At 54.5% G+C, this 57,671-nt stretch carries 48 protein-coding genes, 1 other RNA gene and 1 riboswitch (2 of these 50 only partly in view); of the genes, 19 read left to right on the plus strand and 30 right to left on the minus strand.

All coding sequences use genetic code 11. The features are described from left to right. Positions 1-141: a transfer-messenger RNA gene (ssrA, locus tag AB1724_06190) on the minus strand; it reaches 209 nt to the left of the window's first position. Positions 142-473: 332 nt separating this feature from the next. Between ssrA and AB1724_06195 the strand changes: the two genes are divergently transcribed. Genes AB1724_06195 through AB1724_06215 form a run of 5 tightly spaced genes read left to right on the plus strand, consistent with a single transcriptional unit; the run spans position 474 to position 5,707 of the window. Then, entirely contained in the window at positions 474-2,942 is a 2,469-nt protein-coding gene (locus AB1724_06195) for an NAD(P)-binding protein (protein MEW6077379.1), read from the plus strand. A 42-nt stretch (positions 2,943-2,984) separates the two neighbouring features. After that, on the plus strand, positions 2,985-3,779 hold the full coding sequence (locus AB1724_06200; GenBank protein ID MEW6077380.1) for an endonuclease/exonuclease/phosphatase family protein: 795 nt from the start codon (positions 2,985-2,987) through the stop codon (positions 3,777-3,779). Positions 3,780-3,809: 30 nt separating this feature from the next. Continuing rightward, positions 3,810-4,448, plus strand: coding sequence for a hypothetical protein (locus AB1724_06205; protein MEW6077381.1), 639 nt, complete (start codon positions 3,810-3,812; stop codon positions 4,446-4,448). Further along, positions 4,448-5,140, plus strand: a complete 693-nt coding sequence (locus AB1724_06210; protein ID MEW6077382.1) for a glycerophosphodiester phosphodiesterase family protein — start codon at positions 4,448-4,450, stop codon at positions 5,138-5,140. Before AB1724_06205 ends, AB1724_06210 begins: the two co-directional genes overlap by 1 nt. An 18-nt stretch (positions 5,141-5,158) precedes the next feature. Next, positions 5,159-5,707: a hypothetical protein gene (locus AB1724_06215; GenBank protein ID MEW6077383.1), complete on the plus strand. Its 549-nt coding sequence runs from the start codon at positions 5,159-5,161 to the stop codon at positions 5,705-5,707. Between the two features lie 106 nt (positions 5,708-5,813). On the opposite strand, the gene AB1724_06220 is transcribed toward AB1724_06215, so the two are convergent. The 5 genes from AB1724_06220 to AB1724_06240 all read right to left on the minus strand — a co-directional run bounded on the left by AB1724_06220 (position 5,814) and on the right by AB1724_06240 (position 11,121). Beyond that, positions 5,814-6,137 carry an FHA domain-containing protein gene (locus AB1724_06220; protein ID MEW6077384.1) on the minus strand — a complete coding sequence of 108 codons (324 nt, stop codon included), beginning with the start codon at positions 6,135-6,137 and terminating at the stop codon, positions 5,814-5,816. A 153-nt stretch (positions 6,138-6,290) separates the two neighbouring features. Next, entirely contained in the window at positions 6,291-6,722 is a 432-nt protein-coding gene (locus AB1724_06225) for an ACT domain-containing protein (GenBank protein MEW6077385.1), read from the minus strand. 13 nt (positions 6,723-6,735) lie between these two features. Further along, positions 6,736-8,037 (minus strand): phenylacetate--CoA ligase, encoded by a 1,302-nt coding sequence (locus AB1724_06230; protein MEW6077386.1) that lies wholly within the window; start codon positions 8,035-8,037, stop codon positions 6,736-6,738. 11 nt (positions 8,038-8,048) lie between these two features. Next, complete coding sequence (locus tag AB1724_06235; GenBank protein MEW6077387.1) at positions 8,049-8,834, minus strand: AAA family ATPase; 786 nt, start codon at positions 8,832-8,834, stop codon at positions 8,049-8,051. Position 8,835: 1 nt separating this feature from the next. Then, positions 8,836-11,121, minus strand: coding sequence for a dynamin family protein (locus AB1724_06240; GenBank protein MEW6077388.1), 2,286 nt, complete (start codon positions 11,119-11,121; stop codon positions 8,836-8,838). 221 nt (positions 11,122-11,342) lie between these two features. On the opposite strand from AB1724_06240, the gene AB1724_06245 reads away from it, so the two are divergent. After that, positions 11,343-11,531, plus strand: coding sequence for a hypothetical protein (locus tag AB1724_06245; GenBank protein MEW6077389.1), 189 nt, complete (start codon positions 11,343-11,345; stop codon positions 11,529-11,531). Here the strand turns inward: AB1724_06245 and AB1724_06250 are convergent. Further along, a complete protein-coding gene (locus AB1724_06250) occupies positions 11,528-12,163 on the minus strand; it encodes a YqgE/AlgH family protein (GenBank protein ID MEW6077390.1) in 636 nt (211 codons plus the stop codon). The genes AB1724_06245 and AB1724_06250 overlap by 4 nt on opposite strands. A 143-nt stretch (positions 12,164-12,306) precedes the next feature. On the opposite strand from AB1724_06250, the gene AB1724_06255 reads away from it, so the two are divergent. Next, positions 12,307-13,650: a glycerate kinase gene (locus AB1724_06255; GenBank protein MEW6077391.1), complete on the plus strand. Its 1,344-nt coding sequence runs from the start codon at positions 12,307-12,309 to the stop codon at positions 13,648-13,650. An 11-nt stretch (positions 13,651-13,661) separates the two neighbouring features. Here AB1724_06255 and AB1724_06260 read toward each other — a convergent pair whose 3' ends face one another. Further along, positions 13,662-14,420 (minus strand): sulfotransferase family 2 domain-containing protein, encoded by a 759-nt coding sequence (locus AB1724_06260; protein MEW6077392.1) that lies wholly within the window; start codon positions 14,418-14,420, stop codon positions 13,662-13,664. Positions 14,421-14,540: 120 nt separating this feature from the next. Here AB1724_06260 and AB1724_06265 point away from each other — a divergent pair, with 120 nt between their 5' ends. Both AB1724_06265 and AB1724_06270 read left to right on the plus strand, forming a co-directional pair. Next, positions 14,541-15,494, plus strand: coding sequence for a glycosyltransferase family 2 protein (locus tag AB1724_06265; protein MEW6077393.1), 954 nt, complete (start codon positions 14,541-14,543; stop codon positions 15,492-15,494). A gap of 5 nt (positions 15,495-15,499) precedes the next feature. Then, positions 15,500-16,219 carry a glycosyltransferase family 2 protein gene (locus tag AB1724_06270; protein MEW6077394.1) on the plus strand — a complete coding sequence of 240 codons (720 nt, stop codon included), beginning with the start codon at positions 15,500-15,502 and terminating at the stop codon, positions 16,217-16,219. Here AB1724_06270 and AB1724_06275 read toward each other — a convergent pair whose 3' ends face one another. From AB1724_06275 to AB1724_06375, 21 genes are all read right to left on the minus strand, one after another. Next, positions 16,220-17,335, minus strand: coding sequence for a glycosyltransferase family 4 protein (locus AB1724_06275; protein ID MEW6077395.1), 1,116 nt, complete (start codon positions 17,333-17,335; stop codon positions 16,220-16,222). It abuts the gene before it with no gap. Between the two features lie 2 nt (positions 17,336-17,337). Further along, positions 17,338-18,117, minus strand: a complete 780-nt coding sequence (locus AB1724_06280) for a glycosyltransferase family 2 protein (protein ID MEW6077396.1) — start codon at positions 18,115-18,117, stop codon at positions 17,338-17,340. Positions 18,118-18,143: 26 nt separating this feature from the next. Beyond that, positions 18,144-19,382 (minus strand): glycosyltransferase family 4 protein, encoded by a 1,239-nt coding sequence (locus tag AB1724_06285; protein ID MEW6077397.1) that lies wholly within the window; start codon positions 19,380-19,382, stop codon positions 18,144-18,146. Positions 19,383-19,453: 71 nt separating this feature from the next. Beyond that, a complete protein-coding gene (locus AB1724_06290) occupies positions 19,454-20,398 on the minus strand; it encodes a sugar transferase (GenBank protein ID MEW6077398.1) in 945 nt (314 codons plus the stop codon). Then, positions 20,395-21,252: a glycosyltransferase gene (locus AB1724_06295; protein MEW6077399.1), complete on the minus strand. Its 858-nt coding sequence runs from the start codon at positions 21,250-21,252 to the stop codon at positions 20,395-20,397. Before AB1724_06295 ends, AB1724_06290 begins: the two co-directional genes overlap by 4 nt. Beyond that, positions 21,249-22,166 (minus strand): class I SAM-dependent methyltransferase, encoded by a 918-nt coding sequence (locus tag AB1724_06300; GenBank protein MEW6077400.1) that lies wholly within the window; start codon positions 22,164-22,166, stop codon positions 21,249-21,251. The genes AB1724_06295 and AB1724_06300 overlap by 4 nt, the downstream gene beginning before the upstream one ends. 153 nt (positions 22,167-22,319) lie before the next feature. Next, positions 22,320-23,297, minus strand: coding sequence for an NAD-dependent epimerase/dehydratase family protein (locus tag AB1724_06305; GenBank protein MEW6077401.1), 978 nt, complete (start codon positions 23,295-23,297; stop codon positions 22,320-22,322). A gap of 55 nt (positions 23,298-23,352) precedes the next feature. After that, positions 23,353-24,717, minus strand: coding sequence for a nucleotide sugar dehydrogenase (locus AB1724_06310; GenBank protein MEW6077402.1), 1,365 nt, complete (start codon positions 24,715-24,717; stop codon positions 23,353-23,355). A gap of 29 nt (positions 24,718-24,746) precedes the next feature. Next, entirely contained in the window at positions 24,747-25,580 is an 834-nt protein-coding gene (locus tag AB1724_06315) for a class I SAM-dependent methyltransferase (protein MEW6077403.1), read from the minus strand. A gap of 40 nt (positions 25,581-25,620) precedes the next feature. After that, complete coding sequence (locus AB1724_06320; protein MEW6077404.1) at positions 25,621-26,652, minus strand: hypothetical protein; 1,032 nt, start codon at positions 26,650-26,652, stop codon at positions 25,621-25,623. A gap of 7 nt (positions 26,653-26,659) precedes the next feature. Beyond that, positions 26,660-27,772 carry a hypothetical protein gene (locus AB1724_06325; protein MEW6077405.1) on the minus strand — a complete coding sequence of 371 codons (1,113 nt, stop codon included), beginning with the start codon at positions 27,770-27,772 and terminating at the stop codon, positions 26,660-26,662. Between the two features lie 19 nt (positions 27,773-27,791). Continuing rightward, a complete protein-coding gene (locus AB1724_06330; GenBank protein MEW6077406.1) occupies positions 27,792-28,721 on the minus strand; it encodes a class I SAM-dependent methyltransferase in 930 nt (309 codons plus the stop codon). Positions 28,722-28,742: 21 nt separating this feature from the next. Continuing rightward, on the minus strand, positions 28,743-29,489 hold the full coding sequence (locus AB1724_06335; GenBank protein MEW6077407.1) for an FkbM family methyltransferase: 747 nt from the start codon (positions 29,487-29,489) through the stop codon (positions 28,743-28,745). Between the two features lie 139 nt (positions 29,490-29,628). Further along, complete coding sequence (locus tag AB1724_06340; GenBank protein ID MEW6077408.1) at positions 29,629-30,873, minus strand: ABC transporter ATP-binding protein; 1,245 nt, start codon at positions 30,871-30,873, stop codon at positions 29,629-29,631. A 6-nt stretch (positions 30,874-30,879) separates the two neighbouring features. Then, complete coding sequence (locus AB1724_06345; protein MEW6077409.1) at positions 30,880-31,701, minus strand: ABC transporter permease; 822 nt, start codon at positions 31,699-31,701, stop codon at positions 30,880-30,882. A 120-nt stretch (positions 31,702-31,821) separates the two neighbouring features. Beyond that, on the minus strand, positions 31,822-32,379 hold the full coding sequence (locus AB1724_06350) for a winged helix-turn-helix domain-containing protein (protein MEW6077410.1): 558 nt from the start codon (positions 32,377-32,379) through the stop codon (positions 31,822-31,824). A 128-nt stretch (positions 32,380-32,507) separates the two neighbouring features. Continuing rightward, positions 32,508-33,713 carry a glycosyltransferase family 4 protein gene (locus AB1724_06355; protein ID MEW6077411.1) on the minus strand — a complete coding sequence of 402 codons (1,206 nt, stop codon included), beginning with the start codon at positions 33,711-33,713 and terminating at the stop codon, positions 32,508-32,510. Further along, the gene (locus tag AB1724_06360) at positions 33,710-35,248 is read right to left on the minus strand and encodes a tetratricopeptide repeat protein (GenBank protein MEW6077412.1); all 1,539 of its coding nucleotides are present in this window, start codon (positions 35,246-35,248) and stop codon (positions 33,710-33,712) included. The genes AB1724_06355 and AB1724_06360 overlap by 4 nt, the downstream gene beginning before the upstream one ends. Then, entirely contained in the window at positions 35,245-37,437 is a 2,193-nt protein-coding gene (locus AB1724_06365; GenBank protein MEW6077413.1) for a hypothetical protein, read from the minus strand. Before AB1724_06365 ends, AB1724_06360 begins: the two co-directional genes overlap by 4 nt. A 446-nt stretch (positions 37,438-37,883) precedes the next feature. Beyond that, the gene (locus tag AB1724_06370) at positions 37,884-38,855 is read right to left on the minus strand and encodes a glycosyltransferase family 2 protein (protein ID MEW6077414.1); all 972 of its coding nucleotides are present in this window, start codon (positions 38,853-38,855) and stop codon (positions 37,884-37,886) included. A gap of 150 nt (positions 38,856-39,005) precedes the next feature. Continuing rightward, complete coding sequence (locus AB1724_06375; GenBank protein MEW6077415.1) at positions 39,006-40,130, minus strand: MBL fold metallo-hydrolase; 1,125 nt, start codon at positions 40,128-40,130, stop codon at positions 39,006-39,008. Positions 40,131-40,378: 248 nt separating this feature from the next. Between AB1724_06375 and AB1724_06380 the strand changes: the two genes are divergently transcribed. The 4 genes from AB1724_06380 to AB1724_06395 are packed head-to-tail and all read left to right on the plus strand — an operon-like array spanning position 40,379 to position 46,256. Continuing rightward, entirely contained in the window at positions 40,379-42,895 is a 2,517-nt protein-coding gene (locus AB1724_06380; GenBank protein ID MEW6077416.1) for a glycogen/starch/alpha-glucan phosphorylase, read from the plus strand. A 12-nt stretch (positions 42,896-42,907) separates the two neighbouring features. After that, a complete protein-coding gene (locus AB1724_06385) occupies positions 42,908-43,498 on the plus strand; it encodes a LemA family protein (protein MEW6077417.1) in 591 nt (196 codons plus the stop codon). Positions 43,499-43,545: 47 nt separating this feature from the next. After that, a complete protein-coding gene (locus AB1724_06390) occupies positions 43,546-45,441 on the plus strand; it encodes a M48 family metallopeptidase (GenBank protein ID MEW6077418.1) in 1,896 nt (631 codons plus the stop codon). Positions 45,442-45,494: 53 nt separating this feature from the next. Next, the gene (locus AB1724_06395; GenBank protein ID MEW6077419.1) at positions 45,495-46,256 is read left to right on the plus strand and encodes a hypothetical protein; all 762 of its coding nucleotides are present in this window, start codon (positions 45,495-45,497) and stop codon (positions 46,254-46,256) included. 10 nt (positions 46,257-46,266) lie between these two features. Here AB1724_06395 and AB1724_06400 read toward each other — a convergent pair whose 3' ends face one another. Beyond that, on the minus strand, positions 46,267-47,787 hold the full coding sequence (locus AB1724_06400) for a DUF1846 domain-containing protein (protein MEW6077420.1): 1,521 nt from the start codon (positions 47,785-47,787) through the stop codon (positions 46,267-46,269). Between the two features lie 215 nt (positions 47,788-48,002). On the opposite strand from AB1724_06400, the gene AB1724_06405 reads away from it, so the two are divergent. From AB1724_06405 to AB1724_06430, 6 genes are all read left to right on the plus strand, one after another. Further along, positions 48,003-48,719, plus strand: a complete 717-nt coding sequence (locus AB1724_06405) for a flavodoxin family protein (GenBank protein MEW6077421.1) — start codon at positions 48,003-48,005, stop codon at positions 48,717-48,719. 48 nt (positions 48,720-48,767) lie between these two features. Further along, positions 48,768-49,592: a 4Fe-4S binding protein gene (locus AB1724_06410; GenBank protein ID MEW6077422.1), complete on the plus strand. Its 825-nt coding sequence runs from the start codon at positions 48,768-48,770 to the stop codon at positions 49,590-49,592. Between the two features lie 397 nt (positions 49,593-49,989). Then, a complete protein-coding gene (locus AB1724_06415) occupies positions 49,990-51,513 on the plus strand; it encodes a hypothetical protein (protein MEW6077423.1) in 1,524 nt (507 codons plus the stop codon). A gap of 209 nt (positions 51,514-51,722) precedes the next feature. Further along, on the plus strand, positions 51,723-53,222 hold the full coding sequence (locus tag AB1724_06420; GenBank protein MEW6077424.1) for a hypothetical protein: 1,500 nt from the start codon (positions 51,723-51,725) through the stop codon (positions 53,220-53,222). A gap of 478 nt (positions 53,223-53,700) precedes the next feature. Beyond that, positions 53,701-53,780, plus strand: a riboswitch (cyclic di-GMP riboswitch). 165 nt (positions 53,781-53,945) lie between these two features. Next, positions 53,946-54,836 carry a transglutaminase domain-containing protein gene (locus AB1724_06425; GenBank protein ID MEW6077425.1) on the plus strand — a complete coding sequence of 297 codons (891 nt, stop codon included), beginning with the start codon at positions 53,946-53,948 and terminating at the stop codon, positions 54,834-54,836. A gap of 40 nt (positions 54,837-54,876) precedes the next feature. After that, positions 54,877-57,671: part of an Ig-like domain-containing protein coding region (locus tag AB1724_06430; GenBank protein MEW6077426.1), annotated on the plus strand (this coding region is incomplete at its 3' end). Its footprint extends 429 nt past the window's final position; the window shows 2,795 of its 3,224 annotated nt.

Consider the following 57,671-nt stretch of genomic DNA (forward strand, 5'->3'; position numbering starts at 1 on the left):
CTGGAGAACGAATGGCCGTCTAAGCGGCCATTGCGTAGTTATAATCGTCTGCGATTATATTTATTCCCGCCGTTTAACGAGATGGCGGAACTCGGCATGCAACCTGGGCATCTTTATCCCCGTCGAAGCCGTTTCGCCCCCAAAGAACAGAAAGATAGTTATCAATATAATACCGGTCTGACGGCAGTCAATTGAAAAAGGAAAAATATTCTCCCTGAAGTGCATAACCAACCGTCAAAAGTCACCGGAAAAAGTAAAAAGTAAAAAATTGCAGTGTGCAAAATAATCGCACTCACAAATAATCCCTAATAATTGAAATTAAACAATATTTCTATAAAAATATAACCATTTTTCAGTCACCTGATACCGATTTATCTTATTGACAACCCAAACCTGTTTTGTTATAGATGGAACGATTTTCCGCGGTTGATTCACATCAAACAAAAAATTAACAGGGCCATAAGGGGGAAACTATGACCGAGACGATCAAGACCAGCAAATATAAATACCTGAACGATCCGCCGGTAGCGTCCAGCCCGTTCTCCATCACGGTTGACGAGGACAAATGTATCGGATGCGGGGTATGTGTCATGCAGTGCCCCTGCCAGACCATTCAAATGGTCAAGCGCCAGGCCCCCTCTGCCAGGCAGGAGCCGTCCTGCCAGTTCTCCTGTCCGGCCGGCATCGACATCCGTGCTTACATTGACGTCCTCAACAACGGGGGGACGGTGGAAACAGCCTGGAGCAAGATCGTCGAACGCAACCCCTTTCCGGCGATCACGGGCAGGGTCTGCCCCCACTTCTGCGAATCATCCTGCAACCGCAGCGGCCTGGACAGCGCCCTGAACATCAATTCCCTGGAACGCTACATCGGTGATTATGCCATTGAGAACAAGCTGTCCCTGCCGAAGCCCAAACAGAAAAAAAGCGAAAAGGTGGCGGTGGTCGGGGCCGGCCCGGCCGGCATGTCCTGCGCCGGCCACCTGGCCATGATGGGCTACGAGGTGACCGTGTTTGAGGCCGCCGACGGCCCCGGCGGCATGCTTACCTATGCCATTCCCCTGTATCGGCTGCCCCAGAATATTATAGACGCCGAGATGAAGCGCGTACAGGACCTCGGCGTGGAAGTCAAATACGGAATCCGCATCGGCAAAGACATCACTCTGGACCAGCTGGCCAAAGATTTCAAGGCGGTCTTCCTGGCAGTGGGCGCCCAAAAGTCGCCGCGCCTGGGGATCGACGGAGAGCAGGCGGAAAACGTCCTGACCGGCCTGGCGTTCCTCAAAAACGTCATGGATAAGAAGAACGCCTCTTTGGGCAAAAAGGTCGTGGTGGTGGGCGGCGGAAACACGGCCGTGGACGCGGCCCGGGTGGCCCGACGGCTCGGGGCGGAAGTGACCATCGTCTACCGGCGTTCGGCCGGAGAGATGCCCGCCTATCCGGACGAAGTCGCCGAAGCCAGAGAGGAAGGCGTGAAGATTGAATTCCTCTGCGCGCCCGCCAAAATCAGTCTGGATGGATCCGGCAAGGCCTCGGCCCTCACCTGTGTCAGAATGAAGCTGGGGGAGCCGGACGCCTCGGGCCGGCCCAGACCGGTGCCGGTCAGCGGCAGTGAATTTTCACTGAACGTGGACACCCTGATCGTGGCCATCGGTCAGGAAATCGACGATGAAGGCATGAAAGATTTGAGGGGACAGAAGGGATGGCTGAATGCCGATGCCGGTGGCGCCACTTCCCGGGCAGGGATCTTTGCCGGTGGTGACGCCGTCTCAGGGCCGGCCACGGTGACTCAGGCCATCGGCGCCGGACGGCGGGGAGCGCTGGCCATTGACGCCTTTCTGACGGGCAAAACCCTGCCGGTCAGCGAAAAAACAGCCGTGGCTTTCAAGGACGTGCCCCTGCGCAGCAAACCCGCGGCTCCCAGAAACAACGCGGCCGTCATCGATATCAAAACCCGCCTGGCCGACCCACTCGCGGAAGTGCGAAAAGGGCTGACGCCCGAGGCGGTCAAAGCCGAACTCAACCGCTGCCTGGGCTGCGGCACGGAAAAACCCGAATTCGTCGGGATCCAGTACTTCGGAAAAATATGCATCGCCTGTCACAACTGCGAGGCCATCTGCCCCCAAGGCGCCCTCTCATTCCCCTCCTTTTACAAGGTCGTGGAAGGCCGCTGGGCATACAGCTTCGACTATCCTCCGGCACAGGGTATGGGGATGCCCAACCCGCTTCAACTGGACAAGCCGGCGCCTCTGGAGGAGATAGAAGCGGAACTCACCGGCGTCGAGAAGACGATCTATACCCGCCGTTCGGTCCGCGTTTATAAGCCGGACCCGGTGCCAAAGGAAGTCATTATGCGGGTACTTGAAGCCGGGCGATTCGCACCGTCGGCGGGAAACTGCCAGGGCTGGAAATTCCTGGTGGTCACCAACCGACAGCTGATGGACGAACTGTCCGCATCCACCATCAAATTTCTGGGGGTGTTCACCAAACTTTATCAAGGCAAGGATCCTTTACGCACCATCGCCAAGAAAGCCCTGGCCTTCATCAAACCCAATTCCATTGATCAACGTCCCATGGTGGCCATCCAGGCCCTCATGACACCCAGGTTCGGCGAAGGCCAGCTCGACGTTTTCTTCAACGCGCCCGTGGCCATAGTCTTCCTGACCCATCATCTGCACATATCGGAACCGGAACTGGGCATGGGCATCTGCGCCCAGAACATGGTGCTGGCGGCCCATTCTCTGGGCCTGGGCACCTGTTACGTGGGATTTGTTTCCAACGCCCTCAACCTGGACCCGATCACCAAAATGAAGTTCAGAAAAAGGATGGGGATCGAGTGGCCCTATGACAACGTGGCCACCGTCCTGACCATGGGCTACCCGGCCGTCAAAACGGACAAGCCCGTGGACAGGGAGTTTCCCAAGGTCGACTGGATAGAATAAACAAGGGTTGACAAGACCAGGCCGGACCGTTATTGCTCTGCCATGACTTCTGCCGCGAAAAAAACCGGACTCCGCTTCTCTTTAATGACGGTCAATGTGCGTTTCGGCCTGGCGGATATCGGCGGCCCCCACGACTGGGATGCCCGGAAACAGGCCTTTATTCCGCTGCTGACTGCCCGGCGGCCTGATTTTATCGCCATGCAGGAAGTCAATCCTTTTCAGGCGGCCTATTTCCAATCCCTGCTCCCGGATTACGGGGTGATCGGCGAAAGATCGCCGGCCCCGGCGTTCTGGCAGGATGTGCTGATTTTTTACCACCGCCAATGGCGGTGCGTAAAACAGGACCGCTTTTTTCTCAGCCAGACGCCGGACGTTCCCAGCCGGATGGCGGACAGCCGCTGGCCCCGGCAATGCGTCATGGGCAGATTCAGGCGTGAGGGGCATGACATCACCTGCGCCAACACCCATTTCGACTTTGCCGATCATGTCCAGCGGGAAAGCGCCCGCATTATCTTAAACCGCCTTTCGAATTTTTCTCCTGATCCGACACCCCAGTTGCTGGCCGGTGACTTCAACGCCTCTCCGGGCGCCGGTTGTCACCGGCTGTTAACCGAACCGGGCGACCTGACAACGGATCCGTTTGATGATGTTTTTGCCGATGCTCACGCCGGTACGGTTCACAAGTTCACCGGCCGGCCGGTGGGCGATCAGGTGGACTGGATCCTCTGGCGGCATCATCTTGAGGTGACGGGAAAAGCGGTCATCACCGACAATGTCGACGGTATTTACCCTTCCGACCATTTTCCTGTTTACGCGGCCTTTGCCTGTCATTTATGATAGGCGGCAACGAAACAAGGAAATGAAAGCATGTTCCTGCTCGGCGTCAAGGTGGATCACGATTCGGCCGCTGCGTTTCTCGTGATTCTGGAAAAGCAGTTAAAAAACGTCCGGAATTTCTTCGTCCTCCGGGACGCGCGGCATTTGCCCGCGGCCGCATGCCAGGAGGAGATGGCGGCGTTTTACCATGACGACATCTATACCATTCGCAAGCGGGTATTCAGCCAGGACCGCCGCCCGAAAAAAGATGTCAGCGCCCGGCCGGCCTTGGTTATGGCCGCCGGAGAAAAAGACCTGCCCGTGATCAACACCTTGAGAGACAAGGGCATCCCCGTGGAGGCAATTTTTACAGAAGAATGCTGCCCCGGCCCTCCCCCGGAAAGGGCCGGTATCGGGAAAAACCATGCGGTGTCGGAACAGGCGATGGTCGAGTCATTGAATCAGGTTCTGGCGCAGAAACGACTGGATGTGAAGCTGGAGACGCCGTCCCCGTTCACTCCGCAACTATCGGAACTGGACCGGTTGTTGAATGCGTCACCACAGGATCGGTCCGGCATAACGGCTCCCCCTTTGCTGATGGCCGCGGCCGCGCCGATCTGGTTCAAGGAAAATGTCCGTTATGCCGCGGTTTATCGGACCAGTGCCACCAGCGTCAGAAAGTACAAGTGATGAAAAAACGACTGATATGCTTTGCCCATCGGGGGGCCAGCGGCCATGCGCCGGAAAACACCCTGGCCGCCTTCAGAAAAGCGGTGGAACTCGGAGCGGAATGGATTGAACTGGATGTGTATGCCGTGCGGGGGGAGTTGCTGGTTATTCACGACCATCGCCTGGAACGCACCACCAGTGGACGGGGTTACGTGACCCGGCGCGGCCTGGACTACTTGAGAAGTCTGGACGCCGGAAACGGAGAAAAAATTCCATTCCTGTCCGAAGTGCTGGAAGCCGCCGCGAGGAAGGTGAAGATCAATATTGAACTTAAGGGGCCGAAAACCGCGGCGCCGGTCTGCGAACTGCTGACGCATTACGTCCGGAGGCGGGGATGGCGGTACGACGATTTTCTGCTGTCGTCCTTCGAGCACCGGCAACTCCGACAGGCCGCCAGGCTCTGCCCTGAAATCCGCGTCTCGCCCAACCTGAAGGGCGGACGAATTCGCTATGACCTGGGAGACGTCCGGCCATACTCAATCCATTTTGACATCTCATACGCAACCCCGGAAATGATTGAGAAAATACACCAGAGGGGTTGCCCGGCCTTTGTGTTTACCGCCAACACGCTGGAGGACATCCGCCGGTTGGAAGCATTCGGTGCCGATGGCGTTTTCACCAACTACCCGGAGTTGATTACCCGGATGCCGTAATTGAAAAGGGAGGGGCTAATGCGAGCAACCATCAGCAGGCTGATCTGGCTTCTTATCGGAATCACCGGCGCTCATGCCGGGCATTACCTGTATCAGAGATACGCGACCGGAAACGCCGCCGTCGGCCAGGTATCCGGGAGCATTGCCGTTGCCTGGGGCGAAGTGATGAAGCTGCTGCCCCAACTTATGGCCAGCGTTGCCGCGCTGCTGGTTTCATCCGGTTTCCTGCTCCTGCTGATCATCACGCTCCTGATAGTGACGGCGGCGGCTTTTATCTGGTTCAGGAAATACACAAAAATAAAAAACGATCAGCAATACACTGCAAAAATCAAGGAGGCCGAAGCGGTTCTGGCGGTCGCCCGGACGAAAGCGGCGGAGGAGTTACAGAGGATAAAGGCGGCGGAGGAAAAGCTGAAAGCCTCATTTGAAAAAAAAGAGAGTGTCCTGCAACAGGAGGCAGCCGAAAAGATGGAAGAATATGTCGCCCGGATAAAAAAACTGGAGCAGGAAAGGCTGGAGCTCAGGGAGTTAAACGGGAGCCTGATGAGCCGGCTCAAAAACCAATAAGTCAATTCATGGCAGGCAAACGCGCCGGATGACCGGGGCATTGCCCGCTCTCACCCGGCGGATAAAGACGGGAAGGCGTTTTCCCGCGGGAAAGCGGGCCGGATCACTACTTTTTCTTGTCGGCTTTGGCTGGGGCGCTCTTCTTATCGGTAAAAACGAGGGTATGCATCCCGATCTGAATGAGGTCTCCGTTTTTCAGCAGACAGGTGGTGACCGGCTTTTTGTTGACGTAGGTGCCGTTTTTGCTCTGAAGATCAGATAATACGTAACCGTTCTCCAGCCGTTCGATTCTGGCATGGGTGCCGGAGACAGCCAGATTTTCGATTACCAGATCGTTTGATTTCCGGCGGCCGATAAGAAACGATTTTTTATCTTTCAGCGAAATCTGACTGATAATATTATCTTTGAACTTCAGTGTCAGTTCTGACATGGTTATCCCTCACCCTTTTATTTTTTATAATTATGCCTTAAATTTTTTTTTTCGTCAAGTGCCTAAACTTATCCGGTAAAACAGAACACGCGCCCGCCCGGGAACAAGACGGCTGACAGCGATTGACGGCGGAAGAGGACCGGCAGCACCGGCTTAAAGCGAGTGGACCTTCTTCCCGTCTATTATCGGGATCTGATTGTCTTTCAGGGCCTGAATCGCCTTTTCGGTATTGTCGAACCGGAAAATCATGACGGCGTTTTCCCCGCTGTTGCGGACAAAAGCGTACATGTATTCCACATTGACCCCGGAACGGCTCAACAGATCCAGGATCCGGTGAAGTCCGCCGGGCTGGTCCACCACCTCCACCGCGATGACGTCATGCTTGCCGATGGCAAACCCGTTCTCCTTGAGTACGGCCAGGGCCTTTTCCGTGTCATTGACGATCATGCGCAAAACCCCGAAATCGGAGGTATCGGCCAGCGCCAGGGCCCGGATGTTGATACCCGCCTGGCTCAAAATGAAGGCCACTTCCGCCAGGCGCCCGGTCCTGTTTTCCAGAAAAACGGATATCTGCTCAACACGCATATTTCCCCCTCGGTTATATCTTACGTTTATCGATAACCCTTACCGCTTTGCCTTCACTGCGGGCAATGGTTTTCGGCTCCACCAGCCTGACGGCGGCGGAAACGCCCAGATACTCCTTGATGTTTTTGGCGATTTTGTTCTCCATTTCCTGAAGCACCCGTACCTCGTCCGAGAAGATCTTCTCGCCCACTTCGATGTTGACGGTGAGTACATCCAGGTTGTCCTTCCGGTCGACCACCAGCTGGTAATGGGGTTCGACTCCCTTCATTTCCATCAGCACGCTTTCAATCTGCGACGGGAACACATTGACGCCGCGGATGATCAGCATGTCATCGGTCCGGCCGCTGACGCGATCCATGCGGGCATGGGTCCGGCCGCAGACGCAGGGTTCATAGTGAAGCGCGGTGATATCCCGGGTACGGTAACGAATCACCGGGAAAGCCTCCTTGGTCAGGGAAGTAAACACCAGCTCGCCTTTTTCGCCTTCCGGCAGCCGCCGGCCGGTTTTCGGATCAATCACCTCGGCGATAAAATGATCCTCAAAAATATGCAGCCCTTTTTTGGCTTCCAGGCACTCAATGGCCACCCCCGGCCCCATGACTTCGCTCAGCCCGTAAATATCGATGGCGTTCAAATGGAGTTTGGCTTCCAGTTCCTGGCGCATGTTTTCCGACCAGGGCTCGGCGCCGAACACGCCGGATTTGAATTTCAGGTCATGGAATGAAATCCCCATTTCCTGGGCCACCTCCGCCAGATGGAGCGTGTAGGACGGGGTCGCGGTCAGAATGGTCGGGCCGAAATCCTTCATGATCATGATCTGACGGTTGGTGTTTCCGCCCGAGACGGGGATGACGGACGCGCCCAGTTTCTCGGCGCCGTAATGCACTCCCAGCCCGCCGGTAAACAGTCCGTAACCGTAAGCGTTATGAACGATGTCCCCGCGCCAGGCGCCGGCCGCGGCCAGAGCCCGCGCCATCAGTTCAGCCCAGGTATTAATATCCCGGGCGGTGTAACCCACCACCGTCGGTTTGCCGGTGGTTCCGGAAGAGGCGTGGATGCGCACCACGTTATCCATGGGCACGGTGAACAGGCCGAAGGGGTAGTTGTCGCGCAAATCCTGTTTGGTGGTGAAGGGAATCCGCTGAAGATCATCCAGCGATTTGATATCCCCGGGCTTGACCCCGGCCTGATCAAAACTTTTCTTATAAAAGGGAACCGTGGCGTAAACCCGCTCCAGCGTCGTCCGCAGGCGCAGGAGCTGGATGGACGCCAGGGCTTCCCTGGGCATGGTTTCATATTCAATATTGTAAATCATCAGTGCCTCCTCTACCCTTTTGCCAGCAGCTCTTCTGCCAGGCGCTTGTAATCCCAGGCCCCGTAACTGTTTTTTCTGAAGAACACAACCGGTTCGCCGACGTCGGAGCTTAACGCCACGGCCGTGTTGTTGCGAATAATCGAGTCGAAAAGATAGCCGGCGTACCGTTCGTCGTTCTGCAGCCGTTCCGTCATGGTCCGGCTTAAACGGGTACGCTGATCGTAAAAAGTGGGAACAATCCCGGTAATATGGATATCCGCGTTAATCCCCTCCCTGATACTGTCGATGGTGTCAAACAGGTCCTCCAGAGCGGCCAGGGCATAGGGATGAGTCAGGCAGGGGACCAGCACCTCGCCGGCGAAGGCGAACACATTGATCGTCAGGAGGGAAAGGGTGGGAGGGGTATCCACCAGAATAAAATCATAGTCGCCGGCCACATCGGACATGGCCGCCGCCAGCTTCTGTTCCCGGCCGGGGACATCGGCCAGTTCGATTTCAGCGCCGGACAGATCCACATGACCGGGAATCAATTCCAGATTCTCCCACCGGGTCGGACGGATCACCTGGCGCGCGTCCGGAGGGTCGTCTCCGGCAATGAGGTCGTAAACCGTCGGCACCCCCTCATCAACCTTAATGCCGAGACCGATGGTGGCATTGTGCTGGGGATCCATATCGATGACCAGGACCCGCTTATCCTCCAGAGACAAGGCCGCGGCCAGATTAACCACCATGGCGGTTTTCCCCACCCCGCCCTTTTCATTGGCCACGGCAATTATCCTGGTTCCTCCGTCCGCCATATTACCCCTCCTGCCGGTTCTCCTGTTTAAGCTCAATCGATTCAAGGCCTTCACCCAACTGCCGGATACCGTTTCCGGCGTCGGCGGCGGCCTGTTTTGTCCTATTTAATATGGCAGACAACTGGCCTTTGTCAATGCGCTTTTCGGACACGGCGTCCCTCAAGTGAGAAATATCGGCGCTGTAGATATGAAACCGGTCCATGACCTCCTGATGAAAACTTTCCGCCACCGCCTTGGCCAGCTTGAAGACATACTGGAATTTGATGTTTTCCCGGTAACTCTTGAAGTGGAACACCACGGTCTCCTCCGTATCGGCCTTGATCCGGGCAAGGCCGTGTTTCAGGGCACGGAGTTCTCCCGCCCGATTCTCCTGAAACGGTTTTTTCATCAGCCGGCTGGCCGCTTTTTTCAGAAGCCTGGTCAATGAATAAACCCCCATCCGCATGACCGCTTCCGTACGGATTTTACGGGTGTAGTTCATGATAAAGTCAGCCGGCGGAAGATGAATGCCGTGCTGATTTTTTATCAGCGCCAGGTCCCTTGCCCGGATGCCGGCCTTGCTGTCCGGGCTCATGGGCACACCCATTTCCGCCATACCGGTTTTATAGGCCGCGATGGCGTCCCGGGCCATCAGGTCGTAAGAAGCGGCGATCCCTTCAAAAAAACCGCCGATTTCCCCTTCCAGCTGCTTAATGAATCCCATGATCTGGGGGTTGATGGTTTCCGCCATAAACGTGTCCAGCGTCTGCTGAAAGTCCTGGAAAATCATATATAGCGTGCCGGAAAAACCGGCGGTGGCCAGGCAGCTTTCATATTTCCCCGGGTCCGCTTTCCAGTTTCTGATAAAATTAATGACATCCGGCAGGACAGGGCCCGTGCGGGGGTCAAAAAAACGGTCGATTTCCGTGCGCAGGTCTTTTTCCAGTTTCCGGTATGAGCCGTCCAGCGTGCTTTTCAAAAGAACGCCGGCCTGTTCCAGTTTTGTCTTGTGCCGGGCCGTCCGCGCCAGGGTCTCAGTGGCGCTTTGCTCGTCCCGGGCAAGGACATCCAGGTTGACGGAGGCCCACTGCTGAAGGCCGGCGGTTACCAGCCCGAGGCGGCCGACATGATTCTTCAGCTGCAATGAATAGCGCTTTTTATTCAGGATATGGGAGAGGGATGATTCAAAAGACCGTGTTCCTTTTTCCGAATAGGCGACAAAATCTTGCTCCAGATCCCACTGCTCCAGCATTCTGGCCTCTTTTTCACTGATGGCCTCCTTTTTCTGTCCCGTCAGCAAATTATAAAGGCCTGAAAAAACGTACATTTCCGGATCCGGCAGAATCAGCGACACCTCGTCCCGGATCCGTTTTACCAGGGCTTCAAGGCCGTCAAGGGTGGCATGCTCGTTGAAATCAAAATTGACAATAAACAGGAGGTTCCCGGCTATGCCCATGCGGACGATCATGTTCAGGAAATTGATGTCCGCCTGGCGGACACCGGTCCGGCTGCTGATCACATAAACGATCAGATGGGTTACCAGCAGATAATCCTGGATTTTGGCCAGATGCAGCGGGTTGGGGGAGTCGCTGCCCTGGCAGTCGGCAATTTCAATCCCGGAATCCATGTCGACGGAGTCAATGCCGATATGAACGTCCTTCAGGTAGACCGCCAGATGATCGGACCCGACAAAATCCCGGTGCCGGGCGAACTGGTCGCCGTCAAACCGCAGCGTCCTGATCTCCCCGGACAGAAGATCGCGCACCGTCTCATACCCTTCCAGGTAGTTGGCCAGGAGCACGCTGTTGATATTGCGGCTGTCCCTGGCAATCAGATACTCCCGGGGCAGCGCCGCCAGCCCCCTGGCCAGTTCCCGACGGATATCGTCCCGACGGATATCGATGGCCACCTGACCGGTGGAAAAATGTACCGACGGGAACATGATCACCGCGCGCGCGATATCCTCATTGACTTCATCCCATGTTTTGAAATCAAGCACGGCTTCCAGACGGCCGCTGCCGCGGACCTTGGTAACCATGGATGTCACCACGCCGGCGCCCCGTTTTAAATAATCCCCCTTGAAAAAGGAGTTCACCACCGTACTCTTGCCGGATTTGATCGGACCGACGACCGCCACGCGCACGGTATCTTCGGCGACCCGGGCAAGCACCCCCCGGCATATGTCTTCCCAGGATGTCAGAGACCCGTCAACCCGGCCGGAGACCCCCTTCACATCAACAATCAACTGCAGAAGCGAAGAAGCCAGTTCACTCAGCCTGTCCTTCATCGCCTGGTAAGTTTCCATCATCCGACTCCACTGCTCACGCCATTCTGCGCCTGTTCCGGCGTTTCATTCGCCCCGGGTCAGGCACAAAAAAAGCCGTCAAAACGGCTCGATATCCGACTGCCCTGGCCATTATGGCCGATACTGTATACGGGCTGCGCTAAAAAGACAAGCCGTTACCCGCCCTCCCTTGTTTTCCGCCCGGGCTTATGTTAGTATCATTTAGAATGGGATACAAAGAGACTATGAAACCGAAAAAGCCCCAGTGCCCGCTCTCAAATCCTCTAAACTGCAAAGAATACTACAACCCCAACCTGTGCGCTTTTTCGCGCCCGGATGGCAGCTGCACCAAGAAAAAAAAGATCGGCCTCCAGAAACAGGAACCCGCCATTGAAAAAAAATCAACGGCGGCATCTTCTAAACAGGGGCATTAAGCATTCCCGGCCGTTCCCGAAAGAAACGCCGGATCGATATGGATCAACTCCAGCCCCTTTGCCCATCGCTGATCCGGAGGGGTATGGAAAAGGATGGCCTCGTCAGCCGGTGCCGTCAACCAGATGTTTGACTTCAACTCCATTTCCAGCTGACCGCCGGCCCAGCCTGAACACCCCAGTATGATCAGAAACGATTCCGGCCCCCTGCCCCCGGCGATGGCCTCCAGGATATCCCGGGTATTGGTCAGCGCCAGCCGCGGGTTGACGCGATGAGAACCCGCCCAGCCAAAAGGCTCACCATGCAGCACGAACACATCCCCGACATTGACCGGACCGCCGTTATACACCGGCAGGCCGGCGGCCTCTTCCCTGTATTGAATGGTCAACTCATCGAAAAGGTCTTTTGCGGATAACGCGGAGTAAGGCCGATTGACCACCATTCCCAGGGCACCCTCGGCGGAGAATTCGCAGACGCAGACCACCGTCCGGGAAAAATGGGGATCCGTCAGGGTCGGCACGGCGATCAGAAGCTCTCCCTTGAGCAGCGCCGCCTTCTCTTTTTCACCACTCATGCCATCCCCCGGGAAAACAGCCTGGGCCATTGTCTGGTTATCCTCTTGCCATGCAATCATCTATACATCCGCTGCTTTTTACTGTACGGTTAACAGTGTCCGGATGTCAAGAAAACAACCCGGCGGGTTGAGTCCCGATTGCCGGGCCAAGTGCCGCGGCAATCGACGTATCAGGCCGGGAATTTCCGGGTGGAGGCGTCGCAATGAACGCGCAGGCAAAATCCATAGACGTCATGGAAGAGGACGCCAGAGCAATTTTTCAAGCCGCCGTTGCGGCCGTCGATCCGGAAGAATGCGTTTCCGCTGCCTGCGGCCGCGCCGGCGACCGGCTGACCATCGGCGACCATATTTACCGTCTGAATGCCTTTGACCGCATCTATGTCGTCGGCGCGGGAAAAGCGTCGGCCCCAATGGGCGCAGCCATGGAACGGCTCTTGCACGACGATCTGACCCGGGGGGTCATTGTAGTTAAATACGGTCACACCCGGCCCCTGTCGAAAATCAAACAGATCGAAGCCGGGCACCCCCTCCCCGATGAAAACGGGGAGAAGGGCGCCGGTGAAATTTTTCGACTGGTCCGCCAGGCAACGGAGAGGGATCTGATCATCGGCCTCTTTTCAGGGGGCGGTTCCGCTCTGCTGCCGCTTCCTGCTCCGGGGATTTCTCTGGCAGACAAGCAGGAGACCATGCGCCTTCTACTGGCCTGCGGGGCCTCCATCCACGAAATCAACACATTGAGAAAACATGTTTCCGCCATCAAAGGCGGCCGGCTGGCCAAAGCCGCCTTTCCGGCCACAATGGTCTCGCTGCTGATTTCCGACGTGGTGGGCAATGACCCGGCCGTCATCGCTTCCGGTCCGACCGCTCCGGACCCGGGCACGTACCGGGACTGTCAGTGGATGATCGAACGATACGGCATTGCCAACCGGTTGCCCGAGTCCGTCCGCCGCCATATTGACTCCGGAGCGGCCGGAAGACTGGCGGAAACGCCCAAGCCGGGGGATGCGGTTTTGGCCCGAGCCCGCAACCTGATCTGCGCGGATAATATGAAAGCCATCCTGGCGGCACGGGATCGGGCACGGCAACTGGGATACGAACCGGTAATTCTCTCGACTTTGATTGAAGGGGAAACCCTGGAAATAGCAAGGATGCATGCCGCCATTGCCAGGGAAGTCCGGCTCAGCGGCAATCCCGTCAGGCCTCCGGCCTGTATTCTATCGGGCGGGGAAACAACCGTTACCCTCCGCGGGAGCGGACGGGGCGGGAGAAATCAGGAATTCTGCCTGGCCGTGGCCGGCGATATCGCGGAAACGGACGGCATTGTCATGTTAAGCGGCGGTACCGACGGCACTGACGGCCCGACCGACGCCGCCGGCGCCGTGATTCACCGTGACCTTCTCAGGAGGGCGACGGCGCTGGGCCTTGATCCCCGCGCGTATCTTGATAATAACGACGCTTATGCCTTTTTCCGCCAGACCGGCGGTCTCCTGATCACCGGCCCTACCGGGACCAATGTGATGGATATCCGGATCATGCTGATCGCCTGAGGATATTCCTGTCAACCGGGATAAACATACCCGAATCTGATGCAATCGGCCCGGTAGCGTTTTTCAACCCGATCGACCAGCTTGGTCGTGTATGCCCTGACATACTCGTCGGATTTCATCTGGTAGTAATGAGGGATGTCATACAACTTGATACGGGTCCTGTCTTCAATGATTTTCCGGACTGCTTCAAAATCCCTCGAATATGTTTCAAACCGATATACCTGATCCGGGAGGAAAACACCCTTATAGGTTAATAAATAGTCCTGCGAAATAAAATGCGGGTCAGCATATGCGTCGGGAATGTCACAGACTCGGGCGACGAAATCCTCAAAATTTTTTGACTGGTCCAATTTGAAATGACGGAAATATCGATTAGGCTTATTCAGTACGCGGGTAAGATAGCAGGAGTATAGCCGGGTCCACGGGTTCCGGACAAATGTAAATTTAAAAAAATTGGTATATGTTGTCGCCACTTCACCTGCCTTACAGCTGCGCATATAATGACGGAATTTATGGACATAGCGGGCCGATTGAAAATTCAATCCATTGCCAAGCAGAGGAAGAAGAGAAAACTCCAGAGAAGTCGACCCTGCCCTCGGGACCGCTAAAAAAGCGATTCCGAATTCAGGAAAAACGACAAAAGGGGAGTAAGACCTCAGGCGATATCCTGTCACATAGTCAAAAGTCTGCAGCGTCAGTGATCGCGCGTTATTGAATTGCTGAATCAGCGCGGCAGGGGTTAAGTTGTTTTGAAGGTATTTGAAAAACATGAGTTGTTCAGGAGATGGCTACATGAAAAAGAAAAGCCTTGAAACTTTTTCTGTTATCAATATAAAATTAAAATTAAAATAATATAGATTATTTTTAAACTCAAGAAGCAACTACTGCCCATGTATAAACAAAAATCCGTCTGTGTCGTTATTCCGGCCTACAATGAAGCCAGGCAAATCCAGCGAGTTCTGGAAAGTATCCCGGATTTTATCGATTCAATTGTCGTGATAGATGACGCCAGCCCTGATCAGACATCCGAAGTCGTCAAACGCATTGCGGCTTTGGACTCGCGGATCAGTCTCATTCGGCATCAGAAAAACATGGGTTGCGGCGGGGCACTGGCCACCGGCTACAGGTGGGCCATAGACAGGGGCGTCGATATTGCCGTGCGCATGGATGGGGACGGCCAGATGAATCCCGAAGATCTCCCCGCGTTGCTCGACCCTGTCGCCGAAGGAACAGCGGATTACGCCAAGGGAAACCGGTTTTTCTCGGGAAAAGCGTTCGCCCAGATGCCTCCCCTGCGGTTTTATGGAATTGCCTTCCTGTCACTGTTGACAAAAATTGTATCCGGGTACTGGCATATTTCTGACTTCCAGTCGGGATATACCGCCATCACCCAAAGGGCGCTGCAAACCATCGACTGGGACCAGATGTACCAACGTTATGGGCAGCCGAATGATTTGCTGATCATTTTAAATACCTATAACTTCAGGGTGGCGGACGTGCCGGTCGAACCGATATACAATATTGGAGAGACCTCGGGGCTGAAGGTAAAAAAAGTCATGTTCACTATCAGCTGGTTACTGTTTAAACGGTTTTTCTGGCGGATGAAAGAAAAGTATATCATAAAAGATTTTCATCCCCTTATCTTTTTCTATATGATGGGAGTGGTTTTCGGTGCCACCAGCATAGCGCTCTTCGCCCGGCTCTTCTGGATATGGTATGCCACCAGCCACATTCCCCCCATCAACGCCCTGGCCGCCCTGTTCGCCTTCATCAGCGCCAGCCAGTTTACGCTTTTTGCCATGTGGTTCGACATGGAAGCCAACAAAGATCTGAAAGGCAAATAACATCCATGAATATCGATCAGCCCATAAAGGATGATCCGCTGTTAAGTATCGTCATGCCGGTTTATAACGAAAAGGCCACCATCCGGGAAAGCCTGGCGGTCGTCTTTTCCGTGCCCTACCGGAAGGAAGTGATCGTGGTCGATGACGGATCCACCGACGGCACTCGTGAAATACTGGCCGCCCTCGATTATCCGGGACTGGTCCGCGCCTATCATGATAAAAACGGCGGCAAAGGCCGGGCTATCCGGACGGGCCTGAGCCATGCCAGCGGCGACATTATCCTGATCCAGGACGCCGACCTGGAGTATGATCCCTCGGAGTATCCCATCCTGCTGAAACCGATCCTGTCCGGAAAAGCGGACGTGGTTTTCGGATCTCGGTTTGCCGGATACGGATCCCATCGGGTGATTTACTTCTGGCACTATCTGGGCAACAAATTCCTGACGCTCTTGTCCAACATGTTCACCGATCTGAACCTGACCGATATGGAGACCTGCTACAAGGTATTCACCCGGGAAGCCCTGTCCGGCATCACCATTGAGGAAGCGCGGTTCGGCGTGGAGCCGGAAATTACCGCCAAAATCGCCAAAAAAAAGTTGCGCGTTTATGAGGTTCCGATTTCCTATTATGGCCGGACATACGAACAGGGGAAAAAGATTAACTGGAAAGACGGCTTCCGGGCCATCTGGGTAATCATCAAATACAACCTTTTCAGGCAGCGATAGCTATCTCGCCCCTGATACACGCTCAAAAAATTTTTTTAACTGCCTGGCCCGTGCAGGCCATGTCTGAACTTGAATTTGCAGTTTAACAGGCCTGGCTGCCTGCCGGCGCAAAGCCACCAGAAGGCTATCCGTATTTTCAGGGTCAAACATATTGCCCGGATAGTCTTTCAGCACGTCTCGCATGACACGGGTCCGTGCGGCTATCATCGGTACGCCGCAGGCAATGGCCTCGTAAAATTTCTGTGGAAAACAATAGTTGCCAAAAGCTGATGCCCGGTTGCAGATCACCGTCATGTCGAGAGCCGATAAAAAAACCGGCACAACTTTCGGCGCCAGGATCCCGAGGTAATGGATACGGGGATGTTGATGAAGGCTCAACCCCTTGTCGCGAACGCCGGCCAGAACAAGATGGGCGTCAGGCCTTTCCATGGAAAACTGTTCAAACGCCCGGAAAAGAAAATTAACGCCACGTGAGCGGGAAATAGCGCCGGCCATACCAATCAAAAAGCCATCCGCCGGAAGGTTCAGTTCCCTGCGGCAACTCGACTTGTCCATCGGGTAAAACAGTCCTTCGGGTACGGCATTTTCAATAACTTCAATCGGGCACCGGCATAAACTTCTGTCGCGCAGGTATTCCGCCAATGGATGACTGACACAGGTGATGCCATCCGCCTGACTCAGTGACCGGCGAAAAGCCGTTGTCATGCCTGGCAGGCGCGTCAGCGTGAAGCTTTCAAAATTGTCATACAGGTCAATAACAAGAGGGGAACCGAGCCTTTTGGCGATATTGACGGCCAAAACCGCGTGCAACGAATCAGAGCAGGCCCAGACCACATCAGGGCGAACATCTCTGCCGATTTCGTCTATTGTGCGCCAATAATTTCTGGCTCCCCATGGCAATAGACGATGGATGTTTAATTTATGCCAGGTGACCCGGCCTCCGCCCTGGGCATCGACATGACTGCCCTCATCGCGGCGGCGATAGCTTAAGCATACCCCCGTGATATTATCCCCGGATGAAGCAAGCGCCATCGGCAATTCCCACAATCGGCCAAACCGGTCGTTGATCAAATCCCGATTCGTGTATTGGCGCTTACTGAGGACCAGAATACGCATTCCTATTTCCAAAAGTTCAAGGGCCGCTTGCCGTTCTTTATCGTATAAACTAACTGCCTGTAAGGAAGATAAAAATTCCAGTATACTTTATATAAAAATCGGAAAAACGGCGAACGGGTATTCTTCGTATGCACTCTTCTTTCTTCGTCAAACCGTAACTTCATACTTTTCCAGTCTTGCCGCGTACTGATTCCTTCATCCCTCATCAGGGTCAGAATGAGAGGGGCCTTGACAAGCCTGACACCATGCCTGTAGGCACGAAGAAAGAAGTCATAATCCATGACAACCCGGAATTGTTTATCAAAGCCTCCCAGCCTGTTGATGAGCGATCGACGGCATAAAGCCCCCTGGTGATACACACCGGTTTTCAAGTACATCCAAAAATTAAAGCCCCTTGGTTTGAAGACTTTTTGTCGCTTTCCGAACTGGATACGGCAGGCCAGGATATCGGTGTTCTCATCCATAAAAGCGATTGCATCGCGCAAACAATGGTCGTTAATAAAATAATCATCGGCATGAAGGAAGATGACATAATCACCTTTTGCCAGGGACAGGCCTTTATTCATCGCGTCGGCTATTCCGTCATCCTTTTCCATAACGACATGAGCGCAATGGTCTCGATATCTATTGATGATGGATTGCGTACCATCCATTGATCCGCCATCCACGATAATATATTCAACAGGCCGCCACGTCTGGGCCAACACGCTTTTAACAGTCTGTTCAATATACCGTTCGGCATTGAAGCTAACGGTGATGACGGTTATCAGAGGCGAGATCATCAACTTACGTTTATGAAACTTTGGCGTTAATTCTTAACGGATATTTGCTGATACAATTCAATGTATCGGTCCGCGACATGCCCGGCATTGAAATTATCGACAATCCGCATTCGGGCGTGTTGGGAAAGGGCTGCCGGATCCGGGTGTTCCAGTGCCCAGATAATACCGCGCGCCAAATCGGATGGGTCATAGGGCTCCGATAAATAGCCGTTCCACTTATGACTTATCATATCGGCATTGCCGCCGATTCGAAATCCGACAACCGGCGTGCCGCAGGACAGGCTTTCTAAAATCACACAGGAAAGATTTTCCTGGAGGCTTGGCGCTACCACCACGTCCGCGGCATTATAGGCAACCTTCAAGGCCAGGTCATCATGAAGTTTTCCCAGATAATGAACGGGAAAATCAAACGGGAAATCCCGTTGCGGCCTCCCGGCGCCGAAAACGACAAGCTCCATATTAACGGATTTAATCTCGGACAGCGCCTGGCAAAGCTTGGAAAATCCCTTGCGCTGATCCTGCAAAACTTTATCAGCGCCTATCAGCACGACTTTAGCCGCTTTCGGCAGACCGATCGCTTCTTTCGCCAATGACTTTGGTATCGGCCGGAAAACGTGTGGATCAACGGTATAGGGGATGTTGGCAATGCGTTTATTTTTCAAAAGCCTGCTGTCCCGGGCAAGAGCAGCCAGCCAACGACTGGGGGATACAATAATCATATCCTGTAACTTACTATATGCCCGTAATTTTCTAAGAAATACGCGTGTACTCAAATCTTTTTTGAAGGACCCGAGCATAGGGCATGATTCACAGAGAGAGGCATGTTTGCCGCAATCATCGTCGTAATGGCATCCCCCTGTAAACGCCCACATATCGTGTAAAGTCCAGATGACGGGCCGTTTGATGTGAGCCAGATCTTCGACGCGGAGAAATCCGCCCGTGATCCAGTGCAGGTGGACCACATCCGGATTGATCTCTTTGATCCGGTGATGAATGCCGGAAAAAGGGACAACGGCCGGATGAAAAAAACCCTGGCCACTTTTGGGATACCATTTCAAGGGCAACTGGTCCACCGTCGGCCGAATGTAGCCGATCCCCCTGGACAGTTTCGTCAGCGGCCCCGAAACAGCCGGGTCATCACTGCCTTTGATCTGCACCAGCATCCGGGAGTCTACCCCATGCTGAAGTAAAGCCTGGTGCAGCCTGAATACCGCGCGGGCCGCTCCGCCGTTCACGTCGGACGTGTTGATGTGCAATACACGCATGAAATCTCCAAGTCGTTCCGTTAAAAACCTGGCTGGCTTAAGAAAGCAGCCCTGGCAAGTGATCGGTCAATTCACTGCCGCAAATAGAACAATCGGCGAAGCCGGAGGGAGTACTGGAAAAAAATGGATCGTATTCTGGGGCCCACCCGCTTCCACAGCGGTCTTTTGTTTTGTTTGTAAAAGGCTTTCAGCCGCTTAATAAAAATTTTCTTCTCTGTCAGATCGGTTTCAAAATACGTAATGGGGGAAAGAGATGGATGGGGATCATGACGCTTAACCCGCTTGAAATGGGTGCCATCATCATATCCGATATGCTGAACCATGGTTTCTACAGGATGAAGGCACAAACCGCCTTGCTTGAAAACCGCGGCATACCAGAATACCGCCCATGTTCTCATCCCGCCGTAGTAATTGAGCATGACCTGATCCCAGAAATTACAGCAGCCATCCAGATTGAAACGTTTGATCACCCGGGGAGAAAATTCGGCGATCACCGCGGCAGGGTCCCGTCGAAAATGTTTCCATGCCCGTTGCCAGGTTGCCCAGCCCAGAGTAGTCGGGCACCTGTAAAAAACGGTCTGCGGCAAGCCGGTAGCGTCAATGGGAAACATGTATCCGGTAATGTGCCAGACCCTTGTTTCATCCTTGTAAAGCGCCAGCGCTTCATTAATAAACCGCAAAAAAAAGGGGCCGGTCACCAGATCATCCTCAAGAACGATGACCCGGCCATAGGCATTGACGACCCGGGTGACGCCATCGATGATCGAATCCGCCAGTCCCCAGTTTTTTTCACGCTCAACGATTGTAATCTTTTTAAATCCGGCGACTGTCCGGATATAGCTGCGGACCTCTTTAACATTCTCTCCGTCTGCTTCTGTTCCCGGCCCGTCTGAAAAAATAAACAGATCGCTTTCCCGGGCCAGTTCATTTTTCTGAAGGGATTCTACGGTCTGCCGAGTATGCCCGGGACGATTATAAACAAACAGAACAATAGGGGCTAAAGGTAACTTCTTCATTTTCTCGTTTGCCCCTTTATGCTTTTAAAAATATTCCGTCCGGCACGGGCCCAAATCTTAAAGAGATTCAAGGGAATCCATCTGACCGGGAAAGCCAGAAAAACGAACGCGGTCAAATAAATCGGGTTCATGACACTTTTCTTGGCAAATAAGGTCTTGAGAACACCCTGCACGTCCGTATCCTCGGCGATATTACGGACTCCTGTCGTAACCGGATTGGGAATCAGGTAAACATCCGGATCCGTGAGCAAATGATAGCCTTTCCGCAAGGCCCGCATGGTAAACTCATAATCGGAACCGTAATGGGGGAGCAACCGCGGGTAAAAGCCTCCGATGTCTTCAAGAGAATCCCATCTTAAAAACAATCCCCTGGTTGAAAGACAGTTGATGTTTTCCGGTGAATCCGCCGCCGTAAAACTCATGTACCGGAAATCGGCATGGACGCCGGTTTCTGAAATTATTCCCGTTGATTCATCGAGCGCTCTTGCCAGTAATAAAGTTTTTCGCCTCTGCTGCACTTCGGCCAGGGCTCTTTCGAGAAAATCCTCCTGAAAAACGACATCATCATTGATCATCAGAATAATGTCCGAGGGGTCCGGCCGAAGCCGTCTCAACCAGTTAATCCCCTGCTGCAGACTCCCGGCCCACCACCAGTTTCCCTCACCCCGGATGACCGTGAGCTTCCCCGGATCCAATAAAGCCCGCGTCATGGCCTCCGTGCCGTCAGCGGACCCATCGTCGAGCAATACCAGATGAAAGTTCTGGTACGTCTGGATTTTCAGGCAATCGACAAAACGCTGAGTGATTTCCCTGCGGTTATGAACCGGCAAGAGGATATAAACACGCCGGCTCATATTTTTTCCAGAATAAAAAGATAATTATCCCCCATATTCACGGCATCAGACAACCGCGTCAGCACATGGTTAAGCTTACCCTGATGCAGCAGCCCGAGCATCTTCAATAAAAATTTCATGCGCCCGTCAATTTCGGATCTTTTCCCGACGGCCCAGCCCGCCCAGAATTTAGAAGGGGTACCCGGGGGGGGGCAGGTAACCAGATGCGCCCACTGATAATGCAGCCATGAGGATGAGGTCATCGTCCGCATACATACCAGCCGCAGTCCTGCCCGCGCCGCGGCCAGGCGCATGGACTCTCTTGTGAAAAACTGCAGGTGATAGGGAGCATGCCAGTTAATCCATTTTTTCCCGAATATTCTGGCACCCGCGCCCTGAATGTTGGGTGTGGTCAGGACGACTCCTCCCCGCGATTTTAGAATCCGCGCCACTCCCCGCAACATCTTCCCCGGATCGGTGACATGCTCAATGACCTGATTCATAGTCACAAAATCAAAGCACCCCGGCTCATAGACATCAGGGTCAAACAAACCCAGATGGACTTTAAAACCGAACTTTTCAGCAACGCGGTGGATATTGTCATCCGCCTCCACGCCGTACACCTCGCATCCGCGGGATTGCAGATATCCCAGGGATTGCCCGAACCCGCAGCCGATATCGAGAACTTTTACATGGGGAGGAACCCAGAGAAAGGCGGCGCTGGCATCTCCGTTCAACCAACCGCAGAATCCGCGAAGCCTCTTGTGCGGCGTATACTCATCCACATTAAAAGACGCCCGGGGATAGTAGCGTGAATACAATTCACACAACTGGTCGGGCGAAAAATCATTGGGTAGAAAAACGTGCCCGCAATTATCGCAACGTCTTAACTCGAAAAAACCCGGGAAGCCGTAACGGTCATCGTATAAATCCATCCATAAAATTCTGGATCGGGAATCGCAAACAGGACAAACGGTCAATCATTCCCCCTGCTCAACATCACAACATCAAAATAGTAAAGAAAAACCGCCTGGCCCGACTCAGGAATGTGTTGCTTCGGCCGTCGCGGAGGTTGTTTTGAATTGATGTCAGGACCGGTCGCGTACTTTCCTTTTTACCTGGGCGTCTATCCATTTATAGGTTTCGGCCATTCCCCGCGCCAGCGGCTGTGTCGGTCTCCAGCTCAACCGTTTTTCAATCAGGCGGTTGTCAGAATTTCTTCCCCGGACGCCGAGGGGGCCGGGGACATGTTTGATACGTAAAGTTTTACCGGCGATCTTCATCACCATTTCCGCCAGTTGATTGATGGAGACCATTTCATCGGAGCCGATATTGACCGGCCCGGTCCAATCCGACCGCATCAGCCTGAGGGTTCCCTCCAGGCATTCGTCAATATATAAAAAGGACCGGGTCTGTAAGCCGTCCCCCCACATTTCGATCTGCCCCCCATCCGGGCATTCCGCCACTTTCCGGCACATGGCTGCGGGCGCTTTTTCCTTGCCGCCCTCCCAGGTGCCCTCGGGGCCGAAAATATTGTGGTATCGGGCAATTCTCGATTCAATGCCGTAATTTCTGTGGAAGCTCAAATACAGCCGTTCGCTGAACAGTTTTTCCCAGCCGTATTCGCTGTCCGGCGCAGCCGGGTAGGCGCTGTCTTCGGCGCAGTTGGGGTTTTCCGGATCAAGCTGATTATACTCGGGATAAATACACGCCGATGACGAATAAAAAATTCTTCTGGTGTTTCTTTTCAATACGGCATCCAGCATATTCAAATTGATCAGACCGGAATTGTGCATGATATCGGCATCCTTCTCGCCGGTAAATACATATCCCGCTCCGCCCATATCCGCCGCGAACTGGAAGACCTCGTCAAACCGCTGATCAACGGCGCTGCGGCAGACATAGGGATCTCTCAAGTCACCGATTAAAAAATCGTCGGCCGCCGTTGCACTGAATTCAGGATATTTCAGGTCTACCCCTCGAACCCAGAAACCTTCCTTCTTCAGTCTTATCACCATATGAGAACCGATAAAACCCCCGGCGCCGCAAACCAGCGCCCGCTTCAGATCTGCCATTTCGCGATTTCCTCGTTTACCGTCTACCGATTAATGATCAACACCGCTATTTCTTGTCATTCCCCCATATTTGCCGAAGCTGCGCCGCATTGGCCGCGTCGCTCACACTGCGACCGACCGGAACATAGGTTATCCCGGAAACGCCTGACAATTCCTGGTCCAGTATGCGCCAGAAATCAACCACCGTCACCGGCCGGTGCCGGAAATCCGCGGCCTTCAATTTCTTAAATACCGGATCCGGTGTTGTAATCAGAACCGTGTCGGCCTGTTCCAGGCAGGTATCCAGAGAATCCAGGACCAGGGCGTCGTAGGCGAGTTCCGCCCTTGCCGTTTCACCCGCCAGCGGATCGAAGCCGATAACCCGCTCGCCCGAGCCGGCCAGTGATTTTGCCAGCGCAATCGACTGGGATTCTTCAATCACATGACTCATCGGTTTATAGGCCAGCCCCAAAATCGCGATCGTCGACCCCTTTCTGACCAGGTTCTTTATCTGTCGGAACAGCCGCTCCGGGATATGGCGGTTGGACTGGTCGGTGGTTTCCGCCAGAGATGCCTTCACGCCCAGTTCGCGGGCAATGAAACCCAGCGCCACGTTATCGCGGGGAAAGCAGGGGCCGCCGTAACCGAGGCCGCCCTTTAGATACTTCATCCCGATACGCGAATCGGCTCCGAGCGCATCGGTTACGACATCCACATCCCCTCCGGGGATTTTTTCGCACAATTCCGCCAGCATGTTGGCAAACGCGATTTTAGCGGTAACAAACGTATTGACTGAAATTTTTGTCAGTTCGGCGTTTTCCAGGCTCATCCGCTTGCAGGGCGGCTTGTTTTCCATGATCTGGGCATAGCACTCCTCCAACTGACTGCCGCAGCGGCTGTCAAACTCACCGATAAGCGTAAAATCCGGATTCAGGAAATTATGGAGAATGCTGCCCAGGGCGATGAATTCCGGGCTGTAACATAAGCCGAAGTCCTTCCCGCAGGTTTTCCCGGACTCGCTCTCCAGAATCGGCTGCAGGCCGTACCTTGTGGAGCCGGGCAGTACCGTGCTGGTCAGCACCACGTTGTGATAGCCCTTCTTGACCGCCAGCGCCCGGCCGATCTCGCGAAACGCCCATCTGGCGTATTGCAGGGAAAAGGCGCCGTTCTCGTCACTGGGAGTGGGTACGATAACAAAGGACAGGTCCGAGTTGACGATAGCCTCCTGGTGATCCAGGGTGGCCCTGATCCGTGACCCATTCCTGGCGATGGTCTCTTCCAGCCGCGTTTCCTGTATGGGGGCAAGACCGGCGTTGACCGCGTCCACGGCCTTTTTGTTCACGTCCACGCCCACCACTTCAAAACCGCGGTCGGCGATGGCGGCGGCCATGCTGGCGCCCAGTTTTCCCAACCCGATAACCGAAAATCGCATATTCAATTTTCCCTCCACATTATCGCATCTCACGTCGACAAACGCGCCCGGGTTAAAAGATGCCACCCCAACTCTTTTTCCAATTCCGCCAGTTGTTCATCACTGACCGTCGCCCAAGCCGCATCCTTGACATATTTATAATTCTTGTAAGCGGTCACATCCCAGGTAAAAATATGGGCCTTTCGCATTTCGAGAATTTCAAAGCCGGTCAGCAGCGTTCCGACTTCATTGAAAGTATAGGTATAGGTCACCGGGCAGCCGGTCTGCGCCTCGGAGTTCCGGGCGATCAACTCATCCAGGCGGCCCATATCCCAGATCCCTTCCTCCTTCATGATCCAGAAAAGTTTATAACTGGCTTTGCTGTAAAGCATCAGCCGCAATTCACTGTGGCCGGCCATATATTTGCGGATACAGCGGATAACGTTTTCCGGGCAGGGCGTGTGGTGAATCACGCCGAAAGAGTAAACCAGATCATACGGTTCAACCGGGACAAATCGATCGAGCGTTTCGCTGTTCCCGCAAAAAAACTTCACCCGATCGCTGAGGTTGTATACTTCCGCCCGTTTCCGCGCCATCCGCAGCGATTCCTCCGACAGGTCGACCGCCGTCACCTGCGCCCCGGCCCTGGCAAAGTTGATGGTATCCGTGCCAATACCGCATCCGATCTCCAGCACCCGTTTCCCCCGCCATTTGAGGAACTCGGCAAACCCCGGGATATGGGGCTCGACAAAATACTTGCGGGTTTCCACCTCATCGAAAAACTCCCTGGTGCCGGGCGATTTGTCGGAATGGCGGATATTGCAGGGCCGGGCGTCCCAGTAGTCCCTGACCTTTTCAATCGGCACTTTTGTGAAACTCGACATCGCGCTCTTCACTCCTCTACTGTTTCATACCGGATCCGGTTCATCGCGGCGCCACGATCCGCTCGACCAAGGGCATATCGACCAGTCCCCAGCGGTCATCCTTGTTGAAAAAAATCGGTGCCTTTTCTTTTTTCATCTGGTTGACCCATGTCAGGTACTGACTGTAATCCAAACGGGTGATGCCGGCTTTTTCCAGCCGCTCCTCCATCATCAGGCCGCCGATCCCCGGTGTCCAGCCCGAACCCGGGTCATGCTCGATATGATAAATCCGCATCGGATCTTTTAAACACGTTTCCCGCGCGCCGGCAAAATGCGCCGCGTGACAGAGCAGGCCGTCAAGATAATATGAAAAGATCTCCATCTCCGGATAGCCGCGCACTGCCTGCCATTTGTCTCTGGACAGTAAAGTAAAATCCCCGCAGGCATTCGTATGCAGGGAGGGCGCGAGCCAGGCGAATAAACGCTTGAGCCTCCCCTTTAACGATTGATTGGCGGGATGGACCGGGACGGTCTTCCCGCCTTTGATTTCAAACGTCCCGCCGTTCCGGTACATACGGGTGACATGTTTGCGGCACCAGGCCAGCTGCTCGGGAACGGTCAACCCGGCGGGGAGATCCGCCGTCACGTCGTATCGGTCAACCCGGTACATCCGGTCGGTTCTCAACTGACCGGATGCCAGCGTTTGCATCAGTTCGTCGGAAAACAGAATATCAATGTTGGTCGCCAGGACAAACGACCCATGCGCCCGGCGGACTCCCGCGTTCTTGGCGATCATCTGGAATAACGGCAGTTTGTCCGAATTTTCAAACCGTCGGTGCACCGTCTCCGGAACCTCGATGAACCGCACCGCGCACCGTCCCGTATTCTCCGGCCATCGCAGCGCTTCAAACAATCGCGGGCGTTCCGGTGCCGGGTTCCATTCCACGACAATCAGTTCCGCGTCCAGGCAGTGGCGGTTGCATTGCGCGATAAGGGCATCCGTAAAAAGCTGCATCCGAAACAGGAGATTGCCGCCGTGATCATCATTACGCGATGCCACCACAAAAGAGATATAGGGTGAAGATACCGCCATTTTCCTGTTAAGCCCCTATCCGGGTTTCGGGCAACTCCTCGCTCGCCAGGCCCCAGTCCTCGGTATTGTAGATCAGGCGTTTCCCCTCCCGGCTTGCCCGGAACGCCCGGCCAAGCATCAGCTTCATATCCAGCATGGGAATACCCGCCCTGGCAATTCTTTCGTAAAGCAGCTCCTGTCCCTCGGGGGTATACCCCGAACCGATATCGTGCTCGATATGGTAAATCCGCAGCGGGTCTTTTAAAACTTTCTCACGCACGCCGGCAAGATAAAGGGCATGAAGCAGATGGGAATCCAGATGCATGGAAAACCCTTCCCATTCCCAGTATCCCCTTACCGCCTGCCAGGAAGCGGCATCCGTCAGGGTAAAATCACCGCAGGCGTTCATATGCAGGCGCGGATAATTTCCGCTTTTCATCAACCTGATCCAGACCTTCACAAAAGACCTCAAGTACCGGATCGCCCACAACATGACATTTTCTTTCAACCGCCGCTGGTAGCGCAGATTATGCAGGAGAAACACAAGGTAAGGGAGCGGGGTCAGCGGATGCTGGGCCCAGCGGTCCTCGCCGGTGACGAGATTGCGCGAGCAATATCGTCCATGTATCCGCAGGACATGCCAGCGGCAGTAGGTCAGCAGACCGTCCATCGTCATGTCGGGAGGAATATCGCCATACACATCAAAACGATCGATCCGGTAGACAAAACCCGGTTTGAGGCGCCCCAGGCGGATGGACCGCATCAGTTCGTCCGAAAACAGGATGTCGATGTTGGTCGCCAGTATGAACCGGCCCCGTGCCCTTCGGATGCCCACGTTCTTGGCGATCATCTGGAACAAGGGGAGCCGGTCCGAATGCCGGAACCGGCTATGAATCGCCTCCGGCACCTCGACAATCCGAACGGTACAACGGCCGGTACCCGAAGGCCATCGCAACGCTTCTGACAACCGCGGCCGGTCCGCCGGCGGGTTCCACTCCACCAAGATCAATTCGGCATCCAGGTCGTGACGGTTGCACTGGGCGATCACACCATTGACAAAAAGCTGCATCCGATGCAGCAGGTTGCCGCCATGGTCATCGTTTCTGCTGGTGGCGACGATCGACAGTGTTTTCAAAACCATATTTCTCCTGTGTTGCCTCTTATTTCCTGATACCGGCCAGGATCCAGCTCGGGTTTATCCAGAATAGATCCGCCATTTGAGGCGCAAGCCAGTCATGTATTTCACTCACGGCATCGTAGACGCCCCGGACGGATTCGAATGTTTCATAAACCTCCTTGACGGGGCAGAAATCATGCCACATCACCAGACCGCCAGGGCGCACCAGGCTCAAGGCTTTCCGCGTATCGCTGATCACGACCTCCCGGGAATGTCCTCCGTCTATCAGCACTGAATCGAAAAATCCTTCCGGATAGTTGGATATGTCCCAATCTCTGCTGTCGCAATAAATCTGGCATACCCTTTTCCCGAGTTGCTTTTCCAGATACAGCCTGCCGATCATCCCGATGGCGTCCGTCTGGCAGCCGGCTCCGCTGAAAAGCTTCCTTTTAACCCATAACGGGATATGAGTCGCCCAGGGAGGAAAAAAGCCATGCATCAGCGGAATCACCTGATAGGAATAGTCGCCGTCAGCCCGGGTTTCGCCCTCCGGCAAATTGATTGTCCAGACAGTCGCGCCGCACTCTTCCAGGCAACACATCACGCCCGTACCCTGCCAGGTGCCGAATTCAAGATGCCGTTGTGGCTTGAAATGGCGATAGAGATATCTGAATATGGGCGCGTCATCAATCTCCATTTGCCATTGGGTTAATATTTTATTTTGCGCGTCTGGAGAACTTTCAAACGGAGGATGAAATTCAAATTGCCTGTGCAAGTTGGTTACCGGTAGCGACCGAATGTCTATAGGCCTGAAAAGAGGCCCAACCCCCGCCGGGTTGTTTTTCACATCGTGCAACTCTTTTAATCTAACGGTAGAGGATTTTCTGTTGCGCAAAGGATTGCTGACAGAAAGAGGATGTTCAAGAACGAATAAAAGGGTATGCTTATCCAAATCTTTAATAAAAAATTTCATGCGAGTGCTGCCCCATATCTTCTATTCAAAATATAGCGTAATTTTTTTCACATCCTCTTTGGAGTCACCTTTTGTCCCCAGCCTTGTAAGAAAATTGTCATAATCCAAAACCAAGGCTTCTTTGTATCCCAACGAAAGAAGCCAGTCCAAGGCCTGCATGTTGGACTGGCCCCTTTTACTTAATGCATGATTCAATTCAACCATAACGTAAGGATTATATTTCAAAAGCGTTCTTTCAGCACCTTGCAACACTTCAAAATCAAATGAATCCACATCAATTTTTATGCAATCTATTCTCGCCAGACAATTCGCATCGACAAAATCGTCGATGGTTGTAAAAACATATTTCTTTTTGTCCGGCCTATCGCCCCAGATTCTATAAAGGCTGTCTATCTTTTCTCCGCTCTGTTTCCCCAAGGCCATTTTTAACGGCATGACATTCTGAATATGATGATATTTTAAATTTTTAAGCAGCATGGAATATGTTGAAGTCGGTTCAAAGGCATAGACATATCCTCGATAAGCCAGACGGGCGAATAATATAGAAAAATATCCTATATTGGCACCACAATCGAAAAGAACCCAATCATCTTTTATGTGATCAACAAACCAGCGTTTAGTCGACATTTCACATTCAGGATAATAATTTTTAAACACCTCATAATATTCTATTAACTCGATCGGGGGATTATCCGGCACATGGGTGGCAATAATTTCTTTTTTACATGCCTTTCTTCTGCCACTCATCCTTATCCACCATTTTCCCATTTCGCTGTCCAGCCGTAATAATCAGTTTCAATTCTTAAATGCGACGATAAACACTGTTGTTTATTTGCTGTCCGGTGCTTTTTCGCCTTAACGTGCCTGGATCTCATCCGGCAATTCGAATTCGCCAGGCGCTTATATACTATTCCACATTCCACTTTAATATTGGGCGTAGAATCTCTTCTCCTATGCTATCAACAGTTGGATTAATAATTTCAAAAGCGAATCCTTCTTTTAGATGCTGATGGTGGCCAAATTCCGGCGACCAGACACCTATTTCGACATAATATCGCCCTGGAGATAACCACGCACCTGGTATTTGGACCTGTGCGCGATGAGTCCCTTCAAAACAACCAATTTCAGTTCCTCCAAGCGAATCAGAAGTCGCTGCATGCAAAACAACGATATTTCTCGCGTTATGTAATTTAAAGCCCACCCTGAGACCTTTAACCGCATCAACTATCCTGTATTCTAATACAATAGTAAATGTCGTATTATACTGAATATCTGGTCTTATATTATTATCGTCCATGACATATGCCCGCGCTAAGTATGCTTTATTCGGATTTTCGGGCGGATCAAACACCACCTCACCCATTGGGATACTGTTATCAAGTGAATAATGAGAAACAACCAGCGGGACATCTCCCTGTTTAACTATTTTACCGGCATTAATCCAAATAGCACGAGAGCATAACTCCAAAATAGCTGTCATATTATGGCTTACGAACACGACAGTACGACCCTGATTAGTCATATCATCCATCTTGCCCAAACATTTTTTCTGAAAACTCAAATCACCGACCGCCAGCACCTCATCGACAATCAGTATTTCAGATTCCAGATGCGCCGCGACAGCGAACGCCAGTCTCACATACATGCCGCTGGAGTAGCGTTTGACGGGGGTATCAAGAAATTTTTCCACTTCGGCAAAAGCGACGATTTCATCAAACCGCTGTTTGATTTCTTTTTTCGTCATGCCCAGCACGGCACCGTTCAGATAAATATTTTCTCTCCCGGATAGTTCCGGGTGAAAGCCGGTGCCCACCTCCAGAAGACTGGCGACCCGTCCCTTGAGCATAAATCCGCCTTTGGTCGGTTCGGTTATGCGGCTTAAAATTTTCAGCAAAGTGGATTTTCCCGCCCCGTTGCGGCCGATGATGCCCACCCGCTCTCCCTGATGAATCTCCAGGTTGATGTCTTTAAGCGCCCAGAACTCCTCCAGTTGGACGAGTTCCCGGTTCGGGGAAAACGGGTGACGAAGACGCTGGGCCATACCCCGCGCCTTATGCGCTACCACATCGCGCAAGGTCTGATACCGTTCACGCTTCAAGTGACCGATAAGGTAACTTTTGTATAGATGATCGATTTTAATAACGGTAGACATGGGAATTCAGATCACGTCAGCGAATTTTTTCTCGGATTTTCGAAAAAACCATATACCGCCGGCCAAGGTCATCGTTACCACGAACAGAGACAGCAGAAATCCCGGCCAGTATATCTGATAATCACCACCGAGAATTGACCACCGGAAACCGTCAATAACACCCACCATGGGGTTGAGCGAATAAACCAGACGCCACTTCTCGGGGACAATGGAACTGCTGAAACCCACCGGCGAAATATACAGGCCCAATTGCACGAGAAAAGGAATGATGTACCGAAAGTCGCGGTACTTGACGTTAAGAGCCGCTACCCACAAGCCGGGTCCGAGGGCCGCGGCAAAGACAAGTAGAACGAATAACGGCAGCATCAACATACGCGGCCCGGGAGCAAAGCTGTAGCCGATCATCAGGCAGGCAAGAATGGCAAAGGAGATCAGAAAATCAACGAAACTCACCGCCATCGCGCTCCCGGGAATCACCAGTCGCGGAAAATAGATTTTGGATATCATGCCGGCGTTGCCGACCATGCTGTTGCCGACTTCAGCCAGAGATGACGCAAAAAACTGCCAGGGCAGCAGAGCGGCAAAAACCATGATGGGGTAAGGGGACTCGCCGGACGGGAGTTTGGCCAGTTTGCCGAAAATAATGGTAAACACAATCATGGTCAGCAGCGGCCGGATCAGTGCCCAGGCAAGACCGATGATCGTCTGTTTGTATCTGACCAGGATATCGCGCCAGGCCAGAAAATAAAAAAGTTCCCGATATCGCCACAGGTCTTTCCAGTAGGAAATCCAGTTACGGCCGGCGGATACGTAAGTTGATGAACTCATTGGTTAACGATGTCCACACACGGGTTTGATAATTCTCAGCCGCGGAGCAAATCAACAGACAGCTCCGCCGCTTGCGTTACAACCGCATTTACTGAACAACCATTCAGAAACATTCGTTAATTATTGTTTATTCGCCCTTGATGCGTCCCAGATCAGCAGCGACGGACGAGACTGGAATTCTTTCTGAAACGTCTTGAACTCTTCCACCGTCAGTACCAGGTGGCGGATTTTCCGCTTTAAATATCGTTCTGTTTTCCTGCTCAGATCATTCAAGTGAAACGCATCGATATTTCCGACCAGCAGCAAGTCGATAATGCCGGTATCCTTGCCCTGGGCATAATCATCGATCAGGTAGGCTTTTTCCAGGTGGCCCAGCCTTGACAAAATGCTTTCAACCACCTGATCCAGGCCCATGACCTTGCCGACCATGGATTTTAATTCCGGGAAAAGCGGGTGTTCGCTGTTGGCCGCATACAGGACATTACGGCCGTTTTTTTCGGATGTTAGCAGCCCGGTCCTGGTAAGTTGATTCAGTTCCTCGCGGACGGCATTGGTGGAAACCTGAAACTCCTTGGCCAGTTCCCGGAGGTAGGACCGGGTTCCGGGATTAAAGAAAAACCGCACCAGGAGTTTGACGCGGGTTTTAGATGATATGAGTCCGGCAAAAAGCGTATCCAATTATTGTCTCTTTTATGAGTAGTTTTTCTATTCATAACATATTCGAATTTTTTGTCAAGTATTTTCAACACAAGCGCCATCAGCCCCCGGGCAGGGGAAAACGCGAACCCCTCCGCAGGAAGTGGGCCTCATCCAGCTCCAGGCCGCAGCGATTCCAGCAAAGCGATGGTTTTACCGGTCAGGGCGGTCCAGGAATAGTTCTGTTCAATAAAACGCCGGCCATTTTCACCCATCTTCCGGCCTGTTGCGGGGTCTTTCAACAGGCTGAAGATGGACTCCGCCAGGACCGGCACGTCTCCGGCCGGTACCAGTATTCCGTTATGCCCGTCCCTGACCAGATCGGGGATTCCGCCCACGTCACTGGCCACGCAGGGAATGCCGCAGGCCATGGCCTCCATCAGGACCACCCCCAGTCCCTCCGTGTGCCCTCCCCCATCGATGACGGACGGCTGCACAAACACGGATGCCCGGTTATACAAACGCGGCATGTCGCGGTTGGGGATATGTCCCGGTAGAATGACCCGCTCCCGGATTCCCAGATCCGCTGCCCGCTTTTTCAGATTGTCCGTTTCCGGTCCCTGCCCTCCGACAACAAGAACAAATGAAGACCGGTCCTTCAGTCGCGCCGCGGCTTCCACCAGATGGATATATCCTTTCCATTCAATATGCCGGCCCATGGCCAGCACCACCGGCATATGCTCGGGAATGCCCAGATTGGCATAAAAAATATCGGACGAATCGATGGGCTGTGGCCTGAATATGTCCACATCCACACCCGGAGGAAGGATGTCGCAATGCCGGGGATGGTAAAAACGCGTCAGGCGGCTCATGGTATACCCGCTGTTGCAGACCACCCGGTCGGCGTAATTGATGACAAACTTTTCCAGACGGCTGTCGCCGTACCGCTCCTGGCCGTGGTGGATCATCACCACCGCCGGCTTTCCGGTCAGTTTTCCCGCCAGCACCGCGGCCAGACCGGCCAGGGACCAGTGCGCGTAAAGCACATCACGGCCGCGGGCCAGTTTGAGGGCATGAATAAAAAACAGGCCCGTCAGAAACGGCAGTTGAAAGCGGAGCGACGGGTCCGCTTTCATGTTTTCCGGTATGCCGTAGCCATAGCACAGACGCGACTGATTTTCCGGCCAGAAATAAGGAAACCGGCGGACGGGAACACCGTCCATGATTTCAAAACGGCTGGCGTTGTCCTGGAGCGGGGCCAGGATTTCCACGCTTACCCCGGCCCGGTTCAGATGCCGGGCCTGCTCATAAACAAAGGTGCCGGCCGGATCTCCAGGGAAAAGAGGGAAAGAGGTTGTCAGCATCAGCACCTTCATGGTTGATCCCCCCCCTTCCCATGAGCGCTTTCGGATACCGGGCCGCCGATGGCCTTGAATTCGGCCGCCGCTTGTTTCAGGCGCTCGGCCTTGGCCTGATCCATGGTCGCCAGTTTCATGTACATCTGGTCACAACGGGCATTATCGCCCGTCGCGGCAAAGGTAAGGCCCAGATTGTAATAGGGCAGCGGATCATCCGGCTTCAATTGTCCGGCGGTTTCATAAAAGGGAATTGCTTCCGCGAACTCGCCCCGGGACATGAGGGCGATGCCGTAGTTCAGATTCGCCCGAAAGCTGCAGGGGAAATATTGAAGCGTGTGGCCCATGATGGTTTCCGTGTTCCGCCACTTTCGGCATTGATCATGGCTCCTGACGCCCAGCAGCACGACCAGGGCCAGGAAAAGGCCGATCACCCACGTCCGCGGATTTCTGGCGACGACGGCCGCCGAAGCCATCCCGACAACCGCCATGGACAGATAAAGATAGCGATCCGCCACGGTCGACGTCACCTGATAGGCGAACGGCACCAGCCCGGATACCGGGAGGATCCCGGCCGCAAAAGCGGCGGCGAGGGCCAGCCATCGCGGCCGCCGCCGAAGGCCGTAAACAAGTCCTGCCGCGGGCAGCGCCATCAGCAGATACGGATTTTGCCACGACAGGCCGGCCACCCAGGCCGGCGTCCGGCAGTAATCGATGGCCAGTACGTCCGGCCAGACGATTTTGTGAGCATAGAACATCATCGCGTCCAGGGCGATAAGGGGGCGAACAAGCCAGGCATAATCTTTTGCTGCTTCCGCCACCGGCTGGGCGGCGCGGGTGATCGCCATCACGGTCACCCCGATGACAAGCCACGGCACCAGAGGCCCGGCCATTTTCCACGAAATCCGCCGGTCTTTCCATATCATGATAAAAAACACCATGACCGGCACCGTCACCGCCGCAGGCATGGACAGAACCGCCAGGACCAGCAGGACCGTCGAGACGCCATAATTAAGCGCCCTGTTTCCGCTGGATCTACGTTCAAGTCCGAGATAAACGTACATGGCGCCCAGTGCAAAAAAACCGCCGAGAACGCCCTTAAGACCGGTAATCCATGACACCGTTTCCACCTGGACCGGATGAAGCCCGAATATCAGGGCCCCCAGCGCCGCCCCGATCATTGACGAATTTTCAGCGCCGGATTCGTCCTTCCGGGCGGAAACGCGGCGGATAATAAGAAAAAGCAGCCAGCAATTGGCGGTATGAACCAGCAGGTTTAGCAGATGAAACAGACCCGGATCCAGGCGACCGTTAAAAACAGCGATGGAGACCACGGCCGAACCGAACCAGACGGTATACGTCACCGGAATATACAAATTCAAAAAAGGCGCCTTCCAGAAGGACATCAGGTGGCCCACCGCGGGGTTCAGCAGAAGGGCGTTTTCAGACACATTGATGGTGTCGTCATATTTTAAAAAATCAAAAGAGATCACCTGCCCGAAGACAAGGAGAACCGGGATAATGACCGGGAAAAACCAGCGGTGCGGCTTCGTCATGATTCCGTCTCTTTTGATGTCTTGTCAGGTTCATCATGCCGGGTGTCAACTATGACGGAAGGGGCTCCGGCCGTATCGGGGATGACCGCTCGAACCGGAATTCCCGCTCTGGCCCGACTCCGGATCAGCATCAGCGGCCAGATCACCAGAAACAGGGCCCATCCCCCAGCGGACACCGTCAGTCCGGCCTTTATCAACGGTGGCTGATAGATCAGCCTGATTTTATGCCGGCCCTCGCGCAGCGGTATCGCGCGCAGGGCGTAATTGGCCGGCATGATCACATAGTTTTGTCTTGCCGTTTTTTCCAGGGATACGGCCTTCCAGCCCTGGCTGAAGGTGTCCGTTACCACGAGGATAGCCGGTTTCGTCGTGTTCACCGCCAGATCGATGCTGTCGGTGGTGGCATTCAATACGGTGACGTCCCCGGCGGGCAGGCCATCCGAAGGAACGCATGGCATCGGATCCGGTTCCGACTCGAGCACGACTTCCCGCAGCGGGTTAAAGGCGCAGGACGTAATATAGCGCAGAATGTCGTCCCTCCCGCGCATCACCTTGTACTCCCCCGCCAGAAAAGCCCGCGGCAGCGGCGACGGAAGATACGTCACCGCTTTGCTCCCGTCTGGTTTCTTGTCCACGACGGCTTTGCATCCTAACATGGAGAAGACAGGGGACGCCTTTTTAAATGACAGATAATGGCTTGCCCCCTGCGGGTCGTATCCCTGTGATACGGCCATAAGCTCCGCATAACGGCGGCGTATTCCCGGCTGGCTGCCCCATAAATCTCCGACACCATATCTCATCCCCGCGGCAGGCCTGTTGATGTTTAAAATACGCTCACCGGGCTGCAGGGAAGAAGCCACCTGCCGTATATCGGGGTCGAGAGAGCGGTTGATATCGAAATAAGGTTTATAGTGACGGGCAAAAACGACCAGTTCGCCGACCATCATGAAAAAAATAACATGTTTTGCGAACGCCGTCTTACCGGGCGTCATGAACAAAAGGCCGATAATCAAGAAAAGAGCGCCGCCGGTCAGAAGGCCCTTCCGGGCCAGCCACGCGGCGTCGGACAGAAAACGATTCTGGTGATAGTAAAGCTCCGGAAGATACCCTTCCTTTGTTCCCGCGATTCGTCCTAATAATTCTTGCCAGAAACGGCCCGGCATGGCAGCGTCGCCCGGCATCCATAAAAAAAAAGCCCCTATCAGCAGCAACGAGCCGATGCCCATGCAGGCCAGGACAAGCCATCTTTTTTCCCCGGGGTATCCAATACGATCATATCCGGATGCGGCCAGCATGGCCATGAACAATAAAGCCGGGATCATGAACTTCGAACTACCCCGGAACAGATCAAAACCCGGCGCATAGGTATACAGCAGCTTAAACAATGGCGTGTTTTTGCCCAGGGCCAGAGCAATCAGTATGCCCGTCACCGCCAGCCATGCCAGACGCCTGCTCCGGACACTTTCGACCACGCCCGCGACCAGTAAGACAAATCCGGTAACGCTCACAAAAAGGTTCATTTCCCAGATATAGCACCTGCCCCAGTAGGGCAGATGATACATATCCCCGAAAAAACCGGGAATGATCATGGTTAAAAAGTTCTCGGGCGGAAATGAAAACATGGCGGCAAACCGGTAGTACACCCCCTCCCCGCGGATACTGTCCATATTGGCGGCCAGACCGGCGGCCAACTGGACCGCGCTGAGGATACCGCCGATCGAATAAATCACCGCAAGGAACAGCAACAGTCGCCATTTCCTGACATCTCCAGCCACTTTACACACGGCATATAGCCCGGCCGCGACAGCGGTAACAAAAACGGTCTGGGGATGGCCGGCCAGAACCTGGAGACAGACGGATATGGCCCCGACCCCGCCCCATAACGGCCAAGAAGTCCGGCGCTGACTTACCCCTTCTTCCGCCGACCAGAAAGCCCAGGCACCGTCCAGGGCCATCAGGATCGGGACGGCCCATGGCAGGGCGTATATCAGACTCAAATGGCCGGCAAAAACATGCAGATAAGTCGTTCCGCCGAACATGGCCAGAAAACCGGCAAGCAAGGCGGCCGGCGGACTCCTGTCCGAATACCCGGCCCAGAGGTACGTCAACATGCCGAGCAGAAAGACATGAAGAACGATGCTCCAATTGATCGCCGCCGCCAGCGGCAAAATCAGGAACAAACAACTCAACGGATAAAGCAGGGCATCCTGGAATAAGCCCAAAAACGGGACGCCGCAAAATGCGTATGGGTTCCAGAGGGGAAGATTCCCCCGCCGAATTTCCTGGAACGCGAAATATCGCGAATAAACAAATTGATCGGATAAATCCGACCCGAACATTGAAAGAATATACTGGTTTCCGGACAGGAACAAAACGTCCCCGAATAGAGTCAAGACCAGGGCAAGCATCACCAAAGCGGCCAGAAGGGCTGTCGGGCGGGACAGCGCCCGACGGTGTCTTCCACAAAAACGGCCGGGAATAAACCGGATGGGGGGCGCGATCGATTTCGGTTTTTGAGCATGTGACGACATAAACGTCCTGCCGGTATGTATGGAGTAAGGACAGGCCAGGGTTGCATTAATCCGGTCAGCAAAATTTGCCGGCGTTTGAACGCGGGTTCATGACGGTCCCGGCATCAACGAAATGAAGACTTTTTTTCCGGATCTTCAATACCGATGGCAGACGCGATCACGTACAACGGCCGGCCTTTAACCTCCTCATACACGCGCGCCAGATATTCTCCCTGAATACCGTTGCTGACCATCAGAAGCCCTATCAGAAAAAAGAGAAAGACGGCCACGGTGGTAACGCCTCTGGCGACATGAATACCATGGAGCAAGGCGTCAACCCCGATCATCAGTCCCCGCAGAAAACTTAAAAAGGCGATCAAAAAGCCGACATATGTCCAAAGGCGCAAAGGAAAAGTGGAAAAGCCGAAAAGCCCGTCCAGAGCAAAATTCCACAGGCGAACAAACTTCCACTTTGACTGGTTAAGACGCCTCGTCCGGACCAGGTACGGAAAGCTGGTCACGCGGAATCCGGCCCAGGCGTAAATCCCCTTCATGAACCGTGTCCGTTCCGGCAATTGGTTGATGACCGCCACCACTTTCCCGTCGATAAGCCGGAAATCGGAACCACCCGGAAGAATATCGACCTGGGTGACGATACGCAGAATACGATAGTACAAACGGGTAAGATGCTTCTTGACGATTCCCTCCCCGGTTCTGGCCGTATTCAGCGGAACCACCATATCGTAACCCTCCTCCCGCCATAACCGGATCATTTCCGGGATAACGGCGGGCGGGTGCTGCAAATCAGCGTCAATAATAAGAACGGCCCTGCCTTTCGCAAAGCCGAGCCCGCAGGTCAGGGCCGCCTCTTTACCGAAATTGCGGGAAAAGCTTAAGCACTTGATGCGATGGTCGTTGCCATGGGCTGCCGCGATCACGGCCGCCGTCGCATCAGTGCTGCCGTCGTTAATAAAAAGCATTTCCCACGTGACCGGAAGCGTGTCAAGAACGGGGACGATTTCTTCCAGAAAAGGAGGGATATTATTCATCTCATTATAACATGGCACCAATACGGTAATATCAGCGTTGTCTTCCATCGGCGGGTCCCGGGATATTAATTAGTATGAAATCGGTTGAAGCATATAAACTACCGTCCTGATTGTCAATGTCTTCGTCTCATCTTGCGTTTATCCGAACCCGGCCGGGAAATTAACCGCAAATGAATATCCGCGCCGGTTGCCGCTGCTTTAAGGAATCCGGATATTGTTGCCGTAAAAAAGCGTCTGCCCGTGATTCAGGCGCATGAGACGATCGGACAATCCCTGTTTCTCCATCTCGCTGAAGATGTCCCGGGGAGGAAAGTGGACCGGTTCGTCTCCCAGACGGAACGTCCCCCAGTGGACCACCATCAAATGCCTGGCCCTCAGTTCCCGAAACGCCCGGACGGTTTCGACCGGGTTGATGTGGGACTCTTTCATGAACCACCGGGGTTCATAGGCGCCAAGATTGAAGATGGCCAGATCGATGTCGCCGACCTGGCGGATTTCCGCAAAATGATCGAACCAGGCCAGGTCACCGCTGATAAAAATCGTGATGCCGCCGGCCCCTTTAATCAGATAGGAACCCCACAGGGCGTCGTTGGGCCCGGTCAGAGGGTTGCGCATGGTCCAATGGTTGCAGGGGAGGAACACGATTTCCCGCCGGCCGTCATTCCAGGATTCAAACCAGTCCAATTCCGTATGCCGGTTCATGGCCAGCCGGCTGAATATCCGGCGATAGCCCGGGGGCGAAATGACATGGGTCGTCTTCTTGAACCGCTTCAGTGTTCTGACATCCAGATGATCATAGTGGCCATGGGTGATAAGAATGTGGTCCGGATCCGGCATCCGGCATCCGGTCCCTCCGGTCAGCGGCGAAAAATCCTTGAACCAGAAAAGGCCGGAGAGGACCGGATCAACCAGAATATAACGATCCACATCCTTAATCATGACGCAGGCATGGTTAATAAACGTGACGGCAACGCCCTGATGGGCTATGACCGGATCCCAGTTCATCTCCGTAGGGGTGACAGCTTCCTCCGGATAATACGGCTTGAAGGTGTTTTCCGAGGCCAGCTTCCAGCGCAGCAGACGCCAGACGTTTTTATGTTCCATGGAGGTGAAGGGATTTAGAAAATAGCCGTCACGATGGTGCATTTTTTTATCACACCACATTTTCAGAGTGAGGCCGTCAAGACCGGCCGGGGCTTCCCGTAAAGTTCGCTCCGCTCCGGCCCGTTTCCGGGGAAGAAAAAAACCAAACAGACCCATGATCAGAATCCTTCCGAACCATACCCACCCCTTTTTCAGAAAAGAGCGGCGACTCAAAAACATGGCGACATCTTTCCTATCCAAATTTAACTATTTACAGTATTATTGGAAACCAGCCAGGGTGTCAATCTGTTGCCCCGGGGAACGATGACCGGCGAGAAATAACCGCGACAGGCACCTTCATGGTTTCCCCTTGACATGCGCCTGGAAGCTTGTCATAACTATATGAAAAAATTAAAATATGACGCATTATCCGCGTCCGGTACGACCGCGCGCGTTTCTCGAACCATTAACGACATGGAGTACCCGGTATGAAAAACACCCCTAAACCGAAAAGTATTTCCACGACGCCTCCCCAGTGCTTCAACAATTCCGTTGACGCCATTAAAACCGGGGTCATTGAGAAACTGTTTTCCATGCGGGCCAAGTTTCCCGAAGTGGCCACCCCCATTGATTATTATCTCGCCCTTTCCTACGTCATCCGGGACCGGGTTCTGCACCGGTGGATCCACAGCGCCCATACCTATTTTGAGAAAGCCAGCCGGACGGTGGTTTATCTGTCCGCCGAATACCTCATGGGGCCCCAGCTGGGCAACAACATCATCAATCTGGGCCTATGGGAAACGGTCAACCGGGCGGTGAGTGAACTGGGCCTGTCGCTGGAGGATTTGCTGGAACTGGAAGAGGAACCCGGACTGGGAAACGGCGGCCTGGGCCGGCTGGCGGCCTGCTACCTGGATTCACTGGCCACCCTGCAGATCCCGGCCTTTGGATACGGCATCCGCTACGAGTTCGGCATTTTCGACCAGGCCATCAAGGACGGCTGGCAGGTGGAGGTGGCGGATACCTGGCTGCGCTATGGCAACCCCTGGGAGGTGCCCCATCCCGAACGCCGCACCGAGGTCAGATTCGGCGGATTCACCGAGACCTGGCACGATGAACAGGGCCGGTACCGTGTCCGCTGGATACCGGACCGGACCGTGCTGGGCACGCCCTACGATACCCCGGTGCTGGGCTACGGCGTCGGCAACGCCATCGTGCTCAGGCTCTGGCGGGCCGAAGCCCGTGAGTCTTTTGACTTTCAGGCCTTCAACGTGGGCAATTATTACAAGGCCGTTGACCAGAAAGTGGTCTCGGAAAACATCACCAAGGTACTCTATCCGAATGATGAGCCGGAGATCGGAAGACGTCTGCGCCTGGAACAGCAGTATTTCTTCGTCGCCTGTTCTCTGGCCGACATGCTTCATGTCTTCTTCCAGCGGGAGAAGAACCTGGACCGCCTGGCGGACAAATACGTGGTGCAGCTCAACGACACCCATCCGGCCGTGGCCGTAAGCGAAATGATGCGCCTGCTGGTGGATGATCACGGCCTGGACTGGGACCGGGCCTGGCGGATTACCACCCGGCTGTTTGCCTATACCAACCACACCCTGCTGCCGGAAGCGCTGGAAACCTGGGGGCTCCCCCTGTTCCAGGGAATCCTGCCGCGGCACATGGAAATTATTTACGAAATCAACCATCGCTTTTTAAGTGAAGTCAGCCGCCGCTACCCCGGCGACGGGGAACGGTTGAAGCGGATGTCCCTGATCGACGAGGGAGGCGAAAAACGGGTACGCATGGCCCACCTGGCCTGCGTGGGCAGCCGCGCCATCAACGGCGTGGCCGCGCTGCATACCACGCTCCTCCAGCAGACCATTCTCAAGGATTTTTATGAACTGTGGCCGGAAAAATTCTCCAACAAGACCAACGGCGTCACGCCCCGACGGTTCATGGTGCTGGCCAACCCCGGCCTGACCGACCTGATCTCCGGAACCATCGGTACCGGTTGGATAAGAGACCTTAATCAGTTAAAAGCCCTGGAACCTTATGCCGGGGATCCGTCCTTCTGTTCCCGGTGGGCGAACATCAAATACCAGTGCAAGTCCCACCTGGCCGACATTATTCAGAAGGAAACCGGGGCCATCGTGGATCCGGCCAGCCTGTTTGATATCCAGGTCAAACGCATCCATGAATACAAGCGCCAGCACTTGAACGTGCTCCACATCATCACCCATTACCGCCGTCTCAAACAGGGCCTCGCCCCGGACGCGCCGCCCCGCACGTTTGTTTTCGGCGGCAAGGCCGCCCCCGGCTACACCCTGGCCAAACTGATCATCCGGCTGATCAACGGTGTGGCCGCCGTGGTCAATAACGACCCGGATATCGGGGGCCGGATCAGGGTGGCCTTCTGCCGGGATTTCAACGTCAAGAACGCTCATCGGATATACCCGGCCGCGGATCTGTCCGAGCAGATTTCCACTGCCGGAAAGGAAGCCTCGGGGACCGGCAATATGAAATTTTCCCTGAACGGCGCCCTGACCATCGGCACCCTGGACGGCGCCAACGTGGAAATTCGCGAGGCCGTGGGCGCCGAAAACTTTTTCCTGTTCGGCCTGACCACGGAAGAGGTGGCGGCCGCCAAACAGAACGGATACCGCCCGCGGGACATGGTGGATCAGAACAATGAACTGCGCGAGACCCTGGATATGATTGCCGGCGGCGCTTTCTCCAGCGGCGACACCGGCATGTTCGCGCCCCTGATCGATTCTCTCCTGTACCGGGACGAATTCATGGTCCTGGCCGATTATGCCGCCTATGTGGCCTGTCAGGAAGAGGTCGGCCGGGTTTTCGCCGATCCCGTCCGGTGGCAGCGCATGTCGATCCTCAACGTTGCCCGGATGGGAAAATTCTCATCGGACCGCGCCATTGCCGAATACTGCCGGGATATCTGGCAGGTCGAACCGGTTCCCGTGGAACTGCCCGACATAACATGTGACAACAACCGATAAGGAGGGGGCTTTATGATCGCCGCATTGATTTTTCTGGGAGTAGTGGTTCTGCTGATCGTCATTGTCATCGGCCTTTACAATAACCTGGTGACACTGAAAAACCGTTTCAAGAACGCTTTTTCCCAGATCGACGTTCAGTTGAAGCGCCGCTATGACCTGATACCGAACCTGGTCGAAACCGCCAAAGGGTATATGAAACATGAACGCGAGGCCCTGGAGGCGGTCATCCGGGCCAGAAGCGGCGCCGTAAGCGCCAGCGAAGCGGCGGCCAGAAACCCCGGTGACCCGTCCGCCATGCAGGGCCTGGCCGGCGCCGAAAAAGCCTTGAGCGGCGCCCTCGGACGTATTTTCGCCCTGGCCGAAAGTTATCCGGATTTGAAGGCCAACCAGAACATGCTGGCCCTGCAGGAGGAGTTGACCACCACGGAAAACCGGATCGCCTTTGCCCGTCAGTCCTTTAACGACGCGGTCACCGTTTACAACATCGCGCGGGAGAAATTCCCCGGCAGCATCATCGCCACCCTGTTTAATTTCACCCCCGCGGAACTGCTCGCATCGACCGAATCAACGGAAGAGAAAAAAGCGCCCAAGGTCACTTTTTAACAGGGACTCCCGGGCACCCACCGTTTTCTTCCATTTTGGCGGCACCTATGGATTTCTTCTTACAGCAGGACAGAGCCCGATCAAAAACCGGCTTGCTGGTGGTCCTTTTTATCATCGCCGTTTCCCTGGTGACCCTGTCGGTATACGCCGCCATCATGGGCGTCATTTTATTCAACTCCACCGACCCCGGCGCCCGCTTCTTCGACCCTGAATTGTTCTTTACCATCGCCGGGGTAACGTTTGCCGTCATCTGCATCGGCAGCCTGATCAAAATCGCCGCCCTCTCCAAGGGCGGACGCTATGTTGCAGAAAGCCTCGGCGGCCAACTGATCAGCCCCTCGACCACCGAACCGGATCAGCGGAAACTCCTCAATGTCGTGGAAGAGATGGCCATCGCCTCGGGAACGCCGGTTCCGCCGGTGTATCTGCTCGAAAGCGAAAAGGGCATCAACGCCTTTGCCGCCGGGTTTTCCCCCAATGACGCCGTCATCGGCGTGACGGCAGGGTGCATCCGGCAATTGAACCGGGAGGAACTGCAGGGGGTGGTTGCCCATGAGTTCAGCCATATTCTTTACGGCGACATGCGCCTGAATATCCGCCTGATGGGTTTTCTGGGCGGCATCATGGTCATTGCCACCATCGGCGAAACCATCCTGCGCGGCTCCCGGCACAGCAGTTCCAGCGGCTCCGGCAAAAGCGGTAAAGGCGGCGGCCAGATTGCCCTCATCTCCCTCCTTCTGCTGGTCATCGGATATGCCGGCGTGATGATCGGACGGCTCATCCAGAGCGCCGTCTGCCGCCAGCGCGAATACCTGGCCGACGCTTCCGCCGTCCAGTTCACCCGCAGCACCGGAATCGCCGAGGCCTTAAAAAAAATCGGCGGGTTCTCTTCCGGCTCTAAAATCAGGTCCCCCGGAGCCGGCGAAGCCTGCCATATGTTTATCAGCAAGGCCGTCAGTTCACTCTTTGCCACCCATCCGCCGCTGGTCGACCGGATCCGTAGGATTGATCCGGAATTTTCAGGCGATTTTACGGACAGCAGGCCGCTGTCGTCCGCCGCCCTGACCGGCGAAGGACCGCTATCCTCCTTCCAGTCCGGGCAGACCATCGTCATGGACCCGGGCACCGCCATGAGACAAGCCGGCAGGATCAGGCCCGAAAACGTCGCTTACAGCGCCGCCATTCTGGCCGCCATTCCCGAACCGATCAAACGGGAAACGCAGGATATTCTCGGCGCTTCGGCGCTTGCCTGCGCGCTCCTGCTGAGCAGGGATCCGGCCCAACGACAGAAGCAGATGGATTTACTGAAGCGATCGGCTTCTCCCCAGCTGGTCAGACAAATAGAAACGGTGGAAAAAAGCGTTCGGGAACTTGCCCCGGGGCTGCGGCTGCCTGTCCTGGACACGGCCATCCCGGCGCTCCGGCAGATGTCGCCGGAGCAGTTCTCCACCTTCAAAGAACAAATTCAGGCCCTGATCGAAGCGGACAGCCGGATCACGGTTTTTGAGTTTGCCTTCGAGGAGATCATCACCCACCGGCTGACGGCGGCTTTTGTCGATAGCGCGCCGAAGATCCTTTACAAAAACATCATCCCGCTGACCGAGGACGCCGTTATCCTCTTGTCATTTTTGGCCAGGACCGGGCACAGGGTAAGGGAAACGGCCGACAAGGCTTTCCAGATGGCGGTGTCGGCGCTGCCCATACGGGGGAAAGAAACGCTGATGCCGGAGACAATGACTTTCCAGTCTCTTCATTCCGCCCTGGAACGTTTTTCCCGGGCATCGGCCGGTGTTAAAAAGACGATTTTCGACGCCTGCTGCCAATGCGTGCTCTTTGACGGCCGGGCATCCCTCGAGGAAACAGAGCTTTTGCGGGCCGTGGCCTTTGTCCTGGATATCCCCATGCCCCCGTTTATCATGGAACCCGTGACAGGAAAACATTGACAGGCAGCGTGGTTACGGATAGATATGACACATTTTCCTTAAGGAAGCCGGATATGGACGAGCCCCTGCCGAACATCAACACCGCTCCGCTCCCGAATTTTTTCACCAGAAAAGTCCTGGCCTGGGCCGCCGGCCTGTTGCTGGCTCTGCTTCTGATCATCGTCATCCTGGTGATCGTTTGTTTTCTTGTCTTCCGCAGTCTTTACGAGAGAGCGCCGGACCCCATTGTTTCCTATCAGGTGGACAAAACGATCAAAGCAAAGATGCCCGAATGGGTGCCCGTGGAGGCGACCGTTCCCAACACCATCCCGGTAAAACTCTCCAAGGTCCTGGAAGCGGACATCCCCTTCAAGCAGGACGTGGATGTGTGGGTCGACAATGATTTCACCGTCCCCCTGGACGTGACCATCTCCGTTCCCATTGACCAGGAGATCTTCGTGGAGGCCGATGTCCCCATAGTGACGGAGATCCCCCTGGACGGCGTCCGGGTGAAAACCAGCCTCTGGGGATTGAAGGACATCAGTTTTCCTTTGAGCGGGACCTTCCCGGTGAACATTACCATCCCCTTTAAGGGTCCGCTGCACGTAAGAACGGACGCCGACGTAAGGGTTCAGCAGAACGTGACCGTTCACGTGAACAAACTCTTCACCTTCCCGCTCGATATAAAGGCCCACGTCAGCCTGCCGATTGATGACGTCTTCCAGGTGAGTCTGCCTGAGGTCGTTACGGTCAGCGCCCGGGTCCCCCAAAATGTGCCGGTTGATGTCCAGGTACAACTCGATCTTCCCAAGCAGTCTATCTTCGCGGGCGATTAGTCCCGATCAATTACATGGTGTAAAGATCATTGGACATGAATACCGGGTCCGTGGTCAGGTTGACCCCGAGACGTCGAATGCCCTCTTCATCACCCGGCGACGGCATGTGGGTCATATGCATTTCGCACCCCTTGAACTCCTTGAGCCCCTCCATGGCCAGTTGAACGGTATGGTTGCTCAAGGCACTGATGGCCAGCGCGATCAGCGTTTCCTGAAGGTCAAGGTTCATGTTCTTTTCCCCCAGGAGGTTGGTTTTCAGGTCGGTGACGATATCGCATATGTTCTGGGGCAGAAGATGGATTTTGGCGGGAATGCCGGCCATATGTTTCAACGCCCGGGTGATAACGCTGGAGGCGCCGTGCATGCGGGGGGAATTGCTGCCGGAGATAACGGTCCCGTCCCGGAGTTGAATGGCGGCGCCGAAACAGGGCCCGTCCGTCGCCCGGCGGGGATCCTTTTCCGCCTCCAGGGCGGCTTCCCGTGCCGGCACAACCACCGGCCGGTCCTCAACGGTAAGATTATACTCTTTCATCAGCAGTTCCGCCCGCTGCAGGGTTTTCCTATCGGTCAGGCCCAGGGCATATTCGCACTGATACCGGAGATACCGGCGGATGAGCTCCTGTTTGGCCGCCGCCCTGGCCCCTTCATCGTCGATGATGGCGAACCCCACCCGGTTGACACCCATGTCCGTCGGGGATCGGTAACAGCAGGTATCGCCGGAAATCTTTTCCAGTATCCTCCTTAAAACCGGAAAAATATCCACATCACGGTTGTAATTGACGGCCTGGGTGCCGCATGCCTCAAGATGAAAAGGGTCGATCATGTTGATATCCGCCAGGTCCGCCGTGGCCGCCTCATAGGCGGCGTTGACCGGGTGCTTGAGCGGAAGGTTCCAGACGGGAAAAGTTTCAAACTTGGCGTAGCCCGCGGAAATGCCGCGGCGGTTGTCGTGATACATCTGGGACAGGCAGGTGGCCATCTTGCCGCTGCCGGGGCCAGGACCGGTCACGATCACCAGTGGGGAATCGGTCGGGACATAATCGTTGGCGCCGTAACCTTCTTCACTGACAATCAGGCTTACGTCGGTGGGATACCCTTTGGTGTAGTAATGGGTAAACACATCGATGCCCCGGCGTTCCAGTTTGTTTTTAAAAATGACGGCCGCCGGCTGCTGTTCAAACCGGGTGATAATAACGCCCCGAACCCTGACCTCCCATTTTTTCAGGTCATCGATGATTTTCAGGATATCCGTTTCGTAGGTGATGCCGAAATCCGCCCGGAGCTTTTTCCGTTCGATATCACCGGCATAGATGCAGATCAGCACTTCCGCCTGGTCTTTGAGCTCCTGAAGCAGCCGGATTTTAATATTGGGATCATATCCGGGCAACACCCGGGCCGCGTGGTAGTCAAAAAGGAGCTTGCCGCCAAACTCCAGATAAAGCTTGTCCCCGAACTGCTTGATGCGCTCCCTGATCTCCCGGGCCTGCTCCCGCAGGTAACGTTCATTGTCGAAAATGGCTTTTGTCAGCATTTTCATTGCCCCTGTTTTTAAAAAATTATGTTTTCCGGAATGAAATGGCGGCCCGTGTTTGAAAAACAGCGGGTTTGTCAGGGACCTATATCAGGCCCGGACTCACGGATCAATATTTTTATGGACGCAATCCGCCCGCCCGGATTTTTCCGATGGAAAGTGCCGTGACATGAAAAGCGTTTTGATATACAACTCCCAATATGGAGGAATAAGTCATGAAAATTACCGTATTCAATGGGAGCCCCAAGGGCAGGCGGGGCAACACCAGCGTGGTGGCGGAGGCCTTCATGCGCGGCGCCGAAGCCGCCGGCGCGGAGACGGAATATGTTCTGCTTCACAAAAAGAAGATCAACCACTGTACCGGATGTCTCTCCTGCTGGACAAAGACGCCCGGCCAATGCGTCCAGCGGGACGACATGGCGGAACTGGCGGAAAAATATCTGGCGTCGGACATCGTCGTCCTGGCCACGCCGCTTTATGTGGACAATGTCTCCGGCATGACCAAGGTCTTCATGGACCGCCTGATGATCGTATGCGACCCGCACTTTGAACCGGATGAGACCGGCGAAACCCGGCACGTGAGAACAGCCTGGAAGCTGCCGAAAATCGCCGTAATTTCCACCTGCGGCTTTCCCGAGCAGTCCCAGTTCCAGGTGCTCAAATTGCTGTTCAGACGCATGGCGCGGAACATGCAGGGCGAACTGGCGGCGGAAATCTACCGCAGCCAGGGCAATCTGCTGACCATCCCCCACGACATCATCACGCCGATCGTGGAAAAATATAAAAAGACCGTGGAGGCAGCCGGACGGGAACTGGTCGAGCAAGGTAAAATTTCGGCAGCCACCGCGGCGGAACTTGACGCCCCCCTGGTTCCGAAAGAATTGTACATCGACGGCGCCAACCGGCACTGGGACAAGGCCGGGAAGCGATAATCGGTCGGTCGGCGGGACATTTTCCGGAAATCAAAAGGAAAATTCATAATGGACAGAGACAGACAATTAAAAAAAGTGCGCTTTTACAAAAGATTTTTCCCGAAAAAATTTCCCCGGTACAACCCGGCCCGCCTTAAATTTATCGCCAGGATCATCGAGAAAAAATACCTGGAGGGCGACGAACTGTTCTGCCTGCCCCACGACCATGTCATTGCCATCGGGAAAACCATCGAAAAGGGACCGGACACCATCCTGCCCTCAAAGGTGGTCGAACATTTTATTGAAAAAGCGAGTTTCCGGTTCGTGATGAACAAATGCATCTGCCGCGAGTGCATGCCCTGCAAAACCTATCCTCATGAAATCGGGTGCCTTTTCCTTGGCGAACCGGCCCGGGATATTCACCCCGATCTGGGCCGGGAACTGACCGTGGCCGAAGCCCTGGAGCACGTCCGCATGGCGGCCGCAAAAGGGCTGGTCTTTTCCGTGGGCAAAAGCAAACTTGATACGGTCTGGCTCGGCATCGGCCCGGGGGACAGGCTTTTCACCATCTGCATGTGCTGCCCCTGCTGCTGCATCACCCGCGGCCTGGTCACGGGTCATCCCCTGCTGGGCAGAAATTACAACCGCATGCCGGGCCTGACAATGACGGTGACGGACGACTGCGCCGGTTGCGGGACATGTATTGAGGATGGCGTCTGCATTTTCGACGCCATCCACCTGGAGGAGGGAATGGCGCGGATCAATGACAACTGCAAGGGTTGCGGCCGCTGCGCTGAAAAATGCCCGCACCAGGCCATTCAGGCGGTTATCGAAAACCGGGATTACGTCACCCGGGCCATCGAACGGCTGAGTTCGAAAATCGATGTCACCTGACGGCCGATGCAAAAAACGGTTGACGGGCCAGTTTTCATGCCCTATATTATTCCCCACTATATAAGTGTGATTGTTTTCTGCCGGCCATAAGCGTACCATGCCCCATCATGGAATGCCCTCGATACAGAAAATTCAATCCGTACAAGCTGTCGGCCCCTACCAATGACCGACAGCAAAAATTTGCTGTAAAACGCGTAAAAAATCCTTTTCACGCCGGCACTATTTCTGTACCATCCAGCGCAAAAAAAAATACAACCACCGAAGAGGAAATGAAAAAATGTTCTATAGACGTCATCCGCGCATCCGATCCGCGGTTCTGTTCGGTTCCGCGGTTCTGTTCTTCGCCGTTCTGCTGGCTGCCGGTACCGCCGCCGCCTGAGGCGGTCCCAAGCTGACCGTGGATGTCAGCCCCGTCGGAGGAGGAGATATCACCTCCAATGATTTCGGCTACGCTCATGCCCCATACGCGTATCCGGAAAATTTTTCGACCAATACCACCTACACCCTTACGGCGGTACCCAACACGGCCGGCGGATATGCTTTTTCCCACTGGGAGATTCAAACCATCACCATCGCCTGTTCGGGCGACACGATTTCAACCAGCAACGCCATTCAAAATCCGTTAACCGTGAGCATCGCCACCCAGGGACAATACGTTACCGCCCGCTTCATTGAGGTGTCCGCGGCGCCGGCCCTCTATTTTCCCCATGTCTCCACTAAATCTCCCTGGCAGACGGAAATTGCCGTTATCAACACCAACACCGATCGCAACATGATCGGCTCATTGCGGGCCATGAGCGACAACGGCGACCTGCTAGACGCCAAATCCATCACGCTCTACCCCCGTGGACGGAGACAATTCAACGTTGCCGACTGGTTTACCGATCCCGACCGGATAGGCTACATTGTTTTTATCTCCGATGTTGAAGGGGCCGTGGGTTACACGAAGTTCTTTCAGGAAGGCCTTTTCCGCACCGCCATCCCGGCGGTTTCCGAGATAAACGAAGCCGATATCTATATCCCGCATATCGCTTCCAACGATACCTTCTGGACCGGGATCAGCCTGGTCAACACTTCCATCGAGACCAAAACGCTGACCATCACATTTAACGACGGGCGTCGTTCCACCGTCACGCTGAATGCCAACGAACACAAATCGCTTACCATCTCCAGCCTTTTTAACGGGCAGCAGCAGCCGGGCATTAAATCCGCGGTCATCGGCAACGCCGCCGGTATCATCGGCCTGGAAATGTTCGGCACCGACAATCAGCTGGACGGCATCCTGCTGACCGATCAGACGGACGCGACCATCTACTACCCCCACGTCGCCGATACTACCAAGTGGTGGACCGGCATCGTGGCCTATAACCCGTCAAATTCTGATAGCCGGATCACCATCACCCCATACAGCGCCAGTGGGACCGCCCTGGCCGCGTCGAGTCTTTCCATAGCCGGAAAGCAAAAATATGTCGGTGTGGTAAAAAATTTGGATCTGCCCGACCAGACGGCCTGGTTTAAAATCACCGCCACCCAGCCCCTCAGCGGTTTTGAACTGTTCGGCACTTTGGACGGAAGCCAGCTGGCGGCCTATGCTGAAAAAAGCGGATCCGGCGCCAAGGAGGGTGTTTTTGCCAAGATCGAAAAAAGCGGCTGGACCGGCATCGCCTTTGTCAACACGGAAACCGGCGCCGCGTCCGTAACCCTGTCCGCCTACCACAACGGCGGCACGCTGCTGGCTACCCGGACCATCACCGTCGGGGGACATGCCAAGGTGGTCAACCTGGTGGAAAGCATGTTCGCGGACCAGGATATCAGCAACGCCACCTATATCACCTATTCCGCGGACAAATATGTGGTCGGCTTTCAACTCAACGGCTCATCCGACAATACGATGCTTGACGGGCTGCCGTCGCTTGACTGAAGCAGATCCGGAGGCACCCTCCCCCCTCTGGGGAGAATGTTTTGTAATAGCGTAACTTCAGACGTCTGATAAGGAGATAAAAAATGACTCACACCATTCCCTGGCGCAATCGACTTACCTATATGATCGGTTTTCTTCTTCTGGCCCTGGCCTGCGGCGGCGTCATGACGCCCGGTATCGCCACCGCCTGAGGCGGCCCCCAGCTGACCGTGACTGTCAGCCCGATTGGCGGCGGCGATCTCTCATCCAAGGAATTCGGCGACGAAGGGCCCATTCCTTTTCAATACCCATCCTATTTTTCATGCAGCAACGTATACACCCTGACGGCGCTGCCCGATACCGAGGGAGGGTATGTGTTTGACTACTGGACGATTCAAACGGCAACCGGGACCACCGCTTCCTCCAGTACGACGATTACCGTCCCGGTTGCCGAGGATAAAACGGTGACGGCCCATTTTGTCGACCCGTCAACCGTTATCTCCGTCTATTATCCGCATGTGACCACCCGATCACCCTGGCAGACGGAAATCGCCCTTGTCAACACGTCATCCAACCAGGCGGTTACCGGCGTCCTGAAGGCATTCAGCGACACCGGCACGCTGGTGGACATCATGGACATTACCCTTGCCCGCAACGGCCGGCGGCAAATCATTGTCGCCAGCGAATTTCCCCGTCATGCTGAAATCGGGTATTTCGTCTTTGTCACCGATGTTAACGCGATTCGGGGTTACACGAAATTATACCAGTCAGGCGTCTATCGGACGGCCATCCCCGCCGTAACCGAAAACAACGCTTCGGACGTCTACATATCGCACATCGCCTCCAACGACACCTTCTGGACGGGCATCAGCCTGGTCAATACCAACCTGGCATCGAAAAGACCGACCATCACCTTTAACGATGGACGAACATATTCGCTGACCATGGCGCCGGGAGAGCATAAATTTTTTACTATCGACAGCCTGTTCGGCGGCCAGCCCCAGCCGGATATTAAATCCGGTGTCATCTCCAATGCCGCCGGCATCATCGGCCTGGAGCTTTTCGGCACCGACACACAGCTGGACGGGATCCTCCTGACCGATGACACGACCTCGACCATATATTATCCCCATGTGGCCGATATGACCAAGTGGTGGACCGGCATCGTGGCCTACAATCCGGCCAACACGGCCTGCGCCATCACCATCACCCCATACAGCGCGGCCGGCCAGGCGCTTACCCCTTCCAGCGTTAATATCGGGGCCAAAGCAAAGTATGTCGGCGTCGTCAAAAACCTGGGGCTCCCCGCGGATACGGCCTGGTTTAAAATTGACGCCGCCCAGCCCTTAAGCGGCTTTGAGCTTTTCGGTACCCTGGATGGGAAGCAACTGGCGGCTTACGCCGAAGGAAGCGGCGCCGGCGCGAAAAGAGGTGTTTTTGCCAAGATCGAAAAAAGCGGCTGGACCGGCATCGCCTTCGTCAACACCGAAAGCACCGCCGCCTCCGTCACCTTGACCGCTTACAGCAACAGCGGAACCGCACTGGCCACCAAGGCCATCAGTGTCGGGACACATGCCAAGGTGGTCAATCTGGCGGAGAACATCTTTGCCCCGCAGAGCATCACCAACGCCACCTACATTGCCTTTACTTCCAGCAGAAATGTGGTGGGCTTCCAGCTCAACGGCTCTTCCGACGACACGATGCTGGACGGTCTGCCGTCGCTTAAATGATTTCCGGTGTTCAAGTTCTCAAGCTGATCAATAATTGAGCCCCTTGTCTCCATGACAAGGGGCTCAATTATTTCAACATCGCCGGCGAAATGGACGAGATGTTCCGGAAAAAAGAAGGGGCGCAGCCGGCAGCCGCAACCCCTTGAATTTGCTGGCGCGCCTGGAGGGACTCGAACCCCCTACCTACGGATTAGAAGACAGAACCTTTGAGCTTCCTAACCTCATGATATGACGTAAGATGCCGTAGGTAAAAGGGATTTCGATTCCCTCCTTTCCCTTCTTTTTTATTGTTTTAGCTCATTTCGGAACAAAAGTCCCACACAGAAGTTGGGAAAAGCATCAACACGGGGCCTGACATTCATTCTGTGTCAGGCCCTTTTTTTTGCGATGGTTATTGGTTCATGACAAAATCAATATCTTCACAAGATTTTTGTTGACATCGGAAAACAGATGGTACAGTTATGAACGGAAAACAATCTCATGCTAAAGCCAAACTCCGGGTAACCGGGGGACGGAAAGCAACGGGTCTTTAAACGGAAAGACAGCCGGGCCGCCATGAGGGCAAAACATAAAGCCGGATTGTCATTCTTCTAATGATGATCCGGTTTTTTTGTTTGGGGAAGGGAAACGAAGCAGTTCGTAGGGAAGGCGGGGGTCCTGATATTTCTGCTTATATCAGCGCGTTAATTTTAAAAGCACCATTTGTTTTGTAAGAACCGGTCTATGAAAAAGATATGGCCGTGGCCTGCGCTGGCGCTGATCCTGCTGGGGATCGCATTATCTGTATGGATTCAACGGGCGAGACAAAACAGTTCGTATATACTCTCAAAACAAATCCGATACAGTTTCACCGTTCAGAATATCACCAATCAGGTGATCAAAGACGGCGTTCTTTCGGTCTATGCGCCGGTAAAGCAGACATCCGCCCAGTTATGCACGGCTATCGAAACCTCATATCCTCATGAACTGGTAGTCGACACCCTTGGCAATCAGATCCTGACGTTTTCCTTCAGCGAATTTCCTCCTTTTGCGACGAAAATAATCACCATCAAGGCCGACCTGCTGTTTGCGGACAAGCCCGTCCGGCGGGCCGTCAGCAGGAAAGACCGCGACCTTTTTTTACAGCCGGAGAAGTATGTTGAATGCGATCAGCCGGCGATTGCGTCACAGGCGCGAGCGTTTAAAAACTGGCGCTCCCTCCGAACCGCGGAAAATATATTCAAGTGGGTCGCCGATAACATCCAGAGCGACGGGTACGTGCGCAATGAGAGAGGGGCGGTGTATGCCTTGAACAACAAAAAGGGGGACTGCACCGAATATATGGATCTGTTCACGGCCTTATGCCGGGCGGCGAAGATTCCGACCCGAAGAGTCGGGGGATATGTTTGTCCTGGTAACGCCGTTCTGTCAGCCTCCGCATTCCACAACTGGGCTGAATTTTACCATGGCCGCCGATGGTATCCGGCGGATCCGCAAAACCGGGTTTTCATGAAGAATGCAGAAACCTATGTCGCCATGAGAATTATAAGTGATGCCGTAGCAAATGATATTATGCAGGGCTCCAACCGCTTTCATCTACGGGGAGAAGGCCTGACAGTTAAAATGGATATGTAAGAGGACCTCTTACGATAAAACCACCATCATGGGGGAAGGGATGAGTACGAGCAATCGATTGAGACAAGGGGTTTCTTTTCTGATAGCCGCTGTTTTCTGCATCATGGGCTTCTGGACGACCTCGGCTGTTGCTGCTGAAACATTTTGCGCTTCGGTCAAGATTGAGATCCGGCAGCAATTGTCCCTGGAGCGACAAGCCTTTGATGCGCATATGCGCATTAATAACGGTCTTTCCAATATGGATCTTACCGACCTCAATGTGACCATTACTTTTACGGACAAAGAAGGAAATCCGGTAATTGCGACCACCAATCCGAATGACAATCGAAATTATCCCGAGGTCGGTTTTTTTATTCGAAAAGACTCGGACAATATTGCCGCCATTGATTCCGAAGGCTCTTGGGAAATTAATGACGTTGTCGCCTCGTCTTCATCCGATCTTCACTGGCTTATTATCCCGGTTCCAGGCTCGGCAGGCGACCAGCCCGATGGCAAACTTTATTATGTCGGGGCCAAGTTATCCTACAGGATGGGTACGGGAGGAGACGAGCAGGTCGTTAACGTTACACCGGACTATATCTATGTTAAGCCCTTGCCTGATCTGACCTTGGACTATTTCTTGACTCGACAGGTCTATGGCGATGACCCTTTGACTTCTGGAGTCGAACCGTCGGTCCCGTTTACGCTCGGTGTGAGAGCAAAGAACACGGGCAACAACTCTGCATATAGATTGAAGATCGATTCCGCGCAACCAACAATTATCGAAAACTCCCAAGACTTATTGATCGGGTTTTCCATAATCGCCAGTGAAGTGAACGGGGTGACGACCGATAACAGTCTGCTGGTTGAACTGGGAGATGTCGCGCCGGGAAAAGCCGCGGTCGGGCGCTGGCAGATGATCTGCAGCCTGGCCGGTGAATTTACCGAGTTCAACGCCAGCGTATCGCATGCGGATGGGCTTGGTGGGCAGGTGACGTCAATCATCAGCGGCATCAACACCCTGTCTCTTGCCAAGGACGTGCTTGTGGATCTGCCGGGGCGGGACAGTGTTGCGGACTTTCTGGCAAGAGATATTGAAGCGCCATATGCCATTACGAAAGTATGTGAATCAGAGGCCGTGGGGGAAACCTGGGACACGGATGTCGTCACCTATGTCGCTACTGCTGTCCAATCCGGTGGCCTTTATAAGATCGACTTTACTCCGTCGGGTGCGCCGGGTGAATTCATTTATTGTAAGGTCACAGATCCGTTTGACGGGCAGAAAGCCATCAGCGAGGTCATTCGCAGCGACGGAAAACGGGTAAAAGCTCAAAACGCATGGCTATCCAAGGAACGGACCGATCCGGACCACCCTGAAGCCGGTTGGAGTTATTATGTCAATTTGTTTGATGTGAATACTACCGGCAGGTATGACGTTGCTCTTGGTAATGCTGCCGGCAATCAACCCCCATCATTTGTTCCTGCGCTGTCAAAAACCGGAGTCGAAGGTCAGGAATTGATATTTGAAGTCCGGGCCACGGATCCGGAAGGGGATACGCTCCAGCTTTCCCTTTCCAATCTGCCGGACGGTGCGAACTTTACGGACAACGGCGATGGTTCCGGAACGTTCTGCTGGACGCCCAGCGCCGGTCAGGCTGGTTCTTACATGCTTTCCTTCCGGGCTTCCGATGGCGAACTGATCACCATGCAGATTGTGCCGGTGACCATTTCCGCGGGCAATGACAGCGACGGCGACGGCATGGATGATAACTGGGAATTGGAGCATTTCGGAAATCTGGACCGGGATGGCAGCGGCGATTTTGACGGCGACGGCATCTCCGACCTGGATGAATACGTAAATGACACCGATCCGACCAGAGAAGACTATGGCCCATCCGCTCCGGCCATTGCGTCGCCGGGAGACGGTCAGGAAACGTCGGCCCTTTCTCCGACCCTGGAAATCGACAACAGCACGGACCCTGACGGCGACAGCCTGACTTATGATTTTGAAGTGTTTTCGGACCCGCAATTCACCAGTCAGGTGGCGGCGGGCCAGAACGTAGCGGAAACCGCTGACCAAACTGCCTGGATCGTCAGCGGAACCCTGAATGACAATACCCTCTATTACTGGCGGGTCCGGGCTTTTGACGGCGTCGGTTACAGCCTGTGGACATACGGCGCCTTTTTCGTGAACACGGCCAATGACGCGCCCGGCGCTTTTCATATCAGTCGGCCGGCCGCCGGTTCTTTTGTGGATACAACAACGCCCGTGCTTGAAGTCACCAACAGCACTGATATTGATCGGGATGTCCTGACATATAATTTCGAGGTTTTTGCGGACGCCGATCTGACAACGGCGGTCACTTCGACCGCGAGTATCCCCCGAGGCGCCGGTGGCGCCACCGCCTGGACGGTTGATACCGCTCTTGTTGATGGAAACCAGTATTACTGGCGGGCCATAGCCGTTGATCCCCACGGCGGGCAGACCGCAACGGCAACCGGCTCGTTCACCGTGCTGCTGTCCAACCAGGCGCCGACGTCGCCGGCCATCAGCGTGCCTACCGACGGTGCGACGGTGACCGCCAACAGCCTGGACATCATCGTTTCAAGTGCCGAAGACGCGGACAGCGATCCGCTGGTTTATGATTTTCAGATGGATATCGTCGATACGTTTGACGGCCCGGGCCTGGTCACGGCCGAAGGCGTTGTCGGCGACGTCTGGACGATAGCCTGGTATGTGACCGACCTGGCGGGCAACACTACTTATTATTGGCGGGCGCGGGCCTTTGACGGCCAGGCTTACGGCCCCTGGGTGACGGGACGCTTTTTCGTCAATCCGGTGAATGAGGCTCCCCT

It is taken from the genome of Thermodesulfobacteriota bacterium, assembly GCA_040753795.1.
Classification (GTDB): Bacteria; Desulfobacterota; Desulfobacteria; order Desulfobacterales; family Desulfosudaceae; genus JBFMDX01.

What these genes read in the sequence shown, in the direction of transcription:
- AB1724_06195 (MEW6077379.1), top strand. Translation starts at nt 474, where the DNA reads ATGACCGAGACGATCAAGACCAGCAAATATAAATACCTGAACGATCCG.
- AB1724_06200 (MEW6077380.1), top strand. Translation starts at nt 2,985, where the DNA reads ATGACTTCTGCCGCGAAAAAAACCGGACTCCGCTTCTCTTTAATGACG.
- AB1724_06205 (MEW6077381.1), top strand. Translation starts at nt 3,810, where the DNA reads ATGTTCCTGCTCGGCGTCAAGGTGGATCACGATTCGGCCGCTGCGTTT.
- AB1724_06210 (MEW6077382.1), top strand. Translation starts at nt 4,448, where the DNA reads ATGAAAAAACGACTGATATGCTTTGCCCATCGGGGGGCCAGCGGCCAT.
- AB1724_06215 (MEW6077383.1), top strand. Translation starts at nt 5,159, where the DNA reads ATGCGAGCAACCATCAGCAGGCTGATCTGGCTTCTTATCGGAATCACC.
- AB1724_06220 (MEW6077384.1), bottom strand. Translation starts at nt 6,137, where the DNA reads ATGTCAGAACTGACACTGAAGTTCAAAGATAATATTATCAGTCAGATT.
- AB1724_06225 (MEW6077385.1), bottom strand. Translation starts at nt 6,722, where the DNA reads ATGCGTGTTGAGCAGATATCCGTTTTTCTGGAAAACAGGACCGGGCGC.
- AB1724_06230 (MEW6077386.1), bottom strand. Translation starts at nt 8,037, where the DNA reads ATGATTTACAATATTGAATATGAAACCATGCCCAGGGAAGCCCTGGCG.
- AB1724_06235 (MEW6077387.1), bottom strand. Translation starts at nt 8,834, where the DNA reads ATGGCGGACGGAGGAACCAGGATAATTGCCGTGGCCAATGAAAAGGGC.
- AB1724_06240 (MEW6077388.1), bottom strand. Translation starts at nt 11,121, where the DNA reads ATGATGGAAACTTACCAGGCGATGAAGGACAGGCTGAGTGAACTGGCT.
- AB1724_06245 (MEW6077389.1), top strand. Translation starts at nt 11,343, where the DNA reads ATGAAACCGAAAAAGCCCCAGTGCCCGCTCTCAAATCCTCTAAACTGC.
- AB1724_06250 (MEW6077390.1), bottom strand. Translation starts at nt 12,163, where the DNA reads ATGATTGCATGGCAAGAGGATAACCAGACAATGGCCCAGGCTGTTTTC.
- AB1724_06255 (MEW6077391.1), top strand. Translation starts at nt 12,307, where the DNA reads ATGAACGCGCAGGCAAAATCCATAGACGTCATGGAAGAGGACGCCAGA.
- AB1724_06260 (MEW6077392.1), bottom strand. Translation starts at nt 14,420, where the DNA reads ATGTTTTTCAAATACCTTCAAAACAACTTAACCCCTGCCGCGCTGATT.
- AB1724_06265 (MEW6077393.1), top strand. Translation starts at nt 14,541, where the DNA reads ATGTATAAACAAAAATCCGTCTGTGTCGTTATTCCGGCCTACAATGAA.
- AB1724_06270 (MEW6077394.1), top strand. Translation starts at nt 15,500, where the DNA reads ATGAATATCGATCAGCCCATAAAGGATGATCCGCTGTTAAGTATCGTC.
- AB1724_06275 (MEW6077395.1), bottom strand. Translation starts at nt 17,335, where the DNA reads ATGCGTATTCTGGTCCTCAGTAAGCGCCAATACACGAATCGGGATTTG.
- AB1724_06280 (MEW6077396.1), bottom strand. Translation starts at nt 18,117, where the DNA reads ATGATCTCGCCTCTGATAACCGTCATCACCGTTAGCTTCAATGCCGAA.
- AB1724_06285 (MEW6077397.1), bottom strand. Translation starts at nt 19,382, where the DNA reads ATGCGTGTATTGCACATCAACACGTCCGACGTGAACGGCGGAGCGGCC.
- AB1724_06290 (MEW6077398.1), bottom strand. Translation starts at nt 20,398, where the DNA reads ATGAAGAAGTTACCTTTAGCCCCTATTGTTCTGTTTGTTTATAATCGT.
- AB1724_06295 (MEW6077399.1), bottom strand. Translation starts at nt 21,252, where the DNA reads ATGAGCCGGCGTGTTTATATCCTCTTGCCGGTTCATAACCGCAGGGAA.
- AB1724_06300 (MEW6077400.1), bottom strand. Translation starts at nt 22,166, where the DNA reads ATGGATTTATACGATGACCGTTACGGCTTCCCGGGTTTTTTCGAGTTA.
- AB1724_06310 (MEW6077402.1), bottom strand. Translation starts at nt 24,717, where the DNA reads ATGCGATTTTCGGTTATCGGGTTGGGAAAACTGGGCGCCAGCATGGCC.
- AB1724_06315 (MEW6077403.1), bottom strand. Translation starts at nt 25,580, where the DNA reads ATGTCGAGTTTCACAAAAGTGCCGATTGAAAAGGTCAGGGACTACTGG.
- AB1724_06320 (MEW6077404.1), bottom strand. Translation starts at nt 26,652, where the DNA reads ATGGCGGTATCTTCACCCTATATCTCTTTTGTGGTGGCATCGCGTAAT.
- AB1724_06325 (MEW6077405.1), bottom strand. Translation starts at nt 27,772, where the DNA reads ATGGTTTTGAAAACACTGTCGATCGTCGCCACCAGCAGAAACGATGAC.
- AB1724_06330 (MEW6077406.1), bottom strand. Translation starts at nt 28,721, where the DNA reads ATGAAATTTTTTATTAAAGATTTGGATAAGCATACCCTTTTATTCGTT.
- AB1724_06335 (MEW6077407.1), bottom strand. Translation starts at nt 29,489, where the DNA reads ATGGGAAAATGGTGGATAAGGATGAGTGGCAGAAGAAAGGCATGTAAA.
- AB1724_06340 (MEW6077408.1), bottom strand. Translation starts at nt 30,873, where the DNA reads ATGTCTACCGTTATTAAAATCGATCATCTATACAAAAGTTACCTTATC.
- AB1724_06345 (MEW6077409.1), bottom strand. Translation starts at nt 31,701, where the DNA reads ATGAGTTCATCAACTTACGTATCCGCCGGCCGTAACTGGATTTCCTAC.
- AB1724_06355 (MEW6077411.1), bottom strand. Translation starts at nt 33,713, where the DNA reads ATGAAGGTGCTGATGCTGACAACCTCTTTCCCTCTTTTCCCTGGAGAT.
- AB1724_06360 (MEW6077412.1), bottom strand. Translation starts at nt 35,248, where the DNA reads ATGACGAAGCCGCACCGCTGGTTTTTCCCGGTCATTATCCCGGTTCTC.
- AB1724_06370 (MEW6077414.1), bottom strand. Translation starts at nt 38,855, where the DNA reads ATGGAAGACAACGCTGATATTACCGTATTGGTGCCATGTTATAATGAG.
- AB1724_06375 (MEW6077415.1), bottom strand. Translation starts at nt 40,130, where the DNA reads ATGTTTTTGAGTCGCCGCTCTTTTCTGAAAAAGGGGTGGGTATGGTTC.
- AB1724_06380 (MEW6077416.1), top strand. Translation starts at nt 40,379, where the DNA reads ATGAAAAACACCCCTAAACCGAAAAGTATTTCCACGACGCCTCCCCAG.
- AB1724_06385 (MEW6077417.1), top strand. Translation starts at nt 42,908, where the DNA reads ATGATCGCCGCATTGATTTTTCTGGGAGTAGTGGTTCTGCTGATCGTC.
- AB1724_06390 (MEW6077418.1), top strand. Translation starts at nt 43,546, where the DNA reads ATGGATTTCTTCTTACAGCAGGACAGAGCCCGATCAAAAACCGGCTTG.
- AB1724_06395 (MEW6077419.1), top strand. Translation starts at nt 45,495, where the DNA reads ATGGACGAGCCCCTGCCGAACATCAACACCGCTCCGCTCCCGAATTTT.
- AB1724_06400 (MEW6077420.1), bottom strand. Translation starts at nt 47,787, where the DNA reads ATGCTGACAAAAGCCATTTTCGACAATGAACGTTACCTGCGGGAGCAG.
- AB1724_06405 (MEW6077421.1), top strand. Translation starts at nt 48,003, where the DNA reads ATGAAAATTACCGTATTCAATGGGAGCCCCAAGGGCAGGCGGGGCAAC.
- AB1724_06410 (MEW6077422.1), top strand. Translation starts at nt 48,768, where the DNA reads ATGGACAGAGACAGACAATTAAAAAAAGTGCGCTTTTACAAAAGATTT.
- AB1724_06425 (MEW6077425.1), top strand. Translation starts at nt 53,946, where the DNA reads ATGAAAAAGATATGGCCGTGGCCTGCGCTGGCGCTGATCCTGCTGGGG.